Origin of the sequence: Bacillus sp. HNG (genome assembly GCF_003400205.1) — a bacterium.
Lineage (GTDB): Bacteria > Bacillota > Bacilli > Bacillales > Bacillaceae_L > Ferdinandcohnia.
In genome coordinates this window covers 346,029-403,699 of the sequence record NZ_QUQV01000002.1, presented here as the reverse complement: position 1 = coordinate 403,699, position 57,671 = coordinate 346,029, and the positions used below count along the sequence as shown (strand labels likewise).

49 protein-coding genes, 1 pseudogene and 1 riboswitch (2 of these 51 cut by a window edge) are annotated in these 57,671 nt (G+C 37.8%); of the genes and pseudogenes, 32 read left to right on the top strand and 18 right to left on the bottom strand.

What is annotated here, in order from left to right; all coding sequences use genetic code 11:
- The 9 genes from DZB84_RS05315 to DZB84_RS05270 form a co-directional block, all read left to right on the top strand.
- Positions 1-394, top strand: the 3' end of a protein-coding gene (locus DZB84_RS05315) for a branched-chain amino acid ABC transporter permease (RefSeq protein WP_116351219.1). It extends 467 nt beyond the left edge of the window; 394 of the gene's 861 nt are visible here — the last part of the coding sequence; the start codon falls outside the window, past its left edge; the stop codon is at positions 392-394.
- A 4-nt stretch (positions 395-398) separates the two neighbouring features.
- Positions 399-1,406, top strand: coding sequence for a branched-chain amino acid ABC transporter permease (locus DZB84_RS05310; RefSeq protein ID WP_116351218.1), 1,008 nt, complete (start codon positions 399-401; stop codon positions 1,404-1,406).
- A 12-nt stretch (positions 1,407-1,418) separates the two neighbouring features.
- On the top strand, positions 1,419-1,598 hold the full coding sequence (locus tag DZB84_RS05305) for a hypothetical protein (RefSeq protein ID WP_116351217.1): 180 nt from the start codon (positions 1,419-1,421) through the stop codon (positions 1,596-1,598).
- A gap of 6 nt (positions 1,599-1,604) precedes the next feature.
- Positions 1,605-2,627, top strand: a complete 1,023-nt coding sequence (locus DZB84_RS05300) for a 3-oxoacyl-ACP synthase (protein WP_116351216.1) — start codon at positions 1,605-1,607, stop codon at positions 2,625-2,627.
- Positions 2,618-3,529, top strand: a complete 912-nt coding sequence (phaZ, locus tag DZB84_RS05295) for an intracellular short-chain-length polyhydroxyalkanoate depolymerase (RefSeq protein ID WP_116351215.1) — start codon at positions 2,618-2,620, stop codon at positions 3,527-3,529. The genes DZB84_RS05300 and phaZ overlap by 10 nt, the downstream gene beginning before the upstream one ends.
- On the top strand, positions 3,526-4,263 hold the full coding sequence (gene fabG, locus DZB84_RS05290) for a 3-oxoacyl-ACP reductase FabG (protein ID WP_116351214.1): 738 nt from the start codon (positions 3,526-3,528) through the stop codon (positions 4,261-4,263). Before phaZ ends, fabG begins: the two co-directional genes overlap by 4 nt.
- Before the next feature lie 325 nt (positions 4,264-4,588).
- Positions 4,589-6,091, top strand: a complete 1,503-nt coding sequence (locus DZB84_RS05285) for an acyl-CoA synthetase (RefSeq protein ID WP_116351213.1) — start codon at positions 4,589-4,591, stop codon at positions 6,089-6,091.
- A 261-nt stretch (positions 6,092-6,352) separates the two neighbouring features.
- Positions 6,353-11,446, top strand: a complete 5,094-nt coding sequence (locus DZB84_RS25200) for a 5'-nucleotidase C-terminal domain-containing protein (protein ID WP_223254382.1) — start codon at positions 6,353-6,355, stop codon at positions 11,444-11,446.
- Between the two features lie 324 nt (positions 11,447-11,770).
- On the top strand, positions 11,771-12,310 hold the full coding sequence (locus DZB84_RS05270) for a GNAT family N-acetyltransferase (protein WP_116351212.1): 540 nt from the start codon (positions 11,771-11,773) through the stop codon (positions 12,308-12,310).
- Between the two features lie 38 nt (positions 12,311-12,348).
- On the opposite strand, the gene DZB84_RS05265 is transcribed toward DZB84_RS05270, so the two are convergent.
- The gene (locus DZB84_RS05265; protein ID WP_116351211.1) at positions 12,349-12,759 is read right to left on the bottom strand and encodes a VOC family protein; all 411 of its coding nucleotides are present in this window, start codon (positions 12,757-12,759) and stop codon (positions 12,349-12,351) included.
- A gap of 152 nt (positions 12,760-12,911) precedes the next feature.
- Between DZB84_RS05265 and DZB84_RS05260 the strand changes: the two genes are divergently transcribed.
- The 4 genes from DZB84_RS05260 (at position 12,912) to DZB84_RS05245 (ending at position 17,669) form a co-directional block, all read left to right on the top strand.
- Entirely contained in the window at positions 12,912-13,421 is a 510-nt protein-coding gene (locus DZB84_RS05260; RefSeq protein ID WP_116351210.1) for a GNAT family N-acetyltransferase, read from the top strand.
- A gap of 97 nt (positions 13,422-13,518) precedes the next feature.
- Positions 13,519-13,716: riboswitch (cobalamin riboswitch) on the top strand.
- Between the two features lie 153 nt (positions 13,717-13,869).
- Positions 13,870-16,143: a ribonucleoside-diphosphate reductase subunit alpha gene (locus DZB84_RS05255; protein WP_116351477.1), complete on the top strand. Its 2,274-nt coding sequence runs from the start codon at positions 13,870-13,872 to the stop codon at positions 16,141-16,143.
- A 15-nt stretch (positions 16,144-16,158) separates the two neighbouring features.
- A complete protein-coding gene (locus tag DZB84_RS05250) occupies positions 16,159-17,205 on the top strand; it encodes a ribonucleotide-diphosphate reductase subunit beta (protein ID WP_116351209.1) in 1,047 nt (348 codons plus the stop codon).
- A 2-nt stretch (positions 17,206-17,207) separates the two neighbouring features.
- Positions 17,208-17,669 carry a flavodoxin domain-containing protein gene (locus tag DZB84_RS05245; RefSeq protein WP_116351208.1) on the top strand — a complete coding sequence of 154 codons (462 nt, stop codon included), beginning with the start codon at positions 17,208-17,210 and terminating at the stop codon, positions 17,667-17,669.
- Here the strand turns inward: DZB84_RS05245 and DZB84_RS05240 are convergent.
- The 4 genes from DZB84_RS05240 to DZB84_RS05225 all read right to left on the bottom strand — a co-directional run bounded on the left by DZB84_RS05240 (position 17,623) and on the right by DZB84_RS05225 (position 23,065).
- The gene (locus DZB84_RS05240; protein WP_116351207.1) at positions 17,623-18,096 is read right to left on the bottom strand and encodes a DUF2269 family protein; all 474 of its coding nucleotides are present in this window, start codon (positions 18,094-18,096) and stop codon (positions 17,623-17,625) included. The genes DZB84_RS05245 and DZB84_RS05240 overlap by 47 nt on opposite strands.
- Before the next feature lie 93 nt (positions 18,097-18,189).
- On the bottom strand, positions 18,190-19,320 hold the full coding sequence (locus tag DZB84_RS05235; protein WP_189655154.1) for an MFS transporter: 1,131 nt from the start codon (positions 19,318-19,320) through the stop codon (positions 18,190-18,192).
- A gap of 524 nt (positions 19,321-19,844) precedes the next feature.
- Positions 19,845-20,267, bottom strand: a complete 423-nt coding sequence (locus DZB84_RS05230; RefSeq protein WP_116351205.1) for a universal stress protein — start codon at positions 20,265-20,267, stop codon at positions 19,845-19,847.
- Between the two features lie 137 nt (positions 20,268-20,404).
- The gene (locus DZB84_RS05225; protein WP_116351204.1) at positions 20,405-23,065 is read right to left on the bottom strand and encodes a cation-translocating P-type ATPase; all 2,661 of its coding nucleotides are present in this window, start codon (positions 23,063-23,065) and stop codon (positions 20,405-20,407) included.
- A 213-nt stretch (positions 23,066-23,278) separates the two neighbouring features.
- Between DZB84_RS05225 and addB the strand changes: the two genes are divergently transcribed.
- The 4 genes from addB (at position 23,279) to DZB84_RS05205 (ending at position 35,224) form a co-directional block, all read left to right on the top strand.
- Positions 23,279-26,767, top strand: coding sequence for a helicase-exonuclease AddAB subunit AddB (addB, locus tag DZB84_RS05220; protein ID WP_116351203.1), 3,489 nt, complete (start codon positions 23,279-23,281; stop codon positions 26,765-26,767).
- The gene (addA, locus tag DZB84_RS05215) at positions 26,760-30,518 is read left to right on the top strand and encodes a helicase-exonuclease AddAB subunit AddA (RefSeq protein ID WP_116351202.1); all 3,759 of its coding nucleotides are present in this window, start codon (positions 26,760-26,762) and stop codon (positions 30,516-30,518) included. Before addB ends, addA begins: the two co-directional genes overlap by 8 nt.
- 135 nt (positions 30,519-30,653) lie before the next feature.
- Positions 30,654-31,838 (top strand): exonuclease SbcCD subunit D, encoded by a 1,185-nt coding sequence (locus tag DZB84_RS05210; RefSeq protein WP_116351201.1) that lies wholly within the window; start codon positions 30,654-30,656, stop codon positions 31,836-31,838.
- Positions 31,835-35,224, top strand: a complete 3,390-nt coding sequence (locus DZB84_RS05205) for an AAA family ATPase (RefSeq protein ID WP_116351200.1) — start codon at positions 31,835-31,837, stop codon at positions 35,222-35,224. Before DZB84_RS05210 ends, DZB84_RS05205 begins: the two co-directional genes overlap by 4 nt.
- A gap of 34 nt (positions 35,225-35,258) precedes the next feature.
- Here the strand turns inward: DZB84_RS05205 and DZB84_RS05200 are convergent, their stop codons facing one another.
- The 6 genes from DZB84_RS05200 to DZB84_RS05175 all read right to left on the bottom strand — a co-directional run bounded on the left by DZB84_RS05200 (position 35,259) and on the right by DZB84_RS05175 (position 37,303).
- Complete coding sequence (locus DZB84_RS05200; protein ID WP_010283446.1) at positions 35,259-35,477, bottom strand: spore germination protein; 219 nt, start codon at positions 35,475-35,477, stop codon at positions 35,259-35,261.
- A gap of 64 nt (positions 35,478-35,541) precedes the next feature.
- Entirely contained in the window at positions 35,542-35,922 is a 381-nt protein-coding gene (locus DZB84_RS05195) for a spore germination protein GerPE (protein WP_116351199.1), read from the bottom strand.
- A gap of 6 nt (positions 35,923-35,928) precedes the next feature.
- Positions 35,929-36,108 carry a spore gernimation protein GerPD gene (locus DZB84_RS05190; RefSeq protein ID WP_116351198.1) on the bottom strand — a complete coding sequence of 60 codons (180 nt, stop codon included), beginning with the start codon at positions 36,106-36,108 and terminating at the stop codon, positions 35,929-35,931.
- Complete coding sequence (gene gerPC, locus DZB84_RS05185) at positions 36,105-36,734, bottom strand: spore germination protein GerPC (RefSeq protein WP_189655153.1); 630 nt, start codon at positions 36,732-36,734, stop codon at positions 36,105-36,107. Before gerPC ends, DZB84_RS05190 begins: the two co-directional genes overlap by 4 nt.
- Before the next feature lie 70 nt (positions 36,735-36,804).
- Positions 36,805-37,065, bottom strand: a complete 261-nt coding sequence (locus DZB84_RS05180; protein WP_116351196.1) for a spore germination protein GerPB — start codon at positions 37,063-37,065, stop codon at positions 36,805-36,807.
- 16 nt (positions 37,066-37,081) lie between these two features.
- Positions 37,082-37,303: a spore germination protein gene (locus DZB84_RS05175; protein ID WP_116351195.1), complete on the bottom strand. Its 222-nt coding sequence runs from the start codon at positions 37,301-37,303 to the stop codon at positions 37,082-37,084.
- A 214-nt stretch (positions 37,304-37,517) separates the two neighbouring features.
- On the opposite strand from DZB84_RS05175, the gene DZB84_RS05170 reads away from it, so the two are divergent.
- Positions 37,518-38,717 carry a DUF418 domain-containing protein gene (locus DZB84_RS05170; protein ID WP_116351194.1) on the top strand — a complete coding sequence of 400 codons (1,200 nt, stop codon included), beginning with the start codon at positions 37,518-37,520 and terminating at the stop codon, positions 38,715-38,717.
- Between the two features lie 210 nt (positions 38,718-38,927).
- On the opposite strand, the gene DZB84_RS05165 is transcribed toward DZB84_RS05170, so the two are convergent.
- Positions 38,928-39,095, bottom strand: coding sequence for an aspartyl-phosphate phosphatase Spo0E family protein (locus tag DZB84_RS05165; RefSeq protein ID WP_116351193.1), 168 nt, complete (start codon positions 39,093-39,095; stop codon positions 38,928-38,930).
- A 226-nt stretch (positions 39,096-39,321) separates the two neighbouring features.
- Between DZB84_RS05165 and DZB84_RS05160 the strand changes: the two genes are divergently transcribed.
- The 3 genes from DZB84_RS05160 to DZB84_RS05150 all read left to right on the top strand — a co-directional run bounded on the left by DZB84_RS05160 (position 39,322) and on the right by DZB84_RS05150 (position 42,558).
- Positions 39,322-40,227, top strand: coding sequence for a fumarylacetoacetate hydrolase family protein (locus DZB84_RS05160; protein ID WP_116351192.1), 906 nt, complete (start codon positions 39,322-39,324; stop codon positions 40,225-40,227).
- 133 nt (positions 40,228-40,360) lie between these two features.
- Positions 40,361-40,729, top strand: coding sequence for a YisL family protein (locus DZB84_RS05155; protein ID WP_116351191.1), 369 nt, complete (start codon positions 40,361-40,363; stop codon positions 40,727-40,729).
- A 113-nt stretch (positions 40,730-40,842) separates the two neighbouring features.
- Complete coding sequence (locus DZB84_RS05150; protein ID WP_223254381.1) at positions 40,843-42,558, top strand: putative bifunctional diguanylate cyclase/phosphodiesterase; 1,716 nt, start codon at positions 40,843-40,845, stop codon at positions 42,556-42,558.
- Positions 42,559-42,595: 37 nt separating this feature from the next.
- Here the strand turns inward: DZB84_RS05150 and DZB84_RS05145 are convergent, their stop codons facing one another.
- Both DZB84_RS05145 and DZB84_RS05140 read right to left on the bottom strand, forming a co-directional pair.
- A complete protein-coding gene (locus tag DZB84_RS05145; RefSeq protein WP_189655152.1) occupies positions 42,596-43,159 on the bottom strand; it encodes a DUF2777 family protein in 564 nt (187 codons plus the stop codon).
- Positions 43,160-43,310: 151 nt separating this feature from the next.
- Complete coding sequence (locus DZB84_RS05140; protein WP_116351188.1) at positions 43,311-44,681, bottom strand: MATE family efflux transporter; 1,371 nt, start codon at positions 44,679-44,681, stop codon at positions 43,311-43,313.
- 201 nt (positions 44,682-44,882) lie between these two features.
- On the opposite strand from DZB84_RS05140, the gene DZB84_RS05135 reads away from it, so the two are divergent.
- Positions 44,883-46,268 (top strand): alpha-amylase family glycosyl hydrolase, encoded by a 1,386-nt coding sequence (locus DZB84_RS05135; protein ID WP_116351187.1) that lies wholly within the window; start codon positions 44,883-44,885, stop codon positions 46,266-46,268.
- A 35-nt stretch (positions 46,269-46,303) separates the two neighbouring features.
- Here the strand turns inward: DZB84_RS05135 and DZB84_RS05130 are convergent.
- Positions 46,304-47,170: pseudogene (locus DZB84_RS05130) on the bottom strand (SDR family oxidoreductase).
- Positions 47,171-47,328: 158 nt separating this feature from the next.
- On the opposite strand from DZB84_RS05130, the gene DZB84_RS05125 reads away from it, so the two are divergent.
- The 8 genes from DZB84_RS05125 to DZB84_RS05095 all read left to right on the top strand — a co-directional run bounded on the left by DZB84_RS05125 (position 47,329) and on the right by DZB84_RS05095 (position 54,174).
- Positions 47,329-48,039, top strand: a complete 711-nt coding sequence (locus DZB84_RS05125; protein ID WP_116351186.1) for a response regulator transcription factor — start codon at positions 47,329-47,331, stop codon at positions 48,037-48,039.
- Entirely contained in the window at positions 48,036-49,499 is a 1,464-nt protein-coding gene (locus tag DZB84_RS05120) for a HAMP domain-containing sensor histidine kinase (RefSeq protein WP_116351185.1), read from the top strand. The genes DZB84_RS05125 and DZB84_RS05120 overlap by 4 nt, the downstream gene beginning before the upstream one ends.
- 1 nt (position 49,500) lies before the next feature.
- A complete protein-coding gene (locus DZB84_RS05115) occupies positions 49,501-50,577 on the top strand; it encodes a LolA family protein (RefSeq protein WP_142759829.1) in 1,077 nt (358 codons plus the stop codon).
- Between the two features lie 9 nt (positions 50,578-50,586).
- The gene (locus DZB84_RS05110) at positions 50,587-52,302 is read left to right on the top strand and encodes a M56 family metallopeptidase (RefSeq protein WP_116351183.1); all 1,716 of its coding nucleotides are present in this window, start codon (positions 50,587-50,589) and stop codon (positions 52,300-52,302) included.
- Between the two features lie 13 nt (positions 52,303-52,315).
- A complete protein-coding gene (locus DZB84_RS24830) occupies positions 52,316-52,462 on the top strand; it encodes a hypothetical protein (protein ID WP_189655151.1) in 147 nt (48 codons plus the stop codon).
- An 18-nt stretch (positions 52,463-52,480) separates the two neighbouring features.
- Positions 52,481-52,684 carry a hypothetical protein gene (locus DZB84_RS05105; protein ID WP_116351182.1) on the top strand — a complete coding sequence of 68 codons (204 nt, stop codon included), beginning with the start codon at positions 52,481-52,483 and terminating at the stop codon, positions 52,682-52,684.
- 494 nt (positions 52,685-53,178) lie between these two features.
- Positions 53,179-53,688 (top strand): GNAT family N-acetyltransferase, encoded by a 510-nt coding sequence (locus DZB84_RS05100; RefSeq protein ID WP_116351181.1) that lies wholly within the window; start codon positions 53,179-53,181, stop codon positions 53,686-53,688.
- Positions 53,689-53,733: 45 nt separating this feature from the next.
- Complete coding sequence (locus DZB84_RS05095; protein ID WP_116351180.1) at positions 53,734-54,174, top strand: YtoQ family protein; 441 nt, start codon at positions 53,734-53,736, stop codon at positions 54,172-54,174.
- A 37-nt stretch (positions 54,175-54,211) separates the two neighbouring features.
- Here the strand turns inward: DZB84_RS05095 and DZB84_RS05090 are convergent, their stop codons facing one another.
- Positions 54,212-54,703, bottom strand: a complete 492-nt coding sequence (locus tag DZB84_RS05090; protein ID WP_116351179.1) for a YajQ family cyclic di-GMP-binding protein — start codon at positions 54,701-54,703, stop codon at positions 54,212-54,214.
- 149 nt (positions 54,704-54,852) lie between these two features.
- Here DZB84_RS05090 and DZB84_RS05085 point away from each other — a divergent pair, with 149 nt between their 5' ends.
- Complete coding sequence (locus DZB84_RS05085; protein ID WP_116351178.1) at positions 54,853-55,713, top strand: CvfB family protein; 861 nt, start codon at positions 54,853-54,855, stop codon at positions 55,711-55,713.
- A 42-nt stretch (positions 55,714-55,755) separates the two neighbouring features.
- Here DZB84_RS05085 and DZB84_RS05080 read toward each other — a convergent pair whose 3' ends face one another.
- Both DZB84_RS05080 and DZB84_RS05075 read right to left on the bottom strand, forming a co-directional pair.
- Positions 55,756-55,887, bottom strand: coding sequence for a DUF3941 domain-containing protein (locus DZB84_RS05080; protein ID WP_010283423.1), 132 nt, complete (start codon positions 55,885-55,887; stop codon positions 55,756-55,758).
- A gap of 286 nt (positions 55,888-56,173) precedes the next feature.
- A complete protein-coding gene (locus DZB84_RS05075) occupies positions 56,174-57,037 on the bottom strand; it encodes a DegV family protein (RefSeq protein WP_116351177.1) in 864 nt (287 codons plus the stop codon).
- A gap of 160 nt (positions 57,038-57,197) precedes the next feature.
- Between DZB84_RS05075 and DZB84_RS05070 the strand changes: the two genes are divergently transcribed.
- Positions 57,198-57,671: the 5' portion of a YitT family protein gene (locus tag DZB84_RS05070; protein WP_116351176.1), read on the top strand. 369 nt of this gene lie beyond the right edge of the window; the window shows 474 of its 843 coding nt (coding positions 1-474); it begins with the start codon at positions 57,198-57,200; the stop codon falls past the right edge of the window.

Genomic DNA, 57,671 nt, shown 5'->3' with positions numbered 1-57,671 from the left:
CATTTTAAAAAATACAAAGATTGGTTTAATCGTTCGTGCAGGTGTTATCAACAAGGAAATGGTCCAATCGCTTGGAATTAATATTAAAAAGATTTTTATGCTCGTTTTTATGGTAGGTGCAGCAATGGCAGCACTTGGGGGTGTATTACTTGGACCTTATTCCGGACAAATTTATGCAGAGATGGGTATGGAATTTGCGATTCTCGCATTTATCGTTGTTGTCATCGGAGGAATGGGAAGTATTACAGGGTCTCTATTTGCAGCGATTTTAGTAGGTTTATCAGGTGCTTACATGGCATACTATGTCCCAGAATTATCATTAGCAGTCAATATGCTGCTGATGGCCATTGTATTAATTTTTAGACCACAAGGATTATTCGGGGCAAAGGGGTGAGGAAATGAGGCTTCTAACTAATTCTTCAAAAGCGAACATCATTTACATTGCGGCAGCGGTTTTTCTTCTATGTTATCCACTTATTAATGACACTAGAAGCATATTGATTTTGTTTACACAAATATTTATCTTTGCTGTCTTTGCTATGAGTTATGATATTTTACTAGGTTTTACAGGGATTGTTTCATTCGGCCATGCGATGTTTTTTGGAATTGGTGCTTATTCAACAGGTGTACTTTTACATCGATTTGAGCCAACAGTTCCCATTTTTCTACTATCAATCATAGTTGGAATGATTCTTTCAGCCATTTTAAGTTATATTGTGGGTTTGCTCTCACTTCGGTTAAAGAGTCACTTTTATGCCATGCTGACGTTAGCGTTTTCGGGCTTGTTTTTAGTAGCCGCTGAAAAATGGCGATCATTAACGCGAGGGAATGATGGATTTACGTTTCGGATTCCAGATGTATTAAAAGACCGTATGACCCTCTATTTTGTCACACTGCTTCTAATGATTATCGTATTTTTAATGTTAAAGAGATTCACAGAATCTCCTCTTGGCAGGGTTCTCCAAGCCATTCGTGAAAATGAACCCCGCACAGAGTCACTAGGCTACAATGTCATTCATTATAAAATTATTGCAAGTATTGTCGCGGGGGTAATCGCAAGTGTTTCCGGCTCCATGTACGTTGTCACACTAAGGTTTGTCAATACATCGGTATTTGCTCTCGATGTAACCCTCGATGCTCTTCTCATGACGATTATTGGAGGAGTTGGAACACTAGTTGGGGCCATTATTGGAGCGGGACTTATCGAATTTGCCCACCACTGGCTAACTGGACTCGCAAAGGTACACTGGATTTTTGAAAGATGGATGATCTTCTTTGGCATTTTATATATATTAGCTGTTATGTTCTTCCCAATGGGAATCGTGGGAACTGTTAAGTCATGGTTTTATAAAAGAAAAGGGACGAATAAAACGAAAGAATATGAAAAAGAAAAAATAGCCGGCTAAGGAGAGAGGTCCATGAATGATCATCAAACCATTACTTCATTCGTTGTCCGTTGTGCTCTAGTTGATGTAGATAACAAGACAATGAAAAAGCAATGGCGTATAAAGGTTAGTCATGTCCAGGGGGAAGATGAGGTAGTTGTGACAGATTTAGATGATGCCGTAGAGTTTATGAAACGTGTAATAGAGGAGTGACCTACTTTGAAAGCAGTTGGAATATTAAGTACAGGAATATACATTCCGAAAGACTTTTTAACATCGGAAGACATTTCAAAAAAAAGTGGGATACCCAAGGAAATCGTAGAAACCAAGCTAGGTATTTTGAAGAAACCGATTCCTGGACCAGATGACCATACATGTGAAATGGGCATAAAAGCAGCAAGAGAAGCCATCAAGAAGGCAAACATTGACCCATTGGAAATTGATTTAATCATCTATATAGGGGAAGAGCACAAGGAATATCCTTTATGGACAGCAGCCATTAAGATGCAACAGGAGCTCGGCGCCTCGAATGCGTGGGGCTTTGATGTGGCAATGAGATGTGGAACGACAATAATGGCGATAAAGGTAGCAAAGGATTTGATGAAAGCAGATGACTCCATAAAAACGGTATTACTAGCGGGTGGCTACCGAAATGTCGATTTTATTGATTACGAGAATCCTAGAACTCGCTTTATGTATAATTTGGGAGCGGGTGGCGGTGCCATCCTGCTACGAAAAGGTATAACCACGAACAATGTACTTGAAAGTCATGTTATAACAGATGGTGCATTTTCTGAGGATGTCGTAGTAGTTGCAGGTGGTACAAAGAACCCGATGACAAAGGAAGCGTTAGAACAAAAATTAAATATGCTTGATGTTCTTGATCCAGAAGGGATGAAACAGCGACTTGAAGAAAAGTCGATGCAAAACTTTCTTCAGGTAATTCGAACAGCTGTACAAAAAAGCGGGTATACCGAAACAGATATTGACTACTTAGGCATTCTTCACATGAAAAAGTCAGCTCATGATTATGTGTTAAATGAGTTAGGTCTTACCCAGGACCAATCCATTTATCTGAATGAATTCGGACATATAGGTCAGATTGATCAGATACTTTCTATGGAATTGGCGGAAAAAAAAGGTAAAATAAAAGAAGGGGATCTTGTTGTTCTAGTAAGTGCTGGTATTGGATATGCATGGGGTGCCACGACAATTAAATGGGGGGACTGTGAATGTCAGTAATTGAACTGAAAACTGTTAATCTCGCAAATGGGGAAACATTGGGCTACAGGGAACGTGAAGGAGGAGAAAAAATAGTTCTACTCATTCATGGGAACATGTCGTCATCTAAACATTGGGATGTTGTCATCGAAAATCTTGATAGCGATTACAAGGTATATGCGGTGGATATGAGAGGCTTTGGTATTTCAACCTACCATAAACCGGTACAATCGATTAAGGATTTCTCAGATGATATTAAACTATTTGTTGATGAATTAGGATTATCAGATTTTATTATTGCTGGTTGGTCAACAGGTGGAGCCGTAGGAATGCAGTTTGTAGCTGACCATCCGGGACTTTGTTCAAAATTAGTTTTACTCGCATCCGCATCAACAAGAGGTTTTCCAATCTTTGGCTTAGGTGCCGACGGACAATTGGACTTTTCAAACCGTTTGAAGACAATGGAAGATATTCTTAGTGATCTAGCACGAACAATCCCAATTCAAACAGCCTACGACAATCGAGATAAAGAAGTCCTGAAAGCAATCTGGAATGCTGCTATATACACTAAAAATCAGCCTAGAGAGGCTCATTACGATGAGTACCTAGAGGATATGATGACTCAACGGAATCTTGCTGATGTCTATTATTCACTAAATACGTTCAACATCAGCCATCACCACAATGGGTTAACAGAAGGAACAGGACAGGTTGATGATATCACAATCCCAGTCTTAGTATTACGTGGGGATCGAGATTATGTGGTAGTTGAAAGTATGGCAAAGGAAATTATGGAGGATCTAGGAGATAATGCTACATTTATTGAACTTGAAGATTGTGGGCATTCTCCATTAATTGATAACTTAGAGCTATTGTTAACACATATGCATGAATTTATCGGAAAAAAGGAGCCAGCAAAATGAGATTAAAGGATAAGGTGGCAATCATAACAGGAGCAGCAAATGGGCTAGGACTAGAAGCCGCTATCACATTTGTACGTGAAGGTGCGAAGGTTGCTTTAACAGACTATGATACAACAGGAGAAGAGAGAGCAAAAGAACTGAAAGAACAAGGTGCAGATGTTGAATTTTTTCAGGTCGATGTAGCAAACAGAGAGAGCGTTGATGAAATGGTTTCCGCTGTAATGGAGCGATTTGGCAAGATTGATATTTTAATAAATAATGCAGGGATTACTCGGGATGCAATGCTGACAAAGCTTTCTCAGGAGGATTTTCAAAAGGTTATTGACGTAAATTTAACAGGTGTTTTTAATTGTACTCAAGCTGTCGTTCCCCATATGATTGCAAACGGAAAAGGGAAAATTGTCAGTACCTCTTCTGTAACGGGTGTGTATGGGAATGTTGGTCAAACCAATTATGCGGCATCAAAGGCGGCAGTAGTCGGAATGACGAAAACATGGGCGAAAGAACTTGGAAGAAAAGGGATTAATGTCAATGCAGTTGTACCAGGATTTATCGAAACAGGGATGGTTGCATCCGTTCCTGAAAAGGTCATCAATCAAATGAAAATGATGATTCCTCTGCAAAGGCTCGGAAAGCCTTCAGATATTGCCAATGCATATTTATTTTTATCTTCTGATGAATCTGATTATGTAAACGGAACAACCCTACATGTTGATGGTGGAATAATGATGTGATTCGCCTAGGAGCTGATTTTAAGGCTCCTATTTTTTTTGCCTAAAGAAGTTTTCTGTTCAAGGACATAATTAGAAAGATGCATAGGGGAAATGTCGTTGAGGGATTAGATGAGAGACAAAAATAAACGATTTTTGTGGTGAAACATCTTTGATAATCCATTTCAAAGACCAAGTGTAAGGACGTTTTTAACGAACTGTCTCTGATAGCCCATCTCAAAGACAAACCGTACATACTTTTCCCACACCCATATCCTAATGTAACTTCTATGTAACTACTAGCTTCTATAGTAAGAATAGAATTAAGTAGACGTAAGGAGAGATAGTTGTGAGGTGGGAACTGGATTGGATCGCAAATCGGGCTCGACTATCACCTGATTCGATTGCTGTTGTAGATGGAGAGACGGGGAGCCGCTTTACATTTCAAGAATTAAATAAACGTGCGGAAAACATCGCCTATTATTTCAAAACAATTGGAATTAAAAAGGGAGATCGGATTGCACTCCTATCCCCGAATGATATTTGTTATTTCGATTTGCTGTTTGCATGTGGAAAAACCGGGGCAATTTTTGTACCGTTAAATTGGCGTTTATCAAGTGAAGAAATAGATTATATCCTCTCAAATTCATCACCAAAGTTAATAGCATTATCTAGTCATTTGGAAGGCTTATTGCGTGACAAATCATCTAGGAAAATCATAAACATTGATTCAGTGGAATATCATCAAATTGCGAATGGACAAAGTATCTCCTATGTTCAAGGGGAAATGATTGAAGAAGATGACGCATTAGCAATTATTTATACAGGAGGTACAACAGGTAAACCAAAGGGAGTGGTCCTATCCCATCGGTCGATTATGTGGAATGGGTTAAATACAATCGTGAGCTGGAATTTATCAGCAGAAGATGTGACATTGACGTATATGCCAATGTTCCATACAGGAGGGCTAAATGCCTTGTCCATTCCAATTTTAATGATGGGGGGCAAGGTAGTAATTGCGAATAATTTTGAGCCTAATCGAGCGATTCAGATAATCAATCAAGAGGGTTGTACGGTCGTGTTACTTGTTCCAACGATGTATCATATGATGGTTAACACACCATCCTTCAAGGATGTAAAATTCCCAACCATGCATACTTTCTTATCAGGTGGAGCTCCATGCCCGCTAGAAATTTATCAGGCTTTTGAAGAAAAGGGATTATCCTTTAAAGAAGGATATGGCCTAACAGAGGCGGGTCCTAACAATTTCTTTATTGACCCTAAGATTTCAAGATTTCGAAGGGGATCTGTTGGGAAGGCAATGTTTTATAATGATGTGAAAATCATGACTTCAGATGGAAGAGAAGCTAAGGCTGGAGAAGTAGGAGAGCTTTTAATTCGTGGAAAGCATGTATTCCATCATTACTGGAATAATCAAGACGCTACTAAAGAAGCGTATCATGATGGATGGCTCCATACTGGTGATTTAGCAAAATGTGATGAGGAAGGCTATCACTATATTGTTGGTCGAAAGAAAGAAATGATCATTACTGGTGGGGAAAATGTCTATCCTTTAGAGGTAGAACAATGCATTAGTAAGCATCCAGCCATCAACGAAGTTGCTGTGATTGGTGTTCCACATCATAAATGGGGAGAAATGGTAATTGCTGTAGTTTCGTTAATGCCAGACCAACATGTGTCTAATCTGGAATTAAAAGAGTTCTGTCAAGCAAAAATCGGTAAATACAAAGTTCCGAAAGAGTTTATCTTTGTAGAAGAAATACCAAAAACACATGTTGGAAAGATAGATAAGAACCATTTACAAAAAACATATGAAAATTTAGTTGGATGAAAAAATAAAATGCAAAAAAACGACTACTATTTTAATTAGTAGTCGTTTTTTTTGTATAAATCATTTTACATACTAATACAAAATAAATAGTAAAAAAATACTAACGTTAAATCATGACTTTTTACCTATTGTTCGTGTTTTATAGGTAAATTAGGTTGAAGTTTTGTTTATTTTTCGTAAATTATATTGACCTATATTTACTTTGCCATTATCCTGTAGGCGAACCAATTTCTACTAATTAATAAGTGAGGGGAGAACGCTGTGAAAAAAGTCTTAGTGAAAAAATTACTATCGATCTTATTTGTGTTTAGTTTAATAGTACCAACTACACTATTAAACTTTGCACCTGCTGTAAGTGCGGCAGAAGCAACAGCCGAAGATCTATTTATTTCAGAGTATATTGAGGGGAGTAGTTTTAATAAAGCGATTGAGCTTTATAATGGGACAGGCTCTAATGTTGATTTGAGTGAGTATTCGTTTGAATTATATTCAAACGGGAGCAACTCACCGAATTATTCATTACAACTAACTGGAATTCTTCAAAATGGTGATACCTATGTGATCTACCATAGAGATGCAACTGAAGCGATTAAAAATGTTGGAGATTTAGAAAATGCAACCATTATCAATTTCAACGGCGATGATGCGATTGTTCTAAAGCAAGGAGATCAAGTAATTGACTCCTTAGGGCAAGTTGGTCAACGTATTAATAATTTGAGTGATGTTACTCTAGTAAGAAACAGTGACATTACAGCTGGAGATACTAATCCAAGTGATGCTTTTGATCCAACAGTAGAATGGTCTAATTTAGGGAAAGACGTATTTTCAGATCTTGGAAAACATACTTTTGGCAATACTACCCCTAGTGATCCAGACCCAGAACAACCAACCGTAATTAGCATTGCTGAAGCACGTGCTCAAGGTACGGGTTCAGCAACAGTTAAAGGAATTGTAACAGCAACATTAAAAAATACGATTCACATTCAAGATGAAACGGCGGCTATTGCTGTTCGACCAACATCCTTAGATGTTCAACTTGGCGATGAAATCACTGTTAGTGGTTCATTACAAGATTATCGAGGGCTATTACAACTAGATTCAGCAACACTAATTGAAAAAACGGAAGATAAAGGCGAACCTGCACCGATTGAATTGGCAGGGGCAAATGTTAATGAAGAAAATGAATCTAAATTAGCAGTTGTCAAAAATGTTGAACTTGTAAAAGTTAATGAAGGCAGTGGTTGGGCAAATTACACTGCTAAAGCTGAAGATGGTACAGAGTTCATAGTACGTGATGAAAAAGGTACATTGTTACTTTCTGTTGGAACCACATACGATTCGATAACTGGTATCGTTCAACAATTCGACCAAGATTATCAAATCATTCCTCGTGGACAAGCAGATATAATTGAGGATGCATCAAAAGTTCAATCAGTAAATGCATCTCATCCTTCAGGTACCATTCCTACAGGAACGCAAGTAACATTATCTACTACAACTGAAGGTGCAGACATTTACTATACAACAGATGGAACTGAACCAATAGTTGAGAATGGTCGAAAGTACAGCGAACCGATTACTATTGACCAAGATCTAACAATCAAAGCTATTGCTGTTAAAGAAGGCCTAACGGCTAGTGAAGTTAAAGAATTTACTTATAAAGTATACGAACTTGAAAATATCAATATCCATGATATCCAAGGAGAAGCTCACGAATCTCCACTTAAAGGTCAAACTGTTGAAAATGTTGAAGGTATCGTTACGTATACCTACAAAATCGGAAGCGGAAACTACTTTCATATGCAAACTCCAGATGACCAAAAGGATAATAATCCTAAGACATCTGAAGGGATTGTCGTTTATACAGGGAACAAAGCAAATGTAAAAGTTGGTAATTTAGTAAGTGTAACAGGTACAGTTGATGAGTACCATATCGACGGCTACAGTAATACAAAAAGTGATACTGACCTACCAGTCACTCAAATTAATGCAAGAGATGATCGTGGCGGTGTAGTAACACTCATTGAGGAAACAGTTGAATTACCTCAACCAATTGAAATTACAAGCGAAAACTTACCTAACGAAGTAATCGATAATGATAGTTTTGCAAATTTTGATCCAGAAGAAGATGCAATTGATTTCTGGGAAAGCATTGAAGGTATGCTTGTTGAAGTAGGAACTGTGAAGGCTGTTGCCCCTCAGGAACATGGAGATTTAATTACTGTTCTTGAAAACAGACAAACTGATACAATCCATGGTGGCGTTTTATTTACTAAAGACAATGCTAATGCGGATCGTATTCAATTTAAAATGTACGATAATAATGCTGCTCGAGATTTTAAAGTAGCAACAGGAGACAAATTTACTGGACCTATTACAGGTGTCGTAAACTACGGTTTCCAAAATTATAAGATCTATGTTGATTTAGCAGATATGCAATCAAAACATGTTGAAGGCAATACAAAACCTGAGACAACAACAATTGTTAAAGAAGAAGATAAGCTAACGATTGCGTCTTATAATCTAGAAAACTTTTCAAATAATATAAAAGAAACATCAAATGATAAAGCACAGAAACTAGCAAGAGCATTTGTTCAAGATATGGAAAGTCCCGACATAATCGGGGTAACTGAAGTTCAAGATAATAATGGTCAAGATGCAGGTAATTCAGCTGCAAATGAAAGCTATGAACGTCTAATTCAAGCAATTATTGATGCAGGCGGTCCTGTTTATGAATATTTAAATATTGATCCTATTTATAATGCAGATGGTGGAGCACCAAATGCCAATATCCGTGTTGGATTCTTATATAATCCAGAACGTGTTTCTTTACCAGAAGGAATTCCAGCAGGTGATGCTACAACTGCAGTTGGTTATGAAAATGGTAAATTAACACATAACCCTGGACGAATTGATCCTACAAATCCTGCATTTGATAACAGCCGAAAACCATTAGCAGCACAATTTACCTTCCAAGGTGAAGATGTTGTTGTGATTGCAAACCATTGGAACTCAAAATCCGGAGACACTCCTTTATTCGGTTCAACACAACCACCTGTATATGGTAGTGAAGATCAGCGTAAACAAATCGCAAATGTAGTTTATAACTTTGTTGAAGAAATAAAAGCTGAAAATCCGGATGCAAATATCGTATCTGTTGGTGACTATAATGATTTTCAATTCTCTGATTCTATGAAAATATTTGAGGGCGAATTGATGACCAACATGATAAACCATGTTGAACAAAGTGATCGTTACACATACTTGTTCCAAGGTAATTCACAAGTTTTAGACCATATTGTGGTATCAAATAATCTAGTGCCAAGAACTAAGATTGATATTTTACACATCAATGCGGACTTTACCGATATGGCCGGGCGTGCAAGTGACCATGACCCAGTAATGGTACAAGTGGATTTAAAAGACAAGAAAGACAATTTCGACCTAACTGTGATGCATACAAATGATACACACGCAGCCCTAGATAATATGCCTAAAACAGTCACTGCGGTGAAAGAAGAAAGAGCCAAAGATTCAAATGCACTTCTTTTACATGCAGGAGATGCCTTTACAGGAACTTTGTATTTCAACGAATTCCAAGGTGAAGCAGACTTAGCCATGATGAACTTGATGGGCTTTGATGCGATGACTTTTGGTAACCATGAATTTGATTTAGGTTCTTCAGCAGAAGGACATCAAAAATTAGCCGAATTTATCCAAGGTGCCACATTCCCATTTGTGAGTGCCAATGCTGACTTCTCGAAGGATGCTACATTCGCTGGAATTTTCAATGATTCTATCGAAGCAGAATTTAATAATGGCCAAATTTACAATGGAATTATCAAAGAGATAAACGGTGAAAAAGTGGGTATCTTTGGTTTAACAACAGAGGAAACAGCCGATATCTCAAGTCCGGGTTTGATTGAATTTGAAAACTATCTTGAGGAAGCTGAAAAGGCTGTAACAGCTTTTGAAGCACAAGGTGTTAACAAAATAATTGCATTAACCCACATTGGATATGACGATAATGCAGCGGTAGACAACGATTTAATCCTTGCTGAAGAAGTAGAAGGCATTGACGTAATTGTTGGTGGGCACAGCCATACAACATTGTCTGAACCTGTTGTTGTTGCAAAAGACCAAACACCAACAGTAATCGTTCAAACAGGTAATGCGAACAGCAACCTAGGGGTTCTAAATGTTGAATTTGATGAAAATGGTGTAGTAGTAGCCCATGATGGTGGTTTAGTTGCAATCGGCAATCAAGTGGATGATCCTGAAGCTGCCGAGATATTAGCACCATTTAAAGCACGCGTCGATGAGGTAGCTCAGGAGGAAATTGGTGTAGAAGCTCCAATCGAATTAGAAAACCCTCGTACAAATGGTGATAATACAAAACCAAGCGTACGTAAAAACGAAACCATTCTTGGTAACTTGATTACAGATGGTATGCTTACAAAAGCAAGAGAATTCACTGGTGAAAATGTCGTAATGGCGCTACAAAACGGTGGTGGTATCCGTTCAGCTATAAATGCCGGTCCAATCACTGTTGGTGAAGTTATTTCAGTTCTTCCTTTTGGGAATACGTTGGCAACGATGGAATTAACAGGAGCAGAGCTAAAAGAAGCGTTTGAAATTTCTTTAGGTAAATATCCAGGAGAGAATGGTGGTTTTTTACATGTGGCAGGAGGTAAGGTAGAATTTGATTCTTCCAAACCAGCTGGGGAACGTGTAGTTGAAGTTTACATCAAAGATTCCAATAATAAGCTTGTTGCTGTTAATGATGGTACAACGTACATCATTGCAACAAATGCATTCACAGCTAAAGGTGGAGATGGCTATGATGTATTTGCAAAGGCTTATGAAGAAGGTCGTGTAACGGATCTTGGACTTTCCGATTGGGAAAACTTCCGTGACCATTTAATAAACCTTGGTAGTGAAGGAATTCCAACTGAAATTGAAGGTAGAGTTGTTGATATTCTTACAACACCAGGTGAAGAACCAGAAGAACCTCAAGTTGTTGTTGTTACTCCAGAGGTTGAGCGAGGAAACAAGTATGTTGTAACAGCAAATGATTTAGGTGATTTAACAGATGGAGCTACTGTTAGAGTAGAAGTACCTGAAAAGAAAAATACCATTTTTGTATCATTGAGTTCTGAAGCTGTTACAAAGCTTAAAGAAGCAAATGCAACATTAGTAATTTCTATTAACGCTGTTGAACTTCAAGTTCCTGCAGCTGAATTGCCTGATGGTGAAATAGAAATTAAAGTGCAAAAAAACAATCGTAAGGGTGCTTTAGATGCTTATGATTTCGCAATGAAATCCAAAGGTACAGGATTTCAAACGATCAATTAAAAATTACTCAGAGTGTAGACAAAGTCAGTACTGACTTTGTCTACACGTTTTTTTACAGATAACTAGATGTAAATTACTTTCCCTAGACTGTCTTGAAAACGCTTGTCAGACAAGACGCGAATAGAAGTTGCCTTCATGAGCGGACGAGAAGGTAAGCAACGAAGTATGCGAGCGTTTGTCAACAGTCTGGGCCATAGAACTTGTTTCTATGGCTTTTATAATGAGAACTACTCGGGAACATATGAAAATAAAGTAAGTTTGAAAAAGGAAATCGACGCGAACTGTTGAATTACTAAATTAGTCGATAATTAAGGGGTATTTCATATGATTACATACAATCTACTAAAAGGAAAAAAGGTGGAACTTGTAAGATTTAAGGATGATGATGTTCCAACAATTGTGAGTTGGTATGAAGATCAGGAGTTTCTTAGAAATTTAGATACATTACCATCCTTCCCAAAACATCCTTCTGATTTCAAGGAGTGGGTCGAGCAGAAAAATGAAAAAGCATTCGTGTTTGGAATTAAAGAGCTAGATACAGAAAAATTAGTGGGCTTTGTCGACATTGATAGTATTATTTGGCCACATCGAAATGCATGGCTCGCAATTGCAATTGGTGGAGATGGTAACCGAAATAGAGGGCTAGGACATGAAGCGATGCAGCTTGTGTTAGATTTTGCATTTCAGGAATTAAATCTCCACAGAGTACAGTTAACCGTATTTCAATACAATGAAAGAGCCATCGCTTTATATGAAAAACTTGGCTTTGTCAGGGAAGGAACATCTAGGGAGTTCCTAGAGCGAGACGGTAAGCGTTTTGATATGTACTTTTATGGTCTGTTAAAACACGAATGGAAAAAATAAATGGAAATCCCCCCTGATGTTTGGGGGGACTTTCACATTTACTGTTTTTCAAAGTTTAAATCCCAAATAATCCCGAAAGGGTCTTTTACTTTTGCATATTTGGCTCCCCAGAAGGTATCCTGCAACTCCATAAATACTGTTCCTTTTTCCTTCAAATCATTAAACGTTTTCGTAATTTCTTCTTCACTTTCGAATTCGATTACAAGCGAGATGTTGTTTCCAAAATGAACTGTTTGGTCTGGAGAATCGTCGGAAACCATTAATAAGAAGTCATTCTTTTTAAATTTACCATGGATGAGTCTATCGTTCGCCCAATCTTGGTTCTCATAACCTGCTTTAGCATATGTTTGAACATCCAAAATTTCCCCTTCAAATATTTCCTTGTAATAGTCCAAAGCTTCTCTTGCATTTCCGTTAAACATTAAATAAGGTGTTGCTTGTCCTTTCATACACAAAACACTCCTTTTAAAATTTCGTATGCGCTACACTATGTTTTCTATTTCCTAAAGAAGTCATACGTTTTTGTATATTTTTTCCTTAAGTACCATTATAATTAAGTAAAATAAAAAACACAAGAACAAATGTTCTTAGGAGGGGTAATGTGAATATCAGAAAGCTTATACCAGAGGATGCGGAAGGCTATTGGAAGCTACGACTAAAAGGCTTAACAACGGATCCGGATGCCTTTTTAATCACGTATGATGAGGCAATAAAAAAGGAAGACCCAATAGGAGAATACAAGAAAAGTTTTCTATCTGATGAGATCGTAACGATTGGGGCATTTGAAGAAGCAAATTTAGTTGGTATGGTAACGCTAGTAAGGGAAACTCGTCAAAAAATCAGGCATAGGGCTAATATTGTAGCAATGTATGTTGATGATGAAAAAAGAGGGAAGGGAATTGCAAAAGCTTTGCTAACTGAAGCGATTAAGGTGGCTGAAAATATCTCTGAAATTGAGCAACTTTATTTAACGTTGGATGCTGAAAATAAACCAGCAAAGGAACTGTACAAAAAATTAGGGTTTGAAACTTTTGCTGTTAATAAAAAAGCAATGAAATACAATGGACAATATCGTGGCGAAGAGCATATGGTATTATTTCTCGAGAAATAATTTGTCAAAATTTGTCTTGCTAAAAGTGTAGTATTCACTTATTATTAATTTGATAGCATATATTGATAGATTTTTAACTTAAATAACTACATATTGTGTTTTGCCTTGAGAGAAAGATGCCGTGTAGGCTTAATAGGGAATCTGGTGAAAATCCAGAACTGCCCCCGCAACTGTAAATGCTGACGAAATGAACAGACCACTGTATAAGATAGCTTCAAAGTAGGTACTTATATGGGAAGGGTTCAAAGTAGAGGGATGCATAAGTCAGGAGACCTGTCTTTTCTTAAGATGTTTCACCTTCTTCGGGGATTGGGAAGATGAAACGGTGGCGACAGGTGGGCTCTATATTTATGCTCTCTTGATGTTATCGTTTCATCCGCTCAATTCGATCTGAGCGGATTTTTTTTGTTTAACGAGAAAATAGATAAGGGAGAGAAATAAATTGAATATCACAACACAAGGAGAATTGGATACAGTTCTACACTCGCTTGATTATGCTGAAAGGACCTATCAGCTTGATACAACCGAGCTAAGAAATAAACTGCAAGGAATGAATTATGAAGCAAATCAACATGCACTTTTTTATTCCCTAAACCGCATTGCCATGGATCAGCCAAACTGGACGTATTTAGCGGCCCATCTATATTTAAATGAGCTCTATGAAAAAGCTGCAACGAGTCGAAATTACAAAAGTGCCCAAAAATACGGGAGCTTTCATGAGTTAATTGAAGAATTAACGAACAAAGGGATCTACTCTAATGAATTAGTAAACTCTTATTCTAAAGATGAGATTTTTGAACTAGAACAGGTAATAGATCCTACTAAAGATCATCTATTTACATACATCGGGTTATTTTTATTGGCAGACCGATACCTTGCCAGAGACTATGAACGGAATATTTACGAACTTCCACAGGAGCGATTCATGATCATTGCGATGACATTAATGCAGCATGAAAAAAGGGATGTTCGGATCGAGTACGTCAAGGAAGCCTACTGGGCATTAAGTAATTTGTATATGACCGTTGCGACTCCAACTCTATCAAATGCAGGAAAAAGCTTTGGTCAGTTGTCCTCTTGTTTTATTGATACAGTTGAGGACTCACTTGATGGCATTTATTTAAATAACTGGGATATTGCGAGATTATCAAAAGATGGAGGTGGGATCGGTGTCTATTACGGGAAGGTTCGTGCGCTCGGTTCCGATATAAAAAAATTCAAAGGGAATTCTTCTGGGGTTGTGCCATGGATTCGTCTAATTAATGATACAGCAGTAAGTGTTGACCAATTAGGACAACGCCAAGGAGCAATTGCCATCTATCTTGATTTATTCCATAAGGACATTATGAATGGTTTCCTAGATTTAAAAACGAATAATGGGGACGAGCGCCGTAAGGCTCATGATATTTTTACGGGAGTATCCGTCCCAGATCTATTTATGAAAAAGCTACAAGAGATAGATGAAAATGGAAGAAGCATAGGGGAGTGGCACACCTTTTGTCCACATGAAGTAAAGCAAATCATGGGCTGGAAGGATGAGAACGGAAACCCATTAGGACTTGAAGATTTTTATGATGAAGAGGACGAAAAATACTTCACATTAAAATATATGGAAGCCGTCAATCATCCCCTACTACCACGTAAATCCTATCGAGCGATGGATGTCATGGCTCGAATCATGATTGCACAGCTAGAAACAGGAACACCATATATGTTCTACCGTGATGCAGTCAATCGTCAAAATCCGAACAAACATCTGCTCGGAAAAGGTCGAACAGCGATTTTCTGCAGTAATTTATGTACAGAGATTGCTCAAAATATGTCAGCAACAGCAATTACAAAAGAGTATGAAGATGAAGAAGGGAATATTGTGATCATTCGAAAACCGGGTGATTTTGTGGTATGTAATCTTTCATCTATTAATCTACCAAGGGCTGTTCAGGAAAATGTACTTGATCGATTAATCAGCATTCAAGTTAGAATGCTGGATAATGTAGTAGATTTAAATACCATTTCAGTCAAACAAGCAGATATCACTAATAAAAAGTTTCGCGCAGTAGGCCTAGGTACTTTTGGTTGGCATCATCTTTTAGCACAAAAGGGGATTTACTGGGAATCGAATGAAGCGGTTCAATATGCGGATAAGCTATACGAGGACATAGCCTATATTGCCATTCAATCTTCAATGGAGCTTGCAAAAGAAAAAGGTGCCTACCCGAAATTTAAAGGATCCGAGTGGGAAACGGGAGCCTATTTTACCCGCAGAAAGTACACATCTGAACGATGGAACAAGCTTAAAGAGAGTGTTTCTCAGATTGGATTAAGGAATGGCTGGCTGATGGCGGTTGCTCCCAATTCATCGACAGCCAAAATTGGAGGCTCTACCGATGGGATTGATCCTATTTTTGCAGTCGAGTATGCAGAGGAGAAAAAGAATTTTAAGTTTAAAGTCACTGCACCAGATATTAACCATAGAACCTATGAATTTTACCGAAAAGCACGTCATGAAGTGGATCAAATTTGGAGCATCAAACAAAATGCAGCACGTCAGCGTCATATTGACCAGGGGATTAGCTTTAATCTGTATGTCAGACATGATATTAAAGCAAAGGACCTCTTACAGCTCCATTTAGAGGCATGGAGACAAGGGTTAAAAACGACTTATTATGTCAGAAGTACGTCACAAGCAGAAATTGAAGAATGTGAACTATGCCACAGTTAAGGGGGAATAGAACGAATGACAATCAATCAGACGTTAACAAAAGTAAAATTATTTAATCCAGATTTTCCGAATAAATCAACAGGAATCATTAACGGAGAAACCTCGGGTTTATTGAATTGGAATGATATTGCCTATCCGCAAATGTATACTCTATATCAAACCCTGCTTTCGAATTTTTGGAAAGCGCAAGAAATTAATATGCAGGATGATATCAAGCAATGGGACCAATTAAGCCTTACTGAAAAGGATGTATTTTTACGAATAAACACTCAGCTCGCTTCACTAGATAGTTTGCAAACACCTACGATGAACCAGGTCATGGACTATGTAACGGATTCTAGCTTTAAAGCCATTTTCGCGGTGATATCACAGCAGGAAGCTGTTCATAATGAATCCTACTCCTATATTCTGAGTTCACTGGTGCCGTTACAGGAACAGAAGGATCGCTTTAATCAGGCAAAGGAAGATCCGATTGTTCGAAAAAGAAATCAGGTAATCCTTGAGGCTTACGAGGGATTCAGGGAGCATTCAACCCCAGAAAATTTGTTTAAACTGGCGATTAATTCAATTAACCTAGAAGGAATCTATTTTTATGCGGGCTTTGCCTTTTTCTATAATCTTGCGAGACAACAAAAAATGCTAAAAACGAGTACAATGATTAGCTATATTCAAAGGGATGAAATGCAGCATGCTTATTTCATCGCTCAATTTGTACGAATTCTTTTATCGGAAAATCCTGAACTAAACACCGAGGAAAACAAGGATTATGTCTTTAGGGCAATTGGACAGGCAGTGGAGCTAGAAAAAGAATGGGCACGCTATATTTTGAAAGATATTGATGGAATTGATTTAAAAGAATTTGAAGGATATGTTGAATATCTTGCTAATAAAAGGCTTCGCCAGCTTGGGTTCCAAAACTTATATGAAGAGAGGGAGAACCCAATGCCGTGGATTCAGGTGTTTAGTGATGAGATGATGAACGATACCAAATCGGATTTTTTCGAACAAAAATCACGAACCTATACCAAGGTATCTCAATCCAATGGGTTTGATGAACTTTAAATATGAAGATTGCGATTGTATATACATCGATTACTGGGAATACAGAGAAAGCGATGAATATCATTTACAAGTATATGTGTAGATACACTAGCAAGTGCTATGTCTATGAGGTAGAACATTTCCCTTTTTATGAATTGGAATCATATGATGCGATTATTATAGGTACCTATACTTGGGGAAATGGGGATGTTCCGCACGAAATGATTCCTCTTTATCGTTCATTCGAGAACAGTACAAACAAGGATTTAGTAACAGGTGTATTTGGCACTGGTGACCAATGCTATCCCCATTTTTGTGGGGCAGTTGATGAGTTTCGCGATATGCTTTATGTGCATTCAAACTTAGCAGCAACTTTAAAAATTGAATTAATGCCTCAGCATATTGATGAACATCGCTTTGAGCGCTTTGTTGAGGTTGTCATGGAGAGGGTAAAAAGTAAAAAGGTTTCCATATCATTAAAATGAACAGAAGAACACCGAATGCGGTAGCGAAATAAAATTGATTACTGATTTTCGAGAGAAGCTGGCTTTGCTCCTCAGGCAAATCAACAGCTTCTTTGTTATTTTCATCAAAAACCCAGCCTGCTAATTTTTTTGCGTTTGGATCAATGATCCCAATAACAACAATCTGAATAATGATATAAATAATAAGAGAGCCGATAAGCCAAAGATTTAAGAAAGAGCCATAATTTCCAATGATTACAAGAAGTATTCCTGTTAATACGGCAATTGAGCCTCCGATTTTAGGAAAGAAGTTAAGCATTTGACTTAATGCCATCGATTGTCTCAATTGTACGGCATTTTGTTTTTTGCGAAGTAGGACATGGGCAAAAAAGGTTGGACCCACACCAATTATGGCTGACAAAACATGAACAAGGATTAAAAATTTCACTCACTCACCTCCTACTTATAGCTTGTAAGCCGTTACTTTAGTACCATACAGATTATGTTTATGAAACAAATTTATAAAAGTATTCCTACGATTCTACATTTTTAATTTAAAACTCAGAATTATATTTAGGACAAATAATCCAATTAGACTTCTAAGTAAAATCGGAAAATCTAATACTGATGATAGCAGTGCTCCAAAGCTTCCTCCAGTCATTAAAGTAAATGAATATAGCGAAATAGCGGATCCTCTTGCCTCTTCACCAAGCTTACCGATGATCGAAATAAGGGAAGGGTAGAGTAGAGAAATAGCCGCAATAAAAGGGATGGAGAGGATGGCGATCATTGCAGGTGTATTTATAAAAAGGAGGAAACTTAAACTAAATGCTACAAGAAATAGACCAATTAATAATGTTTGACGGTCACCTAAATACCGTACGAATTTCCCTGTTAACAATGAAAAAGATGCACCAATAAGACCAATTGCCCTTATTTTAAATAAAGCTTGTTGGTCAATTGAATACTTTTCATGTAAGTATTGGCCAATTCCGTCATAAAACGAAATAAATGTTAGTAAAATCGAAAAGGTAATTATATAGCAGGTGACTAATGAGGGATTCTTAATCATTTTACATAGGTCTTGAAAAAGTGGTGCGGTAGCTTGTTTGGCGATGGGAACTGTTGGAAGGATAAACATACCGCAGATAAACAGAACAAGATAGATTATGGCAAAGCAAAAAAATACATACTCCCAGCCATAGAAATAAGTAAAGCTTGAACTAATAAGTTGCCCGAGGATTCCCGCAAATAAGAAGCCACAGTTAATAAGGGCTAGCACGAGTGTTCGGTGTCGAAGTGGAAATACATCAAAGATATACGCAAATGCAACCGGGGGGAAACTCCCTAAAGCAAAACCTTGAAGACTCCTGAAAAGATACAGTGAATGTTCATTAAATGAAAATCCCACCAAGCCAGTTGCAAGAAATGAAAGGATTAATCCAAGAAGAATGACTTTTTTTCTCCCTATTTTCTCAGAAACAGGCCCAAAGAATAGCAACCCACACGCATAAGAAAAGGAAAAAATGCTCCCGCCAACCACCACATGTTCAACAGAAATCTGGATTGCATTCGATATACTTTGATAAATGGGAATAAACGTATAAATATTAGATGCAACAAATATTCCTGTAACAATAAGAAATAACGCGGCAAGATATAACCTCTTCAACCTGACCACCACCCTTTTGTAACATATGCTTACCGGCAAGGTCTGGTTTAAAAAATCGAGGTTGTCAGAACGATTTTGAGAAAGAATCATAATAAATAAAGGCTGTTTTCGTAAACTTTGTTATTTTTGGCTAAAATTTTACGAAATTTAGCATGTACATTTTCATTATATAGTCGCACCTGTTCTTTGGAGCGCAGGCGCTTGACTCCTGCGGGAATAGCATGAGCCTTGAGACCCCGCAGGGAGCACTCTTTTTGTTCCCGAGTAGGCTCAAGCCATGCCCGCGGAAAGCGAGCAACGGAACAGAGGAACAGCCAGTTGACAGTATAAGTTCATTAAATCATTCATGACAGAAAATACTTGACTACAGTTAAGATAGCGAGTACCAGGAGCGGAAATCACCCTTTGTTTTAAAGCACCAATCTTTTAGAAATGAGCCTAAATAAAAAAGCGAGAGAAAACCTTGGTTATCTTCTCGCTTTTTTCTATAGTTAAACAGCACCTTCAACTGTAAAATCTATGTTTTATGGAACAATTGTCACTGGGCAAGGAGGTTCTTGTAAAACCTTATAACTAACACTACCAAGTACTGTTCGTTTAATTGCACCTAATCCCCTAAAACCCATGATAATTTGAGTCACCTGATTTTCTCTTGCCTCCGCACAGATTTCGACGCCAGGATCTCCAATTCTTAATTTGGTTTTCACTGGAAAAGAGAAATTCTTTGTTTCAGCTAAAGCTTTCTCAAACGCGACTTTACTTTCTTCATTTTGATAAGCCTGAATTTGTTCTTGCCGAACAAAGCGCTTTACATTCGGTGTGTTATAACTTGGTTGAACATTGAGGAGAATGATTTCTGAATCGGTTTCAACAGCTTGATTTAATGCGAAATGCAATGCTTTAATCGAATGGTCAGAACCGTCAACAGGCACTAGTAATCTAGGCATAATTAAGACCCCCTTCAAATTGACGGGATTGATTTGTGTACAATATCTCATCAATCCCTACTTTCATTATAAAGCTATATTAAAAGTTTGTTATAAAGTTAACTAAATTGTCGAAATAATAAAATATAGTAAAATACTCAAAAGATACGTTTCCATGCCTTCGCAAACTCATTCCCTATAATTGGTATAATGGATAGTCCGAGAATGAGAAGCCAATCATTGATGGTAAGAAAATGAATTCCAAACACATTGTTGAAAAACGGAATGTAGACAAGTCCTACCTGAATAGCAATACCTACACAAATAGCGGCGATTAAATATTTGTTTGTTAAAAGTCCAACCTTAAAAATAGATTTCCTACGACTTCGAAGGTTCAAGGAATGGAACAATTGGGAAACACTTAATGTGATAAAAGCCATTGTTTGAGCATGAACCAAAGCATCTGATGTAATGGTGCCATAATCGATTGAAAAGATGGAGTTTGCGCCGGAATAGAAACGTAAGCCCTCTATAAATGCAAACAATGTGATAAAACCAATTAGCAAACCATTTATTACGGTAAAGCTTCCACTCCCCTTAGCAAAAATACTTTCCTTAGGATCACGCGGTTTTTCCTTCATTACATCTGGATCATCAGGGTCCATCCCTAATGCAATTGCCGGAAGGGTATCTGTAATCAGATTCACCCAAAGAATTTGTACGGCTGTAAGTGGAGCAGGTAAGCCTAGTAAAATGCCAATGAATAAAGCTGTAATTTCCCCTAGATTACAAGAAAGTAAAAATAAAATAGATTTTTTGATATTTTGATAGATATTTCTACCATGCTCTACAGCTGATACAATCGTGGCGAAATTATCATCAGTAAGGATGATATCAGCAGCTCCTTTTGCGACGTCTGTACCTGTAATCCCCATAGCAACTCCGACGTCTGCCTGTTTTAATGATGGAGCATCATTTACACCATCGCCAGTCATGGAGGCAATGTGACCATTATCCTTGAATGCTTTTACAATTCGTACCTTATGTTCAGGAGAAACCCGTGCAAACACACGAACATTTTTCACCTTCTTTTGTAGCTCCGTATCACTAAGTGTATCAAGTGTCTGACCAGTCATTGTTTGTGCCTCATCCTTAGCAATTCCTAGTTCAGAGGCTATTGCCAATGCTGTCTTTTGATGGTCACCCGTAATCATAACCGTCTGAATTCCCGCATCTTTACAATAGGCAATGGATGCTCTGACCTCATCACGGGGAGGATCAATCATACCGATTAGCCCAAGGAATATAAGCTCTGATTCTAAGCTGCTATCGAGGTTGTTGGTATCTGTTACATTTCTCATAGCAACAGCTAGAACACGTAATGCTTTGTCAGACATTTTGCCAGAGGCTTCCTGGATTTTTTTCTCTTCTTCTTCTGTAATCGAAACAATATTCCCATCCTTATAAATAGCTGTAACCCTTGGTAATATGCTTTCCAAAGCTCCTTTAGTAAACGAAACAAAGCTGTCATTTTCCTTGTGAACGGTTGTCATCATTTTTCGATCGGAATCAAAGGGAAGTTCGAAAATTCGTTTGTAGGTCTTTTCAAGCTCTACTTTATGCAATCCACTATTCAACCCTGCTTGCACAAGGGCTATTTCTGTTGGATCTCCCGTACTTTGATCACGAGAAACTTGGGCATCATTACATAATGTAATTCCATGGAAAAATGGATGGCTTTGTGCAAATGCTGGAGCAATGTCACCTATCTCTTGAAAACGCTCATCCGTAAAAATAGCAGTAACCGTCATTTTGTTTTGCGTAAGTGTCCCAGTTTTATCTGAACATATTACACTTACAGCACCAAGGGTTTCCACGGCAGGAAGCTTGCGAACGATCGCATGATGCTTAATCATTCGTCCGACGCCCATGGCAAGCACAATCGTTACAATTGCAAGGAGACCCTCAGGAATAGCTGCAACCGCCAAGCTAACAGCAATAAGGAACATGTCCAACGGTTCTCTACCTTGAAAGAAACCAATCAAAAAGATAACGATTGAAACTAAGATTGCTGCTATTCCTAAAAACTTACCTAGTTCATCTAGTCTCTTTTGAAGAGGTGTGGTTTCTTTTTGTTGCTGTCCGAGCATTCCAGCAATCTTTCCGATTTCTGTATCCATACCAGTATGTACAACAACGCCAATTCCTCTTCCATAGGTTGCAAGAGTTGTCATAAAAGCCATATTCCTTTGATCGCCAATTGAAGCTTCTTGATTGGTTTTGAAAGATCTATCTTTTTCAACTGGCACAGATTCACCCGTTAATGCAGATTCCTCAATTTGTAAATTCGCTGTTTCCACAAGACGTAAATCAGCCGGAACAAACCGTCCAGCGTCTAAAACGACGATATCCCCCGGGACAATTTCTTCAGAGGGAATTTCCCTTAGGAGTCCATTTCTTTTAACAACTGCTTTTGGAGTGGACATCTTTTTTAATTCTTCCAAGGCTTTTTCGGCCTTTGACTCTTGAACAACTCCAATTACAGCATTGAGAAGGATGACTATAAAAATAATGGCAGCATCGGTGATTTCGCCAACGAAAGCAGAAATGACAGCGGCCGCGATTAGGATGTAGATTAACATACTATTAATTTGATCCCAGAACATTTTCAAGATTGAACCTTTTTTATGCTCGTCAAAGGTATTAGGACCAAACTTTTGAAGTCGTTCTTCGGCCTCACTTTCTTTAAGGCCTTTTTCAATATTGGTGGAAAGATCTGTTTCTACCTCGGTTATCGATTTTTTATACCATTGTGACATTTACATCACTTCTTTCTAAAAAATGAATGCATCTATTTTTAAATATATTGGAAGTACCTTACAAAAATTATATCATCCTAAAAATAAAAGATTGTGAGCGTTCTTCGACATTTCTAAAATATGGATAGGATACGATTCACCTGTTCGACAAATTTTTTGATACAATTAGAGGATAACAATGAAACGAATTCGCTCTCTTTAGGAGGTTAAAATATGTCTCTACAATTTATACTGGGACGTGCTGGTACTGGGAAATCATACACATGTCTTGAAGATATTCGGTCAAAGCTTCTTGACGATCCAACAGGTTCTCCGATTGTGTATTTAGTTCCGGACCAAATGACATTTCAATCTGAATACGATTTAATTAGTACCCCTGGAATAGGCGGAATGATGAGAGCTCAAGTATTCAGTTTTACTCGTTTGGCATGGCGGGTTCTGCAGGAAACAGGGGGAATGAGCCGTTATCATGTCAATAATGTTGGGGTGAACATGCTTCTTCGCAAAATCATTGATTCTAAAAAGCAGGATTTAAAGATATTCTCACGTGCTGCTGATAAAAATGGCTTTATTACCCAAATGGAAGAAATGGTTGCAGAGTTTAAAAGATATTGCGTCACTCCTGAAATCCTAGAAGAACAAAAACAAACCATTGCACCTGAAAACAAAGCTCTATCTGATAAATTACATGACTTACAGCTTTTATATGATGAATTAGAAAAACATCTATTTGAGAAATATGTCGATTCCGAGGATTATTTACGACTTCTAGCAGAAAAAATTCCTCAATCTATCTATATAAAAGAGGCGGAAATTTTAATTGATGGGTTCCATAGCTTTACTCCACAGGAGCTTGAAGTATTAGGTCAACTTATGAAGGTCTCAAAAAAAGTAACAATTGCTTTAACGGTTGATCAAGCTTACGATGTTCCACCGCATGATTTAAGTTTATTCCGAATGACTGGCAAAACCTATCAATCTATTAGCCATTATGCGAATGAAAATGGTATTAAGGTCGAAGAGCCGATTTTGTTAACGAAGCAGTATCGGTATGGTTCAGAACCTTCGTTAGCCCATTTGGAACGTTATTTTGATGAAAGACCAACTGTTCCATATCATGGTCGGGCATCGATTACATTAAGCCAAGCGGTGAATCGGCGTGCTGAAATTGAAGGAATAGCGCGTGAGATTCAAAAATTAGCAAGAGATAAAAATTATCGATATCGTGATATCGCGATCATGATACGTAATGCTAGTGATTATCATGAAATCATTGAAACTATTTTTCAGGATTATCACATTCCATTTTTCATTGACCAAAAGCGTTCGATGTTAAATCATCCGTTAATTGAATTGATTCGTTCGAGTCTTGAGGTTGTTAACAGCAATTGGCGCTATGAATCTGTATTTCGTTGTGTCAAAACAGATCTTTTATATCCGTTTGGTGAAGTGATTTCCGCACTCCGAGAAGACATGGACAAGCTTGAAAACTATGTGCTTGAATACGGGATTCAGGGTTATAAATGGACAAATGGCGAGCGTTGGAAGTATAAGCGCATAAGGGGATTAGAAGATTCAGACCTACCACAAACAGATAAAGAACGTGAATACGAGGACAAGCTAAACGAGCTTCGTACGATGATAGTGGAGCCATTATTTGTTCTCGGGAAACGACTTCAAAAGGCGAAGGATGGTAGAACAATGTGTGAAGCGCTCTTCTTATATTTAGAGGAGCTTGAAATCCCAGCGAAAATGGAAGAGATGAAGCTGAATGCTGAACTTGCCGGAAGGCTTTCAGAAGCAAGGGAAAATGACCAAGTGTGGAAAGCAGTTTTAGAACTGCTCGATCAATATGTTGAAATCATCGGTGACGAAAAAGTATCGCTAACCATGTTCAGCAATATGATTGAAACAGGACTAGAAAGCATGCGATTTGCTCTTGTACCACCTGCGATTGATCAGGTGCTTGTGGCAAGTTTGGAACGTTCTCGATTCTCAAATATCAAATGTACCTTTATTATCGGAGCCAATGATGGTGTCCTACCTTCCCGCCCGAATGAAGAAGGTGTATTTTCGGAATCAGACCGTGAGGCCCTAGGTGATGCTGGATTACAATTAGCACCCGGAAGTAGGGAAACATTATTAGATGAAAATTTCCTTATCTATTGTGCGCTAACAAGTTCTGAAGAGGCTTTATATATAAGCTATCCTTTGGCAAATGAAGAAGGAAAATCACTTCTTCCATCACCAATTATTAAGCGCCTAAAGGATCTATTCCCAAATATAGATGAAAAGTTTTACATGAATGAGCCATCAGAGCTCTCAGCGAATGAGCAGTTAGAATATATCGTTAATCCTGATGTCGCCTTATCTTCTTTGGCTACACAATTACAGGCGTGGAAAAAACAATATCCAATTCAAGATTTATGGTGGGATGTTTATAACTATTTCGCCATTCATGATGAAATGAAATACAAGAGTCAGCTAGTATTAAGCAGTTTATTTTATAAAAACAAACCGAAAAAACTATCAAAAGAAATAACAGAGGCTCTATATGGCGACCATATTCAAGGTAGTGTATCACGGATGGAAGTATTCCAAGGCTGTCCGTTCTCTCACTTTGCTAGCTATGGACTGCAGCTAAAAGAGCGTAAAGTATTTCGCTTGGAATCACCAGATATTGGTGATTTATTCCACGCAGCTCTTAAGAAAATTGCTGATTCTTTACGAATCAATGGAATTGACTGGCGTGATCTAACAAAAGAGCAATGTGATAAGCTTGCTGCACAAGCGGTCGAAGAATTAGCACCACGACTACAGAAAGAAATTTTATTGAGCTCAAATCGCTATCACTATATCATGCATAAGCTTCAAAAAATTATTAGCCGTGCATCGAAGATCTTAAGTGATCATGCGAAAGCAAGTGGCTTTGCTCCAGTAGGGATTGAGCTAGGCTTTGGTAAGAAGGGACCACTTCCACCCATTCGATTTGATTTAGATAACGGAAGCACAATGGAGCTTGTGGGTCGAATTGACCGGGTTGATAAAGCAGAAAGCTCGAAGGGTGTACTGTTACGTGTAATCGACTATAAATCAAGTCAAAAGGCACTCAATCTTTCAGAAGTATACTATGGGCTCGCTTTGCAAATGTTGACGTATTTAGATGTCATTATTACACATTCCAAGGATTGGATTGGAACGACCGCAAAGCCAGCAGGTGTTCTTTATTTCCATATCCATGACCCATTAATTCATTCAAATAAAGTACTTCCTGAAGATAAAATAGAAGAGGAAATCTTTAAGAAATTTAAAATGAAGGGACTCTTATTAGGAGAAGAGGAATCCGTTCGTCTAATGGACCAATCGCTTGGAACAGGGTACTCTCAAATTGTCTCAGCTGCAATCAAGAAAGACGGAAGCTTTTATTCTAATTCACAGGTGGCAAGCGAAGAAGAACTTGGTTACCTTCGTAATCATGTGCGTGGCGTCTTTAAAAACACAGGTAACCGGATTACAGATGGTGAAATTGATATTGCCCCATATAAACTTAAGGATAAAACACCTTGTACGTTCTGTCCGTTCAAATCGGTTTGTCAGTTTGACCGAAGTTTAGAAGAAAATAACTATCGTGTTCTAGCAAATGAAAGTAAAGATGTAATCCTCGAGAAAATTCGGAATGGAGGTGTGAAAATTCATGACTAATCTCATACCAAAGCCAGAAGGAAGTCAATGGACAGATGATCAGTGGAAAGCCATTGTCTCAAGTGGACAAGATATTTTAGTTGCAGCAGCGGCTGGATCGGGTAAAACAGCGGTACTTGTTGAACGGATTATCCGTAAAATTTTATCGGATCAACATCCTGTCGATGTGGACCGTTTGCTAGTTGTAACGTTTACAAATGCGTCTGCAGCAGAAATGCGCAATCGAATTGGAGAAGCATTGGAAAAAGCGTTAAAGGAAGATCCAGCTTCACTTCATATTAGACGGCAACTTAGCTTGCTTAACCGAGCTTCTATTTCTACCATTCACTCTTTCTGTTTAGAAGTCATTCGAAAATTTTATTATTTAATCGATATTGACCCGGGCTTTCGAATTGCTGATTCTACAGAGGCTGAACTCTTACGTGATGAAGTAATGGAAGAGTTATTTGAAGAGCATTACAGCAATCTTGAAAACACAAAGTTCTTTGATTTAGTTGACCGTTTTACCAATGATCGAACCGATGTTGAATTACAAAATATGATTCGGAAACTTTATGAGTTTTCACGAGCTCATCCAACACCTAATGAATGGTTGAAACAAATTGTAGAAGATTATCGAGTCGATGATCAGACATTGGATCAAACACCCTATATTCCATATTTATTAGCCGATATTTCACTTCAGCTCGAAGGCGCAAAAGCTAATTTAGAGCAAGCAATGGATTTAATTCGACTGCCTGGAGGACCAGCACCGCGAGCAGAAAATATTGAAGCAGATTTGGAACAAATTAACCGACTTTTACATGCGAAAAATCACTCATGGACAGCGCTCTACCATGAAATGCAAACACTTGTTTTTGGTAGAGCGAAGCCTGTTAAGGGTGATGAGTATGATGAAAATTTAAAGGACCAGGTAACAAAGTTAAGGGATGACTCGAAAAAGCTAGTTGAAAAAATAAAGGAAGATTTGTTCAGTCGAACTCCAGAAAGCTATTTAGACAATATTAAAGAAATGCAGCCTTCAATCGAGATGCTGGTTCAGCTTGTGATTGAATTTGGCGAGAGATTCCAGAAGGTGAAAGAAGAAAAAGGGCTTGTTGACTTTTCAGATTTAGAGCATTATTGTCTAGAAATTCTTCGTAAAGAAAGCTCGTCTGACGAGCTTGTGCCATCCGAAGCAGCTCTTCAATATCGACTTCAGTTTGAAGAAGCTTTTGTAGATGAGTATCAGGATACGAATATGGTACAGGAATCGATCTTAAAGTTAGTAACAAAAGACGGAGAGGCGACCGGAAATATGTTCATGGTTGGAGATGTGAAGCAGTCGATTTATCGCTTCCGTCTCGCTGAACCAATGTTATTTTTAAGTAAATACAAACGGTTTACCCCAGCGGGGGATCATACAGGATTAAGAATTGATTTATCGAAGAACTTCCGGAGTCGTGCTGAGGTCTTGGATGGAACGAATTATTTGTTTAAACAAATAATGGGAGAAGCTGTTGGCGAGATTGAATATGACGATGATGCGGAATTAAAGCTAGGAGCGGATTATCCCGAAAGTAATCAAATGGCTGCAGAATTAGTGTTAATTGATAAAAATGGCCATGAGACCGAAAGCTATAAAGCAGATGAAGAATCAGAAGATGAGGAGAGCATCGTGCTATTTGATGAGGCGGAACTAGAAACAGCCCAGCTTGAAGCCCGAGCGATGGCAAAGCAAATCAAGGATATGATTTCTTCCGGATTCCAAGTGTTTGACCGTAAAGAAAATCGAATGAGAAGCATTACGTATCGCGATATTGTCATTCTGATGCGCTCGATGCCGTGGGCTCCGCAACTTATGGAGGAGTTTAAACAGCAAGGAATTCCGATTTATGCGGATCTTTCAACAGGCTATTTTGATGCAACTGAAGTCGCTATTATGATGTCCTTGTTGAAGGTGATTGATAATCCATTCCAGGATATTCCGCTTGCATCTGTTTTACGTTCACCAATTGTTGGACTTGAAGCGGATGAGTTGGCTAAAATCCGAACCTATGAAAAAAATAGCCCTTACTACGAGGCATTGAAGGTATTCTTGGAGGAAGCATCTTCAGATGATGCTACACATGATAAGGTAGCTGAATTTTATCATAAGTTAGAAAGCTGGCGTACTCGAGCGAGAACAGGTTCCTTATCTGATTTGATTTGGCAACTATACCGCGAGACCTATTTTTATGATTTTGTTGGGGGCATGCCAGGAGGAAAACAACGTCAAGCAAACCTTCGTGCACTCTATGACCGTGCTCGACAGTATGAAGCGACTTCCTTTAGAGGTTTATTCCGTTTCTTGCGTTTCATCGAAAGAATGCAAGATCGCGGTGATGATTTAGGTACGGCAAGGGCACTTGGGGAACAAGAGGATGTTGTCCGCCTCATGACCATTCATAAAAGTAAAGGACTTGAATTCCCAGTTGTGTTTGTTGCGGGGCTTTCAAAGCAATTTAATATGATGGATTTAAATAAAAAGTATTTGTTAGACAAAGAGCTTGGGTTTGGAACAAAATATGTAAATCCAAGACTTCGGGTAACGTATCCAACTCTTCCAATGCTTGCCATTAAGAAAAAAATGCACCTTGAATTGATTTCTGAAGAAATGCGTGTACTATATGTTGCACTGACAAGAGCAAAAGAAAAGCTTTATCTAGTTGGTACTGTAAAGAATTTAGAAAAGCAGCTTGGTAAATGGCAGGCAACTCTTCAAAATAAAGAATGGTTGATTGCAGACCATACAAGAGCCGGCGCTAAATCATATTTGGACTGGATTGGACCTGGCTTAATTAGACACAAGGATGCCGAATTACTACGTGGAGATGAATCAGTGGAACAACTCCCTGCCGACATTGTGAATCACCCAGCAAAATGGGAGATTTGGACAATCCCAGCAGTAGAATTACAAAAAATTGAGGTTGGAGAAGAAAGCAAACATGAACAAATGGAGGCGGCGCTAAAGGAAGGGAAACCAATTCCAGTAAGTAGTGATGCATCTGAACAAATTGAACATCAATTAACATGGCAATATCCTTATAAATCTGCGGCAAATAAGCGTTCAAAACAGTCTGTCTCAGAGATAAAAAGACAGCGAGAGAGCATGGATGAACATAGCGATGTGGCTTTTCTACCTCGGTTCAGAGCTGCAAGTGCAGATCGTCCACGATTTATGCAACAAAAATCATTAACACCTGCAGAACGTGGTACCGCGATGCACATGGTGATGCAGCATATTAATTTCAGTGAACCCATTAAAGAAGACTCCCTTCGCGAGCAAATTCAAAAAATGGTTCATCATGAATTATTAACGCAAGAACAAGCAGATGTTATCGATATAGCAAGTATTCTCGGATTTTTTGAATCAGGGATTGCACAGCGCATGTTAGCTGCTAAAAGTGTCAGACGAGAGGTTCCTTTTAGTGTTGCAATTCCTGCGGATGAAGCCTATGCGGACTGGTCTGATGAACAACAGGAACATGTCCTCATCCAAGGGGTTATTGACTGTATCTTTGAGGATGAAAAAGGAATTGTTCTGATAGATTATAAAACGGACACCATTACTGGTAAGTTTAGAAGCTTTGAAGATGCAAAGTCCGAACTGGAAAACCGCTACCGCGTCCAGCTTGAATTATACAGTAAGGCAATCGAACATATTTGGAGAAAACCACTAAATGAAAGATATTTATACTTTTTCGATGGTGGACATTTGTTAGAGGTGTAAATAAGGAAGTACTGCTCAATTGATAGAGCAGTGCTTTCTTTTTTCGTTTAATTTCCAGTTAACACTATCAATCTCAAACAACTTCCTATGTTAAAATAATAGTACTAGATTTCGGTAAAGGAAGTGGAGTTTCAAATGAGAATTCTTCATACTGCGGATTGGCATTTAGGTCGATCCCTTGAGGGAAGAAGTAGATTAGAAGAACAAGCGCAATTTTTGGACGAGCTTGTAAAAATTGTAGAAGAAGAAAAAATCGATGTTGTTTTAATGGCAGGTGATGCATTTGATACAGTGAATCCACCGGCAGCAGCTGAAAGCTTATTTTACGAAAGTATCGCCCGTTTAGCTAATGGTGGCAAACGACCTGTATCGATTATCGCAGGAAACCATGATAACCCAGACCGCCTGTCTGCAGCCTCACCACTCGCTCAAAAACAAGGCATTCAACTACTTGGCTTGCCGACAATTGATGTCCAAACCATCTATGTTCCTACAACAAATGAAACTCTTAAACTAGCGGCTTTACCATATCCATCTGAGTCACGTTTAGCCGAAGTGTTAACAGATTCTCATGAAGAATTAATGCTCCGCGATAAATATGATCAACGCATTCAAGGGATCTTTGAAGAAATGAGTACAGCTTTTACGCCTGAAACTATTAATATTGCAATGAGCCATATTTATGTAACAGGTGGAAGTAGCTCTGATTCTGAGCGCCCAATTGAAGTTGGGGGAGCATACACGGTTGCTGCTACTAGTCTTCCGGAAGCAGCACAATACGTAGCGTTAGGGCATTTACACCGTCCGCAAATGGTATCAAGGGCAAAAACGATGGCAAGATATTCAGGTTCACCATTAGCCTATAGCTTTTCTGAAGCAGGGTACGCGAAATCTGTAACGATTTTAGACGCGAAACCTAACCAACCAATTGAAATGTCAGAGGTGTTTTTAGCAAGTGGAAAACCGCTTGTAAGATGGAAAGCGAAAGAGGGGCTGGCTCAAGTTTATACTTGGCTCGATGAAGGTAAGGATGCAAATGCATGGATTGACCTTGAAATACATGTGACAAATGCTCTTTCAATTGAAGAGATTCATCGATTACGAAAGCATCATAGTGGTCTCATTCATATTCGACCTGTTTTTGATGAGCTTGAAATAGAAAGAGCAGAACGGATAGTGAATACAAATACCCCAATTGATGAGCTTTTTGTCCGCTTTTATGAAAAACAAACAGGCGGTGCGAAACCAGAACCTGAACTTACGAAATTGTTTTTAGAGCTGATTACGGATGATGTAGACGAGGATGGTGACGAAGCATGAAACCAATCACATTAACAGTAGCGGGACTTCATAGCTTCCGAGAAAAACAAACGGTTGATTTTGGTTCCCTTTGTGAAGGTGGAGTCTTTGGGATTTTTGGACCGACAGGAAGTGGTAAATCGTCCATTCTTGATGCGATGACACTTGCCTTATATGGAAAAGTCGAGCGGGCATCCAATAATACCCACGGTATATTGAATCATGCAGAAAATCTACTTCACGTTTCTTTTACATTTGAGCTTGAAAACGCCAAAGGAGTAAAGCGTTATATGATTGAGCGTAGCTTCAAACGGCAAGATGATTTAAAGGTTAAATCATCTGTAAGTCGAATCATTGAAGTTGGTGAAGAATCAGTTGTCCTTGCCGATAAAATTGGTGAAGTCAATCAATGTGTTCAGGATCTCTTAGGGTTAACGATAGATGACTTTACGAGAGCAGTCGTATTACCACAAGGAAAGTTTGCTGAGTTTTTATCACTAAAGGGTGCAGACCGCAGGCAAATGCTGCAACGCTTATTTAATCTCGAACAATATGGAGACAAGCTAAATAAAAAATTAAAGAACAAGCTAACCACAGCAAAAAATGAGTTGAACGAAGTAACTGCTGAACAAGCAGGCCTTGGAGATGCATCAACGGAAGCAATCCAAATTGCGGAGCAAGAACTAAAAAATACAGAGATACTGCTGGAAAAACGACAAAATGAGGTCAATAAGATTGATGTCGATTTCGAAAAGAGTAAAAGTATTTGGCAATGGCAGTTGGATAAGAGTTTACTATCCAAAAAAATGGTTGAAATCGAACATGAGAAACCACATATCCTTCAGCTAGAGCAAAAAGCGAAGAATGCGGAAACAGCTGCTCTTATCCTTCCATATTTAGAGGAATACGAGTCAGCAAAAGAAGCATTAGACAAAGCAACCATTCGTTATCAAACTTTACAAAATCAATTAAAAACCAAAAAACAAGAAAATGAAGCAAAGGCAAATGATTATCATCATGCCCGTCAGGAAAAGACGGAGAAATTACCGTTTTACTTAACAAAAAAACAGCAGCTGACGGATGCTAAGATCGTTCAGGAAAAAGCAATTGTTCTAGAAGGAGAAGCGAATGAGCTCCAAGCTAAGCTGAATAGCTTACAATCACTAGTACGTGAAAAACAAAAGCAAATTGATGCCATTACTACATCCATTGCGGTAGATACAGAGAAACAAAAGGAGCGAAGAGAAAAGCTTTCGAAATTAACTGTTACAGCAGAAGTACGGGACGAGCTCCAAAAAGCCAATCAACAGAAGCAGACGATCCTGTTTTCTAAGACAAGTATAAACGAGCAAAAAATAGAACTTGAAAATAGTCAAAAGCAGCTTGAACAATTGGAGAAAATGCTGAACTCACAAAATGAGGTGCTCAATCAGGCTAAGCATAGAATGGAAGTTATCTTTTTAGAGAATGCATCCACATATGAAGCGGTTTGTGATCGTGAAAGAGATAGTGAAAAGCTTATTGGTTTTGCTGAGGCTAAACTTGCTATGCTTAAGCGAACGCTGGAGGATAATCGGAAAAAGAATCTTGCTATTCAAATCGCGGACCAGCTTCAATCTGGGGACCCATGTCCAGTTTGTGGTTCTACCCATCATCCGAATCCTGTATCTAGTCCTGAAAATCATGGAGATGAAATCGCGGCACAAATTGAAAAACTCAACAATGATATATCAAATGTAAGGGAGCTAAAACAAGAATTTTCCACACTTAAATTCAAGCTCGAACAAATCTCCAGCGGACTTATAGGGGAGTACCCTGGGGAAATGAATGCCCCTATCCAAGCAAAGAAGACGGTTAGTGATGATGAGTTTGAAGATGTGGATGGAAAGCTTCAAGCCCTTGTTGTTGAACAAAGATCATTGCAACAGGACTATATAAAGCTTCAAGAAATGGGTAGAAAAGCCATTCAAGACCTTCGTGCATCTTTAAAACAAGTGAACCAGCTTGAACAGACAAAGGAAATCAATACAAAATCTTTTAATGAACTTCAGGCTCGAGTTTTAAACTTACAGGAAAAAACGAAAGAACAGTACTTGAACTGGAAGCAATCCTATCCACAGCTTGAATTTGAAACAATCGAATTGAAGCTTGAAAACATCTCAAAGAATGACAAATTGGCGCAAAGTCTAACTGTTGAAATTGAAAATAGCACCACTTTACTTGAACAAAAAGAACAAGAAAAGCAAAAGCATCAACATGAAAGCAATGAGCTTGAACGTCAAATTGTTGAAGCCAATTCTACGTTAAAAGGCAAACTCGAAGCTTTATCTGAGGCACGTGAAAAACTCATAAGAGAAATCGGAAAGAATAATATCCCTCGGTTATTAGTTGAAACGGAACAGATGATAAAACAGCTTGAAGACAACGAATCAACAGCTTATGAAGCATGGCAAAAGGTTCAAGCGGAATGTCAGAAACTCGAAAACGAAACCCATGCTGCCTTACAAGCATTTCAGGACGGGAAAAGTAGAAGTGAAAAAGCAACAAGTAAATGGGCTGGAGTTCTTGAAACAACAAGCTTTTTACAAAGTTCCGATGTAAAGGAATCGGTACTTTCAAAACATGAGCAAGTAGAGCTTGGTTCACAAATTGAACGTTATTGGGATCGCTACAAGCAAGTACAAACTGATTTGGAAAAATTAAATGAACTCCTAAAAGGTGAAGAACTTACCCAAGAAAAATGGGACGAAATCCAAAGGGTTCGAACGGAAATGAAAGAGATGCTTAATCAATCGGTTGAAGCGAAGGGAGCAGCTGTAAAAGCCCTTCAAGTACTCTTAGAAAAACATGGACGTTTCAACGAACTTGAAGAACGACGAAACGAGCTTGAACAGTCGGTAGAGCAATATAACAAGCTGCAGTCCGTTTTTAAAGGGAATAGTTTCGTAGAGTTCATTGCAGAGGAACAGCTTGTTCAAGTAAGTCTTGACGCAACAGAGCGACTTGGAATTCTTACTAGACAGCGCTACGCTGTTGAGGTAGATTCACAGGGTGGATTTATTATGAGAGACGATGCAAATGGTGGGGTTAGACGTCCTGTTACAACGCTTTCTGGTGGAGAAACCTTCTTAACATCATTGGCGTTGGCACTTTCGCTATCTGCTCAAATCCAGTTAAGGGGTGAATACCCGTTACAATTCTTCTTCTTAGACGAGGGATTTGGTACATTAGATGCAGACCTTTTGGATACAGTTGTATCTGCTCTTGAAAAATTACACTCAAAACAATTGGCAGTAGGTGTTATTAGTCACGTCCAGGAATTAAGAGCTAGATTGCCTAAACGTTTAATTGTTGAACCAGCTGAACCATCAGGTAGAGGCACGCTTGTTAGAATAGAAACCTTATAATACGTAAAAAGGCCGTGTTTCGGCCTTTTTATTTTTACGCATTATTTTTTAAGAGTTGATCTGCAAAATCTTCATCATTTGTATTTGTGGAGTTTAATCCATTATTGGTACAAATAAAATCTCCAGTATTAAATGATCCTGACCCTGAGTAGGTCTTCGCTGTATCCTTAGGTGAAACATAGAAGGAGTCACCAAAATTAACGACTCCGCCACCGACATTAACAATTTTTATTGGTCCAACAATAGAGGGCATATAGCGTCATCCTTTAGAAAACATTTTCATGCTATTACTTTATGTGAAAATACATAATTCGGAACTATCTTTCAGTGGGCTGTTTCTCTAATAATTTTCGAATATGTTTTACTTTAGATTTTGACTCTATTTCAACAGTTGAGCCAATCTGTAGTACAGATGAAGAGGAGATACCAAGTATTCTAACAGTATTTACTTTGATAACAGGATTTTGATGGAAGGTATTCATATTTATTTCGTCTTCAATTGTTACTTTTGGTAGCTCCCTTTTAAAAAAAGGAAATGCAGAAAGACTTCCTTCATTTGAAAAAAATAATGGGACTTCTTTTTGAAAAGCAAGTGCTTGCGTAAAAGGAGCGATTCTTCGGGTGTCACCAACCTCCACTATGCTACTAAATAGTACGGCATTTATTCGAATATAGTCTACTACGGATAATCTTTTCAATGTACATCAACTCCCTGGAGCAAGCGGAACAAATGGTCCAATGATTAAAGATTCAGGAGGAGTGTCAAAAGCTGAAGCCATAGAAATGGTTTGTGCATCTCCAATAATAAAAACAGCAGATGTTGAAACACCGACAATATCAATATATCCAACTTGTAATTCCTTATTTACAACGGTAAAGTTCACGTCTCATTCTCCCTTTTCGTGTTTTTGGGCAAATTTTGAATATATCCTGTAACCGAATTTTTGATGTCGTTTTTAATATGGCTGATAATGTTCTGGTACACTTGCGTTTCTCTTGATGGATTTTGTAACTCTCCATGATACTGACCTAAATAATGGACAATTCGGTCAGGAATTTGTTTCTGAATATCCTCAATGATAAAGCCTGAGTGTCCTTCTTCTAAAACCGTTCTTTCCTGATTAGCAATTCCTTCAATAAGTACCGAGCCTTCATTTGATAAATACTCATCTATATTGTCTTGTATCTCATTAAGTAGTTCTTTATGAACATGCCGAATATCTGGAATGTTCATTTTTCCTTGAGCTACGGAGAAGTCTTCAATTGGTTCCCCATTTAATGGATTTAAACCAATGTTTAAAGTTCCTTCTAGAGTTTCAACTTTCAGTTGGTCAAATTTATATTCAACTTTTTCAATATGGGTGGATGGTTGCTTCTTTAATTCCCCTATTTCCGTTTGAAGTTGCTGAAGTGATTGCTCTAATTGGTTTATCCGTAGGTTTTGTTGTTGGATATACTGATAAAGATTCTGAATAGATGAGGAAGATACACAATGATAATATGGATACACAGCATTCACCCTTTCTAAAACTCTGTTATAGATTACTCTATGCAGATAAGAACAATTGGGTGAATGCCCATTATCTTACACCTGTTGCACCGGTTATAGGTGCTACTCCTGCTGTTCCTGAAGATCCTGCTAAAGGTACAGCTGGTGCCTCTAACATACTTTGTGGCTTTCCTGTAATTTGTGGAGCTGGTTCAGTAAAACCACCTGTATTATACAAATGTGCAGATGGCCGAATAATTCCCGCACTTCCAATTTGTAGGACAGATGAATTTGCAACACTCCCGACTCTTAACGTTTGTATACAAATACTTTGATTTATATAAAAATTCATTTGCGTATACCCCCCCTTAGGCGTTTCCGATATTGACACTATCAATTGTATCTACATCATATGAGTTGGTTACACTCTGATTATTAAAGATACGAGTTCCATTCCCGGTATTAAATGAGCCAGCTCCAGCGAATGTTTTGGCAGTAGTAACAGGTGCAATTTGAAAAACATCCCCTACATTCATCACACTGCTATTCCCAATGCTATTTATTTTTATTGCTCCAACAATTGCTGGCATATTGAACACCCTTTTAAAAATCAAATTAAAAAATATACGAAATAGAAAGTTGCTACATGTAGATGCGATTACGATATTCTATGATAAACACCCAGAAGGTGTGATTTCGAGGATGAGGGAATAACGTGTTAATTCGACTTTTGGAATATAATTCTAGAGATTTCTAGACGCTTCTCTTATAATCAAATAGAGGAAAATTAAAGGAGTTATACGAATGAACAATGAAAGGTTAACACCTGTAATGGGAGCGGAGCGAATTCAATCGCTCGATGTGATAAGGGGGCTAGCGATATTCGGTATTTTTTTCGTGAATATGCCTTCGTTTTTTTCACCAGTTTTGTATTTAAACCCAAAAGACTGGTGGAGTGGGGAATTGAATCAATGGACAAATAGTCTTGTTGATATTTTCGCACAAGCAAGCTTTTATACCCTGTTTTCGTTTCTTTTCGGGTTTGGCATGATTCTTTTTAAGGAAAGAGCACTAGCTAAAGGTTATTCTTTTTATCCGTTGATCACAAGAAGATTAATTGTGCTTTTACTGTTTGGGTGTTTACACGCATTTTTTGTGTGGCATGGAGATATTTTAATTACATATGCCATTGTTGGGGCAATTTTTCTATTGTTTCATAAGGCAAAACCAATCACATTACTTATTTGGGCTTTAATTCTTATTTTTGTACCAAATCTATTTCTCGGCGGAATGATGTTTCTAGCTGTCATGTTTGAACCAGAACTAAGTGCCATTATGTTTAATGAACAGCTTGCTCAAAAATCTGCAGAAATTTATACTACAGGCGGATTCTGGGAAATTACGATTCAAAGATTCCAAGATTGGTACTATGTCAATAATGTAGGGAGCATCTTTGTACTGGTCATTACATTGCTACCGATGTTCCTTCTAGGAGCTTTTATTGCAAAGAAGAAGTGGCTGGAAGGCCGTGATGAGGATATAAAGAAAGTAAAGATTTTATGGCTGATTTCACTAGCAATTGGGGTTCCGATGAAATTGCTTCCATACTATACGTCTAAAAATGCTGCAACCGATTATTTACAGGATACGATAGGTGGACCGGGCACAGCTGTATTCTATGCAACATCGATTGTCCTATTGATGAGGTTACCGGTTTGGAAGAGAATACTCTCACCGCTTGCATTTGTTGGACGACTTTCTCTTAGTAATTATTTATTCCAATCGATCCTGTGTACGCTCTTGTTTTATGGCTATGGTTTTGGATTATATGGAAAAATGGAACTGTATACGGGATTCCTTCTCACGATTGTTATTTTCATTATCCAAATCGTGTTAAGCTATCTATGGTTAAAAAAATTCAGATTTGGTCCAATCGAATGGATTTGGAGAACATTAACTTATGCACAAAAGGTGGATATAAGGAAAAAGGCTATTCGCGAATAATGCGAATAGCCTTTTTAGAGGTTGTTCAAAAAGTCCGGTGAAAATGAAACAACCCAAGAGGAACTTCGACAAAACGCCGACAGGTCCTGTGTTGAACGTCGAAGTCACCACATCCTGTGGAAGCCTTGTTGGCTTGTTTTTCCGTTCCTTGGAAAGGAAAAACACCTTTCCGGCGTGGTCCTTTTTCTCCTCATTTTTAAACACTTACTATTAGTTCACCATTTTTAATTTTTTCTCTTTGGTTTTTTGATAAATATTCAATAATTGGTCTAACTCTTGACTACACTTTACTGTCTCCCAAGCAGTAAAGCCGTGCCGATCAGCTAAAACTGTCATTTTACGGCGCTTTAATTCAATAGCAATTTTCAACATGAACATTTTCATTTCTCCATTTTTTTAGTACATTTTCTTTACGATTCATTAGACTAAAGTAGTATATACAAGGCTTGTACTATTATTATACCTGCCTTTACAGAGAATAAAACAAGTTCGCTAAAACATCTTATAATGTTACAAAATAATACAAAGTTTGACAAAATGTTAAAAGAGGAAAAAGGACAGTTTAAGTAGAATTAAGTAAAAGATTAAATAAGAGGTGATGATAATGAGGTTTGTAACTGCTGAAAAGAATGGAAAACAATTTATTGGTATGGTAAACGAAAACCTTAATCAAGTACTCGATCTACAAGCTGTTGAAGCTCAAATGAACATTTCATCAATTATTCCCAAAACAATGATTGAGGCTATTTCACAAGGTGAGCTGTTTCTCGAGAGAGTGTCTCATATTAGGGAGTGGGCACTTCAACATCCTGATGCAGACGGCATATTGCCCATTGAGGATATTACATTAAAGGCACCAATTCCCAAACCTAGTAAGAATATTTTTTGTGTTGGTAAAAATTATGCGGACCATGTGATGGAAATGGGAAGCGCAAAGGATATCCCAGAGCATGTCATGTTGTTCACGAAGGCACCAACGACAGTTGTCGGAACAGATGAACTCGTCATGAATCATAAAAATATCACAGAGCAGCTGGATTACGAAGGGGAATTAGCCGTTGTAATCGGTAAAGAAGGTCGTGGTATTAAAGAAAGTGAAGCATTGGAGTATGTGTTTGGGTATACGATCGTTAACGATATTACGGCTCGCGACATCCAATCGAGACATAAACAATTTTTCCTTGGCAAAAGCTTAGACACCAGTTGTCCAATAGGTCCAATGTTGGTGCATAAATCGTTAATTCCAAATCCAAGTCATTTATCCGTAACAACCAAAGTAAATGGGGAAATACGTCAAGCAGGTAACACAAGCCAGTTTATCTTCCCAATTGAAAACATTATTTCAGTGATCTCACAAGGAATGACATTAGAGCCTGGTGATATTATTGCAACAGGTACTCCAGCAGGAGTAGGGAAAGGCTTTAATCCACCTCGCTTTCTAAAGGCTGGAGACGTGATTGAAATTACCATTGATGGGTTGGGAACGTTGAGAAATAAGATTGAAGAATAAAAAGGTTAACACGTCACAAAAACGACATATTTACTATGTAAATAGTGAAAAAAGGCCGATTGAATCTTTTTATTTTCATTATAAACATGCTATGATTATCCATGAATGAAAAAGAAAAAGGAGGAAGTAGTTCATGACAGTTAATACTCATGCACATATTACTTCTTGGGCAGTTGCTATTATTCTATTTGTTATAGCAGCAACATTCCTGAACAAGGCCGGCAAAGAAAAATCCCAAAAAATTGTTAAAATGATCTTACGTTTATTTTATTTATTCATCTTAGCAACAGGTTTACTACTTTTATTTGGTGGGGTAGAAATCAACGGTGAATACATAGGTAAAGCAATACTAGGGGTACTAACAATCGGATTTATGGAAATGATTTTAGCGCGTTCTAGTAAACAAAAACCAACTGGATTATTCTGGGGATTGTTTATTGTTGTCCTTATCTTAACAATTGCATTAGGAATGAAACTTCCATTAGGTATATGGAGATTCTAAACGTTTTGTGAAAAAGCTACCATTTAGGTGGCTTTTTCTCTTTTTTCTGTGTTTTTCGACAAGAAATTATGCTATCTTTATGAATATATACATACTTCATGAGAGAAAAAAGAGTGGTGAATCTCGTATTGAGAACCTATAGCCTAATTTGTGGAAATTCGAATGAAATAAATGAATTTGTGGAACAACACCATCTTTCAGCCGAAAAACATGTACTACTTCAAATGTTTACATGTTTTGCAGATGAACAATTCATTCAAGATATAAGGAATAAAATAATAGAACAGATACCACAAGCAATTATTATGAACATGCCAATTGATAAGGTGCAAAAAAATGAAGCTGTGATAGCAAACAATGTTATGATCACCTGTACTGTATTTTCTAATGTAAGCCAGATTTCTACGATTTTATCATTATCAGAAAAGGATGAGATGAATTCATTTTTGACATTATCTAATTCAATCTACAAATCCTTACATGATATTGAGGCATTTTATGAAAAAAAAGCCGAGGAAAAAGTTGCATGCATAGCTTATTTTGATGCAGAAACTGGTTTGCCGAATCGATTGCATTTTACCAATCAAGTAGAGGATTTTGTTCAGCGTTTTTCAAAGAAAAAGAAGCATCATAAATTAGCTGTGTTGTTTATCGATCTTGACCGATTTAAAATGATTAATGATACAGTTGGCCATTATGCGGGAGATATTATTCTAAAGCAACTTGCTAAACGAATCCAAGGGCTGCTCCCAAAAAAGAGTTTTCTTGCAAGATTTAGTGGGGATAAATTTACAATCCTGATAACCGAGGATGTCGAAGTTGAAAAGATTGCTGATCTTGGACAGACATTATTACATGATATTGCTAGACCCATTATGTATGAAGCACGTGAATTCTTTTTAACCGGAAGTATTGGAGTTAGTTTCTATCCGAATGATGGGATTACCACTGAGTTATTATTTAAGCATGCCGATACAGCTATGAACCTTGCAAAACAGCAGGGGGGCAACAAAATGAAATTTTACTCAACAGAAATGAATCAGCAAGTATTATATAGGTTGGAGCTTGAAGGCTATTTACGAAAAGCGCTTGAAAAAAATGAATTTCATATATGCTTCCAACCGTTGATTGATTTATCGTCTGGAGAAGTATATGGCAGTGAAGCATTAATTAGATGGGAACATCCAAAGCTCGGACTTGTATCACCAGGTGAATTTATACCTCTTGCAGAGGAAACGGGGCTCATCCATGAGATTGGCAAATGGGTCTTGAAAGAGGCTTGCCAAGAGAATAAGAAATGGCATGATATGGGCTATGATTATTTAACAATTTCTGTTAATGTATCTGCAGACCAGTTCCAGCAAATTAGTTTTATTGATGTGGTCAAGGAGGTTTTAGACGAAACAGGACTTCCTCCGCAATTTTTAACTCTCGAGCTTACCGAAGGCGTAATGCTAAGAAACATTTCCCATAGTGTCATTGTTATGAAGGAACTGCAAAAGCTTGGTGTTAAGGTATCCATTGATGACTTTGGTACAGGCTATTCATCCTTAAGTTATCTGAAGGATTTGCCAATCAATACCTTAAAAATTGACCGGTCATTTATTAATAATCTCAAGGTGAATACCACTGATATCGCGATTGTGAAGGCAATTATTACAATGGGGCACGGACTTGCTGTGAAGGTGGTTGCCGAAGGAGTTGAAACAGATGAGCAAATCGAGTTACTTAAGGAACTGCAATGCCATTATGCTCAAGGTTTCTACATTGACCGGCCGATGAAAAGTGAAGAATTTGAAAAAGGATTAGCAAAGCTTAAAGCATTGTAAAAGCTAGGGGGCTGTTCACGTGTGAACGCCCCCCGTTTCATTTGCATAATGTTGAAAGAATCGCCCTTTTCCCATTTGCAAGTGTGAATTCAAATCGATCCTTCTTTAGTTTTCCACGAGAAAAATGATGGTGAACAGATAAAAGCAGTTCCGTATTATCAAACATGATAAAATTGACTCCTTCATGTTCTCCATTCTCTTCCTGGTACATGAGTTGATTATGACAATGGATACAATCATATAATGAAAACGATAGTTTATTTAAAGTAGCCGTGAAACGTATAAATTGGTCCTCGGTAAACCCTTCTAGCCATTCTCTATACGCCAAGGTTAATTTTTTCCGAAAACGGAGGCAATCTCCATTATCAAGTTTATAAAAATATCCATTCATCTGGATTAAACCGTCCTCCACAAAAATGCCTTTTTCCCATTTATTTAGAGTGAAAACTTCTACTTCTTTCCCAATCATTTCTTCAAGCATTGATGCTTCGTCTGTTTGGGCATCAAAAAAGATCCATTGATCATTGATGCATTCCGTCGTACCTGTAATAAAAGAGCGTTTTTGTTCAGTTATGCTGCCGAGACGTTGTTGTAAATCCAAAGTAAATCCTCCATCCATAGCTGTAAATTTGAAAGTAGTTTGTATCCTCTTTTTTAGACAAAAATAGGGAAATTTATAACAAAGACTTTTTAGTGAGATTTTACCCTGAGTTTAGGAAAAATATTGAAACGAAAAAACAGCCTGAACGATTTCAGGCTGTTACGTTTACATGATCAACTGGTGCAACGAATGATTTTTTCTCCCATGCCCGCGAACGCCAGCGCCACAGCATGACAATGCCACGAACCCATTCATCGACAATAAAAGAAATCCAAACTCCAACTAATCCGAGTTCAAAGTGAATACCAAGGACATATGCAATGGGCACACAAATTCCCCACATCGAGAGGATTCCCATGTATACCGGCAATTTTACATCTCCAGCCGCTCTTAATGCATTTATAAGGACAAGGTTAAATGCTCGCCCAGGTTCAAGAATGATGGTTAAAAGGATAAGGACACCACCTGTTTTTATGATATCTTGATTATCTGTAAAGATCGATAAAAGTGGTTCCTTAAAGAATGAAAAAACAATCGCCATTGCCGCTGAAATAAAAATGGCGAGCTTTAAGCTTTTTAACGCTCTTTTATAAGCATCATTTATTTGACGGGCTCCAATCATTTGCCCAATTAAAATTTGTGTTCCTTGACTTATGGCAATACTAAAAAGGAAGATGAACATCATTAAATTTTGTGCGTATACCTTCGTCGTAAGGGCTTGCGTTCCCATGATTGTAACAAAATACGTAATAATCATCTGGGAGGAATTGTAGGAAAGCTGTTCCCCAGCAGAAGGTATTCCAATTTTAAGCAGATTTTGAAGATGAACTCTTGGTAAGCGAAAAATTTTTTTAAAATGGAGCCCATGTTTTACTCGTTTTATTAATAGATAGGTGATAACCAGTAAGCCTACCAATCTACTAAAAGAGGTAGAGATCGCAACTCCTTCAACACCGAGAACTGGCAAACCAAATGGTCCAAAGATAAAAATGTAATTCCCTATGACATTCAGGATGTTCATACCGATAGTGACGTACATCGTGTCCCGTGTAAAACCGTAGCTTCGGATGACCGCCCCAATGGTCATGATCAAAGCTTGGAGAAACGAGAATAAACCTACGATTCTAAGGTAACTATCCGCTTCGTCTAATAATTCAGCTGGCAAATCCATTAACAGTAGAAGATCCTTGCTCCAAACAAAAACAACAAGGCTTAAAACAAGAGCAAACACAAGGTTGGCAAATATAGAAACGACCGCAACTTCAGCAGCACTTTTTTCATTATTAGCACCAAAATGCTGGGCAACAAGAACGGCCGTACCGGTTGCGATAAAACCAAACATGACAATGATTAATGATAAGATTTGGTTTGAGACACCGACAGCTGCAACTGAATTATCGGAATACATACTCAGCATTAAGGTATCTGCATTCCCCATTAGCATATGTAACAGCAATTCAATAAAAATGGGCCATGTGAGCGCAAACAATGTTAATTTTTTTGTATTTATAGAAGTATCCAAGCTGTCAACCCCTCTAATTCCGTAATGAAAAACTATATTAGTTTATCACAGAATGTGGAAAGAAAGAATAGTCTTTTTTCACGAAAAAGAAAACGGTATAAATATGTACAAAATATGAACAAACTATTGTACTATTTGACTTTTAAGAAGGGATAAGGTTACTTTAAAGTGTGAGATTACTAAGAGGATTGGAGTTACGTGATGAAGAAAAAGATATATATGGTGGCTATACTGATTCCGTTGCTACTGTTGTCAGCCATGCCTGCTTTTGCTGCTGATAATCAAACAACAGAGGAAGAAAGCATTTATTACATAGTGGTTGATCGTTTTAATAATGCGGAAAGTGCAAATGATTTCGCAGTGGACCTATCGAATCCTACATCGTATCATGGGGGAGACATCCAAGGAGTAATGAGTCGGCTTGATTACGTGAAGGATATGGGTTTTACGACGATTTTATTATCACCTATATTTGAAAATGAAACCGATACTTTTTATCCGTATGTGGTAAAAGACAGAACTGTAATCAATAAACATTATGGAACATCTGAAGATTTAAAACAGCTAGTTAAAGTGGCGCATGACAAGGGATTAAAAATTATTCTTGACCTTGGAATCAGTTCAAATGAAAGTTTAAGTGATGAATTTATTGAAGAGGCAAAGATTTGGGTACAAGAAGCAAATATTGATGGGTATAAACTTGACCTTGTTGATGGTGTTTCTGCTAATTTTATCGCTACATTATCAATAGAACTGAAAGCGGTAAAAGCAGATTTTCGATTGATTGGACAACCTGTAGGGGTAGATTACCCAAGTCAGCTTGAAACGAAGGGACTAGATTCCGTTTTTAATATGTTCCCTTATGAAGGAATCACTAGTTTTAGTGTTCCAGACCAAACCTTTAACGATGTTGAAAAAACATGGGAGCAAGCTAAAGAGTTTGAAAATCCGAATTCCTTACTTAATTTCTTCGATAACACAAATACGGTTCGATTCACCTATATGGCTACAGAAGCTAACGAACACCCGGCACCACGCCTTAAGTCGGCATTAACGTATTTGTATACAACACCTGGGATTCCGATCATTTTTTATGGAACAGAAATTGCGTTAAATGGAAGTGAGGCACCGGACAACCTCGGTTTAATGGACTTCCGAACAGACAAAGAGCTAGTTGATTATATTACCTTGCTCGCTAAAATTAGGTCAGGTGTACCAGCTTTATCAAAAGGCTCAATTGAACTAGTCAAAAATGATGAAGGCCTGCTTGTGTTTAAGCGAGAATATGAAGGGGAAATAGCTTTTGTGGCAATTAATAATACAACGAAAACACAGAGCTTTACCCTAACGACTGACCAGGTTGGAGAAAATAAGGAATTAACAGGACTTATTACAGAGGACCTTGTTCGTTCAACTGACGATGAATTTCATCTTGTTGTAAATCGGGATATCTCGGAGGTGTTTGTTGTTCGAGACACAACAAACATTAATTATGCCTTATTCGTTGCCGTATTTATTGTACCCGTATTAATGATTGGTTTCATTTATCTCAATAAAAAAAGACAACGTAATAAGAAGCCTGAATAGAAAAAGCATCATCCTGCTTGGATGATGCTTTTTCTTTACCCATTTACGATTTCTCCACCGTTAATGTGGAGGATTTGGCCAGACATATATGAGGAGTCATCACTTGCAAGGAATACATAGCTTGGTGCGACCTCCTCAGGTTGTCCAGGGCGTTTCATGGGTGTTGTCGAGCCAAATTTCGCAACTTGGTCGCTTGTAAAGGTTGATGGAATAAGTGGTGTCCAAATCGGACCTGGAGCCACTCCATTTACACGAATACCTTTTCCAACTAATTGCATAGATAGTGACCTAGTAAATGAAACGACAGCCCCTTTTGTGGATGAATAATCAACGAGTTGCTCATTTCCTTTATATGCTGTAACAGAAGCTGTATTGATGATGCTACTTCCTTGTTTTAAATGCGGAAGAGCGGCCTTCGTTAAATAAAAATATGAAAAAATATTGGTTCGGAATGTCTTTTCTAGTTGCTCAGCTGTAATGTTGGAGATGCTTTTTTGTGGATGCTGTTCTGCTGCATTATTGACTAAAATATCTAGTTGTCCAAACGTATCAATGGTTTTCTTCACGATCTCTTTACAGAAATCTTCATTTCAGATATCTCCAGATATAAGTAAGCATTTTTGACATTCTTCTTCAATCTGCCGTTTTGTTTCCTTAGCATCCTCATGCTCTTCCAAATAAACGATGACAACATTTGCGCCTTCTTTCGCGTAATGAATCGAAACGGCCTTTCCAATACCACTATCCCCACCGGTGATAATCGCAACCTTATTTTTTAACTTATAGCTGCCCTGATAGGATTGATCCTCGGAAACAGGTCTAGGCACCATTTCCGTCTCAGTTCCAGGCTGGTGAGTTTGATGCTGCGGTGGCAAAATATTTTTCCCTTTAGTATTAGACAAAACAAAACACCTCTTTTATGTATTCATGTACCTTACTTACTTTTTTATAAATGAGCGTTGAATATACCTTTTTTGCTAATTATTAAGTAAAAATAAAAATTCCATGAGCACACCAAATCTTCCTTTATAATGAAACTAGATAGAAAGAGGGGTTATCCATGGAAAAACCTGAAAAAATTCTACTTGTTGAAGATGATAAGGAAATTGCCCGTATTGTTTGTGATCATTTACGGAAAGAAGGATATACCGTGACATGGGCTTCTACGGGAAAAGAAGGCTGGGAGGATTTTAAGGAGGAGCAATACGACCTAGCCCTAATTGATTTAATGCTCCCAGAAATGGATGGGTATACATTATGTAAAACCATCCGATTAGAAAGTGAAATTCCACTACTCATTTTAAGTGCACGAAATGAGGATGAAAGCAAGATTAAAGGATTAAATCTTGGAGCAGATGACTATATCACTAAGCCATTTAGTCTTGAGGAATTGAGTGCGAGAATCAGCTCTCATTTACGAAGATTCAGAAGATATAACAAAAAGACATCAAATGAAAATAGAGTCAACTATATGAATGGATTGACAATTGATTTTACGAATGACCTTGTTTATTTAAACAGCAGCGCTGTCCAAATGAGCTCCAAGGAAAGAGAATTACTGTTTTTGTTAGCAAAAAATCCATTACAAACTTTTTCGAAAAAAGAAATCTATGAGCATATTTGGCAGCAGGAGGATGTGGATGGCAATAATACGGTCACGGTTCATATTAAAAGTCTGAGGTCCAAGCTAGGTGATGAAACGCGCTCTGCAAAGTTTATTCAAACTGTTTGGGGTGTTGGTTATCGCTTTATAGGAGAGCAAAGCGTATGAAAATTAAACAATGGTTAATGGTCAGTTTTTTTATCGTGATGCTGCTTCCAGTTGTGGCACTTTACATCCTTTATGTCAGTTTAAGTAATCTCGATGAAAAGCAGGCATTTGTTGAATACGTTGAGATGACCAATAAAATGGAGGAGATTGAGTCACATCTTTTAAATCCAAATTTATATCAACTTCACCCAAAAGAAAAGTTTGAGTCTGTTCAAGCACTAACTAACGAATCTATCAAAATTACATTATATCGATCAGATGGTGTTGTTGTATTTTCCAGTTTGCCTAGTGTTGGTTCATATGGGTTTTCAACGATAAATATTGAACAAGTATACAGAAATTTAAATGACCTTCAAAAGAATTCTCGTACCTATACATTAAAAAAGCCAGTCGTGGGTGACGGTGATGTTGTTGGGGTTTTTGAAATTTCGATTGCGAGAGAAGATTGGATAGAAGGGGTAACGAATCGCTACATACTTTTAGGTGTGTCCTTCAGTATCTTCATTATCCTACTCTATATCATTGTAGTGATTCTATTAAATCGAAAATTGAATCGACCATTAAGCTATTTGCAGGCGCAAATGACGGCTTTTGCAAATGGAGAGAAGCTGTCAAATCAAACACGGGAATCAAATGATGAAATAGGAGATTTAATCAAACATTTTTGGAAAATGAAAGCTCAGATTGAACAAACACAAGAGGCACTAGCTGTTCAACAAAAGGAAAAAGAATTTATTGTAGCATCCTTATCACATGATTTAAAAACACCATTAACGGTCATTCGTGCTTATACCGAGGCATTACAGAACGATGAAACTCTTTCCGAACAAGAAAGGCTCGAATATAAGGAAATATTATTTGAGAAGCTCGAATACATGAAACGAATGCTTGATGACTTGACCATGTATACCGCATTACAATCCTCGAAACAACGGGCTGAGCTTGTAGAAGTTGAAGGGGAAGAGTATTTTGACATGCTATTATCTGGATATGACGAACCTTGTAACCGAAGAGAGATTTCACTAGTTGTTACACAGACTGTAAAAGAAACCTACAAGGTGGATCCAAAGCAAATGGTGAGAGTTGTAGATAACATTATGGGGAATGCCATTCGACATACGAAAAAAGGGAATCAGATATGGCTTGCTGCGATTTCAAGTGATGTCAAATTGCCAGACTGGGTGTTTAAGGAATTTTATGATGACGTTGAGGTTTGGAGAAAGAACGGTACAGTTATCTTGATACAAAATGAAGGAAAAGGAATCCCAAAAGAACATCTGGAGAAAGTCTTTCAACCCTTTTACCAGGCAGAAGGTGCTAGAAATAATGGGGGTAGTTCTGGGCTAGGATTAAGTATTTCAAAGATGTTAATGGAACAACAAAATGGCAAAATTGGAATCTGGTCAACCGAGAAAGAAGGAACATTACTTGCTTGCTGGATTAAGGAAGGAAGGAAATAAAATGAGGAAAAAATTAATTTTACTAATTGCGATTTTACTAACTGGCCTGTTATCGGCCTGTAAGGGGGATATCGCTGTGTCGTCTGAAGAAATTGTTACAAAAGTCTTAGCAGCAAAAGAAAGTAAGCTATCTTATTATGGTGAGGGTGTCATAAAGTTTACGACAGATGGAGAAGTCACTGAAAATGCGAGTTTCAAAGAATACGCGGCAGAAGACGGTAAACGAAAAATCATTACAACAGGAGATACAAATGGTCTTGAATCATATGTGTTAAACGACGGAAAACAAGTGATTTCCTTTGAAGCGGGAAGTGAAACAGCATTTAGTATCGATCTAACAAAGGATAGTATGCCGTTAGTAGATTCCTCACCTAAAGAACAACTCATGACAATGCTAGAAGCTATAAAAAAAACACATGACTATGATATTGTGGGTGAAGAAAAAATATTGGATTTAAATGTTTATCATATAAAGGCAACGCCAAATACAGATTCTAATTTATTTGGTGAAGTTGAACTTTGGATTGATCAAAAAACATGGTTTGTCGTGAAATCAATCTCAGTTGTTGAAGAAACGAAATCTGAGTTTGAATACAAGTTGCTCGATTTTTCACCAGATTTTAAGGAAGATACCTTCACATTAGATATACCAGAAAATGTGACGATTACCCCAATTGAATCAAATCTTGAGCCAGAATTTGGTACACTTGAAGATGCCCAAACCGAATTAGAGCAACCATTCCTTGTTTTCTCAGGAGAAGACATGACTGTCGAGAATGTTGAAATTGTAAATCTTCAAGGGATAGTCAATCGTCCAGAAATTACTGTTTATTATGTTCATGAAGGGATTCCCTCCGTATTAGTTTCAGTTTTTCCAACTCCAGAAGATGCTGGAACGGAAATTAAACCTGGAGAATGGCAAGTTCATGGTCAAAATGCAGAATATGATGATTTTATTGATGCTTTAAGTTGGGATGAGAATGGTCTGCGCTATACGATCATTATTCAAAATCCAGATCTTGAAATGAAGGCAGTTCTCGACATGACGGAGAATATGATACTGAATAATGAAATGTAGGTGGAAGTTTTGCTACCAAACTGGTATGAAATCGTATCGTATATTTTAGTAGGTGCGGGGATTCAATTAATAGGTCTGACCGTTGAGAAGAACAATAAAAAAGTAGGAACCACAATTGAAATCATCCTTGCCCTACTTGCAGTAGGATTTGTGTTTTATCAACTTCCGTTTATGGATGGTTTTATCTATATTGCGTTTATCTCAAGTGGATATTTCCTTGCAATCTCCTTAACTACCGGTAACGAAAAACGAATGGAGATTGAAAAGGAAATGCGTCAAATTAAAGTAGAAAAAATCCCTTTAGAACGTGATTTGAAACGGATTGCATCTGATTTATTCATAACGGGTTTTGTTGTGATTGGTGCCATTCTGTTTTATATTTTTGGCCCAGAGTATAGCCTATTAAAATATATGATTGTCTTTGGACTTGTAAGCACAGCAACAGAAGTAATAAAGAGAATCGGTACTTATACGACTGTAAAAGTATTTTATGACAATGATGAAAGGTATTTATATCTCACATCACGTTTTGAATCTCGGAAAATTCCAATTGAAGATCTAGAGGAAGTGAAGCTTGAAACAACTGTTGACCTGTTAAAACTTCATCCACTATTAACAATGTTTTCGTCAAATGCAGATTTTACAACAAGCTTTCAGAAGGTATTGCGGTTATCTGTACCAGGTGAGACGCTCTATATAACTATTTGTGAACCAGAAAAATGGAAAAAAACATTTGAGGAAATGATGAATGTCGAAACAAAAGAGATGGAATTACAACAGGTTCTACCGTTTTGGCATCGGAAAAATATCAAGAGATTATTCGGAAAGCTCTATTTCGCATCAACGGTAAAAGGAGTTTCTGCCTATACGGGTTTGCTTTTAATCCTCTTTTATTTTGACGTAGCGCCATGGATCATGGTTGCTGTAGGTTTGGCCTACTGGGTTTTTAATCTATATATTTCTGACAAAGTTTTAAAAGTAGCAATGGATGCAAAGGAAACGCAAAATCCACAATTGATTCAATTATCTCAACGGATTTTTGAAAAGGCTGGCGTTCCGAATGTTCGTGTATACGAGACGGAAAGTTCCGAATATAACGGTCTAGCGACAGGTATGAATATCGGTAAGTCAATGGTGACTCTAACTACTGCTACTTTAAAATTACCGACTGAAGCGATAGAAGGAATCCTTGCTCACGAGGCAATCCATGTGAAAAAGCGAGATGTGCTTTGGGGCCAACTTTGTAGGCTAGGCTATCTAATGATTTTGATTGTAATTGTCTTATTGCTTCAAGAAAATATAACAAATATAGAAGATCATAAGATATCAATCTTTTTAGTAGTATTTTTCTTAACGTTCTTTTATTCTGTTTTTCAGTCTTTTTGTTCACAATGGATGGAGGTTCGTGCGGATCATCTTGGCGCATCCCTTCTTGATGGCGGAAGCAACCAAATGTCAAATAGTTTAATAGCTTTATCAGATAAACAGGATGAAGCGATAAATAAATCACTTTCATATAGTACAGTTCTAAAAGACGAGGAAGAGAAAACAAAGTCGTCGATTGAGCGGGATTCCCTCATATGGAGGTTCATTGAATTTCAGTTCATGCCTCATCCTCCGATGTATTGGAGAGTCCAAACCTTAAAGGAAAATGAAGAAGGTTGGGGGAAAAAGATTCGAAATCGTTGGATGGTTGACAGAGTAAAGGAATCAGTATTGAGTTAAAAGGAGTGAAATTGTGAAAATCGCGAAGGTATTATTTGTTCTTGGAGCCGTAGTTTTTCCATTAGGTATCTATTTGTCGTCGTATAGCCCAGTTGGTGTGGTATTAGCAATTCTAGGTGGACTAACAGTTTTCTTAAGTACTCCTGCTATACAATCATAGATAAAGGAGTTGGGGGAAATGGACTTCTTGAGTGTGAATGATTGGATCACACCGACTAATCCGTATGCATCGCTCTTTTTTGGATGGTTGTTTACGATTGTGGTCGGGGTGGTCGTTTGGTTGCATACAAGGAAAATTAAAACACTTCTTATTGTGCTTTTTACCGGGAGTATCGTATCGATCGTCGGTGTGATTATATTGAAGGTAGTTGGGTTTTACTGAGTTTATATGCAGGAGACTGTCCTTGAGAGGGAGAGTCTTCTTTCGTTTATCTAGGGTTATTTGATGAATGATGTTATTCTCTAAGAGTTTTTCCACATTCATCCAGAAGTTTTAATATAAAAGATGTTTATGCTATGAGTTTTTCCATATTGTCCCATAAGTCCTGTTAAAAAAAATGTATATGCAATGGCTATTTCCACAATCATCCAGAAGTCTTGATATAAAAGATTTTTATAATATGGGTTTTTCCATATTTCCCCAAAAGTCTTGTTATAAAAGATGTATATGCTATGACTATTTCCACTATATTCCAAAAGCCTTTCGATAAAAGGGTTACTTTGTATTTTTCTGATTTTTCAATAGGTTAGATATCATCTTCGCAACGCTTAATGTATATTTGAAGTCCTTGTTACCAAAGCACCCGCTACTAAAAAGGAATTCTTCCACATATAAAGAAATAGATAATAGAAAATAAATTACATTTGGAGGCCACTATGGAGATAAATATTAGACCTGTGAGAAAAGAGGATGCTCCTCAACTTATTGAACATACCAAAATCGTTCTTACCGAGTCTACCTTCATGCTTACCACACCAGAGGAATTTACACTCACCGTTGAGGAAGAGGAAAAATGGATAGAGGACCATACAAAGCCGGGGAATTTAATCGTAGTTGCAGAAATCGAAGGTAAAATTATTGGGAATTTAAATTTTCAAACCTCGAAAAAGAAGCGACTCTCACATTTAGGATACTTTGGGATAAGCATCCAAGAAGCATACTGCAATCATGGGATTGGAAGTAAACTAATGGAATATTTACTTGGGTGGGCACAGAAAGAGCCTGGACTTGAAAAAGTGTGTCTTGAAGTATTCTCTCATAATAAAAGGGCAATCCACTTATATAAAAAATTTGGCTTTAAAGAAGAAGGTAGAAAAGTTAAGTATGTTAAATTCAGTGATACACATTATGAAGATGAAATCATCATGTATAAATTTGTAAAATAATCCTTGTATGTTACGATAGTAGAAATAGGCATAGGAGGGTGAAAAATGCAGTTAACTGTTTATTTAGCTGGACAAATTCATGACAATTGGCGGGAAGAAATTAAGGACAAGGCCAAATCTAAAAATCTACCTTTAACATTTGTAGGACCACAAACGAACCATGATAAATCGGATAACATCGGAGAACAAATTTTAGGTGAACAACCTGGAAACTTGTATAAAGATGATGCGGCTTCAGATATTAATAATTTCAGAACACAGGTTTTGATGCAAAAATCAGATGTTGTTATTGCGTTATTCGGGGAAAAATATAAACAATGGAATACAGCAATGGACGCAAGTGCTGCGATTACAATGAATAAGCCCACAATCATCGTGAGACCAACCTCACTCATTCATCCATTAAAAGAGTTATCGAATAAAGCAAACGTAACCGTCGAAACGGTTGATCAAGCATTAGACGTCCTAAGCTATATTTTTGAATAGAAAAATGCAGCGGGCCAAATAGTCCGCTGCATTCTTCTTAACGATAATTGATAAATTGTACATCAATCGGCAAATCTGCTTCACGAATTAAATTGATAATTTGTTGAAGATCATCTCTACTTTTACCTGTCACACGGACTTGATCGTCCTGAACCTGGCTCTTCACCTTAAGACCGCTGTTTTTAATAATTGTATTAATTTTCTTCGCGTTCTCCTTGTCAATGCCTTGAATAAGTTTCGCACGTTGACGAACAGTTCCGCCAGATGCATTTTCAATTTTCCCGTAATCAATATTACGAGTTGCAACCCCGCGCTTAATCATCTTACTGATAAGGACATCTTTCAATTGCTCAAGTTTGTACTCATCGTCAGATACCAAGACAAGTTCTTCCTTATCAAGTGTTATGTCACTTTTACTACCTTTGAAATCATAGCGGGTCTGAATCTCTTTTTTTGCAATACTAATTGCATTCGTTACTTCAGGTAAATCCACCTTTGACACAATATCGAATGAGCTATCCTTTGCCATTGCAAACCTCCAAAAAAGTATATTTGCCTTGATTATAGACAATCTTAGCAATTTGAACAACTTTTTCCAAAACTATACTAGTAAATTGTGGTCCCAAACGTCTATACTATGTAATGACAAAGAAAGTACAGAAGAAAGAGGTTTAATAAATGAATACATTAGAACCAGGTACGGTAGTTACATTACGTGTTGATAGAGATGCGCCATTTGGCTATTTTTTAACAAACGGTGAAGAAGATGTTTTACTACATACTAATGAAATAATAGACGAGTTTGACCCAGATGGAGACGTAACGGTCTTTCTATTTCAAGATCATCAGGGGAGACTAGCTGCTTCCATGAAAATACCGACTGTTCAAATCGGTTCGTATGATTGGGTTGAAGTAGTTGAAATCAAACATGAACTTGGGGCTTTCGTTAATATCGGTATTAATAAGGATATTCTTGTCTCGAAGGACGATTTACATGAAGTATGGGACCTTTGGCCAGAGCCAGGAGACAAACTGTATGTAACTCTACGAACTGATAAAAATGGTAGACTCTTTGGAAAGCCCGCAACTGAAGATGTTATTCGTTCGATTTCAAAGCCAGCAACAAGAAAGGATTTTAATAAAAATATCACTGGAACCGTATATCGATTATTGATGGTCGGCTCCTTTATGATTTCGGAGGAAGGCTTTCTTGGCTTTATTCATGAGAGTCAACGGACAAGAGAGCCGAGAATGGGAGAGAAGGTACAAGGTCGAATTATTGATGTGAAGGAAGACGGTACTGTAAATGTATCCTTGCTTGGTAGAGGTCATGAAATCATGGGAGACGATGCGGATAAGATTTATCAGTATATGGAAAGTCGTGGAGGAGCGATGCCATTTTGGGATAAAAGCAGTCCTGATGATATTTCAGCCAGATTTGATATGAGTAAAGCAGCTTTTAAACGTGCACTTGGTAAGTTAATGAAAGAAGGAAAAGTATACCAAGAAGACGGCTGGACCTATTTCAAAAAAGAATAGGAACGAAAAACGCATCGGTTGTAATGACCGATGCGTTTTGCATTAGAGATGATCTGTCTTCTTTGAATATTGATGTTTGCCTGCCTGACGATTTTTTTCTCTCATCATATTTTTTTCATGGCGTAACGCATTATTATCTTGTGCCTTTTTATCATTATCACTAGTTTTTGGCATACATGTACACTCCCTTCAATCCTTTAAAGAGGATGTTCAAAAAGTCCGGTAAAAATAACACATCGGTAGAGGAACTTCGACTAACTACCGACACGTCCTGTGTCGAACGTCGAAGTCACCACATCCTGTGGAAGCTCGTTGGCTTGCTTTTCCGTTGCTCACGTATTAACAGCATACGTTCCGCTACTCAAAACTGCGCCGCCTCGAACTTCTTGGTCCTTTTTATCCTTATTTTGAACATTACTTCGAAATTAGGATATCCAGTCGTTTTTCAAACTATGTAAAATTAGCGATTTGGCAGCTCATTTAAAAAGAAAATCGCGATTGTTCCTGGTCCTGCATGTGAACCAATTGCAGCACCAATCACATTCATATAAAAAGATTTACACCCTAATTTTTCTTCAAAAAGTTTTTGTAATTCAAGTGCTTCATTTTCCACATCCCCGTGGCTAATCCCAATTGTCTGGTTTGAAAAATCCACTCCGCGTTCTTCCATAAGCTCAACAATTCGTTTATACACTTTCTTTTTTCCACGGATTTTTTCAAGCGGGATAAGTTTTCCATCTTCGACATTTAATAGAGGCTTAATGTTTAATAATCCTCCGACAAAGGCAGATGCTTTACTAATGCGTCCCCCGCGTGCTAAATATTCAAGATCATCAACCGTGAAAAGATGCTCCATATGGGTGCTGTAAAAATTAGCAAGGTTTACGACTTCTTCCTTTGAAGCGCCTTTGGTCGCTAACTCCGCGGCTGCTCTCACAACAAGACCTTGTCCGAGTGATGCACATTTCGTGTCAATAATTGTTAAATCAAGGTCTGGGTATTCTTCTTTTACTTCTTCACTCATCATGACGGCTGTTTGATAGGTTCCTGACAATTGTGATGAAAAGGCAATGTACACAGCAGATTGCTTTTCTTTTGCAATTTCAGTAAAAACCTCTTTAAAACGGTGTGGCGGAACTTGAGATGTTTTTGGAGCACTCCCATTTCGCATCGCTTCAAATACTTTTACAGGATTAATTGTCGCAATATCTTCGTAATCTTGCCCATCTAGATGAACTCCTAAGGAGAATAAGGTTACATTGTTTTCTTCAAAAAATTGAAGAGGTAGGTCACTACCGCTATCAGTAAGAATTCTAACGGTCAAAAGTCTCACCTTCTTTTATCGTGGTCAAGTTTGAAAGACAAACTTGCCTATTTTAAGTGTAGCGAGAATTGGATAAAAATACAACAAGTGTGGGAAAATTTTGTATGACAACTAAATTGCCAATGCGATTGAAGAATGTTGTTCCAGGAGGACTAATAGCATGGTTTATAGAGAAATGAAAAAAGTAATTATTGTGATAATCGGTGCATTGCTAAATGCAGCTGCCTTAAATCTATTTTTAATTCCAGCTGACGTATACTCTTCAGGATTTACCGGTATATCCCAGCTATTATTTAGAATTCTGGGAGATTATACCCCTTTACATGTTTCAACAGGGGTCATTTTATTACTATTAAACATTCCAGTGGCGATTTTAGGTTGGAAAAAGGTAGGAAAGGCCTTTACCCTATATAGCTTTGTATCTGTGGCTTTAACGACTTTATTTTTATCGATTATACCACTTGAACGAATTTCAGATGATATTTTACTTAATGCTGTATTTGGTGCTGTCATTCAAGCAATAGGAATCGGCTTAACCTTGAAGTGGGGGGCCTCAACAGGTGGTCTTGACATCATCGCGCTTGTGTTATCAAAGTCAAAAGATAAGCCGATTGGTACTTATATTTTTACATTA

Bases quoted from the DNA above. Each gene is read 5' to 3' on its own strand.
- DZB84_RS05310 (WP_116351218.1), top strand. From the start codon at position 399: ATGAGGCTTCTAACTAATTCTTCAAAAGCGAACATCATTTACATTGCG.
- DZB84_RS05305 (WP_116351217.1), top strand. From the start codon at position 1,419: ATGAATGATCATCAAACCATTACTTCATTCGTTGTCCGTTGTGCTCTA.
- phaZ (WP_116351215.1), top strand. From the start codon at position 2,618: ATGTCAGTAATTGAACTGAAAACTGTTAATCTCGCAAATGGGGAAACA.
- fabG (WP_116351214.1), top strand. From the start codon at position 3,526: ATGAGATTAAAGGATAAGGTGGCAATCATAACAGGAGCAGCAAATGGG.
- DZB84_RS05270 (WP_116351212.1), top strand. From the start codon at position 11,771: ATGATTACATACAATCTACTAAAAGGAAAAAAGGTGGAACTTGTAAGA.
- DZB84_RS05265 (WP_116351211.1), bottom strand. From the start codon at position 12,759: ATGAAAGGACAAGCAACACCTTATTTAATGTTTAACGGAAATGCAAGA.
- DZB84_RS05250 (WP_116351209.1), top strand. From the start codon at position 16,159: ATGACAATCAATCAGACGTTAACAAAAGTAAAATTATTTAATCCAGAT.
- DZB84_RS05245 (WP_116351208.1), top strand. From the start codon at position 17,208: ATGAAGATTGCGATTGTATATACATCGATTACTGGGAATACAGAGAAA.
- DZB84_RS05230 (WP_116351205.1), bottom strand. From the start codon at position 20,267: ATGCCTAGATTACTAGTGCCTGTTGACGGTTCTGACCATTCGATTAAA.
- DZB84_RS05225 (WP_116351204.1), bottom strand. From the start codon at position 23,065: ATGTCACAATGGTATAAAAAATCGATAACCGAGGTAGAAACAGATCTT.
- addB (WP_116351203.1), top strand. From the start codon at position 23,279: ATGTCTCTACAATTTATACTGGGACGTGCTGGTACTGGGAAATCATAC.
- addA (WP_116351202.1), top strand. From the start codon at position 26,760: ATGACTAATCTCATACCAAAGCCAGAAGGAAGTCAATGGACAGATGAT.
- DZB84_RS05210 (WP_116351201.1), top strand. From the start codon at position 30,654: ATGAGAATTCTTCATACTGCGGATTGGCATTTAGGTCGATCCCTTGAG.
- DZB84_RS05205 (WP_116351200.1), top strand. From the start codon at position 31,835: ATGAAACCAATCACATTAACAGTAGCGGGACTTCATAGCTTCCGAGAA.
- DZB84_RS05200 (WP_010283446.1), bottom strand. From the start codon at position 35,477: ATGCCCTCTATTGTTGGACCAATAAAAATTGTTAATGTCGGTGGCGGA.
- DZB84_RS05180 (WP_116351196.1), bottom strand. From the start codon at position 37,065: ATGAATTTTTATATAAATCAAAGTATTTGTATACAAACGTTAAGAGTC.
- DZB84_RS05175 (WP_116351195.1), bottom strand. From the start codon at position 37,303: ATGCCAGCAATTGTTGGAGCAATAAAAATAAATAGCATTGGGAATAGC.
- DZB84_RS05170 (WP_116351194.1), top strand. From the start codon at position 37,518: ATGAACAATGAAAGGTTAACACCTGTAATGGGAGCGGAGCGAATTCAA.
- DZB84_RS05165 (WP_116351193.1), bottom strand. From the start codon at position 39,095: ATGTTCATGTTGAAAATTGCTATTGAATTAAAGCGCCGTAAAATGACA.
- DZB84_RS05160 (WP_116351192.1), top strand. From the start codon at position 39,322: ATGAGGTTTGTAACTGCTGAAAAGAATGGAAAACAATTTATTGGTATG.
- DZB84_RS05155 (WP_116351191.1), top strand. From the start codon at position 40,361: ATGACAGTTAATACTCATGCACATATTACTTCTTGGGCAGTTGCTATT.
- DZB84_RS05135 (WP_116351187.1), top strand. From the start codon at position 44,883: ATGAAGAAAAAGATATATATGGTGGCTATACTGATTCCGTTGCTACTG.
- DZB84_RS05125 (WP_116351186.1), top strand. From the start codon at position 47,329: ATGGAAAAACCTGAAAAAATTCTACTTGTTGAAGATGATAAGGAAATT.
- DZB84_RS05120 (WP_116351185.1), top strand. From the start codon at position 48,036: ATGAAAATTAAACAATGGTTAATGGTCAGTTTTTTTATCGTGATGCTG.
- DZB84_RS05115 (WP_142759829.1), top strand. From the start codon at position 49,501: ATGAGGAAAAAATTAATTTTACTAATTGCGATTTTACTAACTGGCCTG.
- DZB84_RS05105 (WP_116351182.1), top strand. From the start codon at position 52,481: ATGGACTTCTTGAGTGTGAATGATTGGATCACACCGACTAATCCGTAT.
- DZB84_RS05100 (WP_116351181.1), top strand. From the start codon at position 53,179: ATGGAGATAAATATTAGACCTGTGAGAAAAGAGGATGCTCCTCAACTT.
- DZB84_RS05095 (WP_116351180.1), top strand. From the start codon at position 53,734: ATGCAGTTAACTGTTTATTTAGCTGGACAAATTCATGACAATTGGCGG.
- DZB84_RS05090 (WP_116351179.1), bottom strand. From the start codon at position 54,703: ATGGCAAAGGATAGCTCATTCGATATTGTGTCAAAGGTGGATTTACCT.
- DZB84_RS05085 (WP_116351178.1), top strand. From the start codon at position 54,853: ATGAATACATTAGAACCAGGTACGGTAGTTACATTACGTGTTGATAGA.
- DZB84_RS05080 (WP_010283423.1), bottom strand. From the start codon at position 55,887: ATGCCAAAAACTAGTGATAATGATAAAAAGGCACAAGATAATAATGCG.